This is a genomic window from Streptomyces sp. NPDC058086 (assembly GCF_042885015.1).
GTDB lineage: Bacteria > Actinomycetota > Actinomycetes > Streptomycetales > Streptomycetaceae > Streptomyces.
In genome coordinates, this window is the sequence record NZ_JBHVST010000003.1 from 223,723 (window position 1) to 280,353 (window position 56,631).

Below are 56,631 nucleotides of genomic sequence, written 5' to 3' on the forward strand. Positions count from 1 at the left end.
TTTCCACGTCGTAACGGAGAACCACTGATGACCAGCACCATGCGGGCGCTCATGGGCGGCGCCGGACCCGAGTGGGACGTCCGGGACGTCGGCGTACCGTCCCCGGGGCCGGGACAGATCCGCGTCCGCGTTCGGGCCGCCGCCGTCAACAGGGCGGACCTGTACATGCTGCAGGGCACCTACAACCCCCGGGCGAAGACGAGCGACCTGTTCACCGCCGGCCTCGAATTCGCCGGCGAGGTCGACGCGATCGGCGCCGGCGTGCGCCACCGGGCCGTCGGCGACCGGGTCATGGGCGTCGCCCTGGGCGCCTTCGCCCCTTACGCGCTGGTCGACCATCGACATGTGATCACGGCGCCGGAGTGCCTGTCGTGGACCGACGCCGCGGCCCTGCCGGTGGCGCTGGCGACCGAGCACGACGCCCTCGCCCAGGGCGGATTCGGCCTGAAGCAGAGCGTCCTCGTCGTCGGCGCCACCTCGTCGGTCGGCCTGATCGGCGTTCAGCTCGCCAAAGCGCTCGGGGCGTCCCAGGTCATCGCGACCACCACCTCCGACAGCAAGGCCGATGCCCTGAAGTCCGTCGGCGCGGACCTCGTCGTGAACACGGCGTCCGAGAACCTCGCCGAGGCCGTGGCCGCCGTCACCGGCGGCGCCGGGGCGGACCTCACCCTCGACCACGTGGGCGGGCAGCTCTTCGCCGACACCTTCCTGGCGACGCGCGTCGGCGGCACCGTGGTCAATGTCGGGCGGCTGGCCGGGGCCGAGTCCACCATCGACCTCAACCAACTGTCGTTCCGCCGACTGCGCGTTCTCGGTACGACCTTCAGCGTGCGCACGCCCGACGAACTCGCCGACGCCTGCGCCGCCCTGACATCCGATGTCGTACCCGCCGTGGAGGAAGGCCGGGTCCGAGCCGTCGTCGACCGCGTCTTCGCCTTCGACGACGCCAAGGCGGCGGCGGACCACATGCGTTCCAACACGGCCACGGGAAAGATCGTGCTGGAGATGCCGGCGTCATGACGGACACCTCCACCCCGTCCACCTTCACCCCGTCCGCCGGCCTCGGTCGGCTGCGGGATCACAGGATCGTCGTCGACGGCGGCCTCACGGCACTGGCTCCGCTGTCCGTCGCGTCCCCGCCGGCGGAATGACATCACGCGCACACACCACTTCCCCACAGAGACAAGAAAGAGTCACCTCATGAGCCGCATCTTCGGACAGATCGCCCAGCTCGGGTACGTTGTCCGCGACCTGCACGCCGCGATGGAGTTCTGGGTCGCCCAGGGCGTCGGTCCCTGGTACTACCAGGACCCGGTGCAGACGGACTGGTTCACGTACCGGGGCGCCGACTCCGGCATGCGGATGGCCGCCGCGATCGCCAACTCCGGTGACGTGCAAATCGAGTTGATCCAGCCGCTCAACGACGAGCCCTCCCTCTACAAGGACTTCCTGGACGCCGGGCACGAGGGTGCGCAGCACGTCGCCTACTGGACCGACGACTACCAGGAGCTCTACGACCGCGCCCTGTCCCTCGGTTACACCGTCGCCCAGGAGGGTGCCATCCAGGGCGGCCGCTTCGCCTACCTCGACACCGAGACGCTCCCCGGCACAGTCATCGAGATCTCCGACATCGGCGGCGCCAAGGGCGAACTCTTCGCGGCGCTACGGGAGATGGCGGCCCGGTGGGACGGCACCAACCCCATCAACAAGGTCGGCTGACACCGCCGTACGAAGGAGAGTACCGATGAGCATGGAATACCCCGACCTGACCGCGCTCCCCACCGACCTGCAGAAGGTCGCCGCCGAACGGTCCGCCGTCAACATCTACCGCATGGTGTTCCACTCCCCCGCCCTGGCCCCCGCCTTCCTGCAGATGGCCGACGCGATCTTCCAGGGAGCCCTGCCGCACCCCTTGCGCGAACTCGCCATCCTCCGGGTCGGACACGCCTACCGGGCGCCGTACGAGATCCACCACCACGAGAACATCGGTCGGCTCCTCGGGCTCGACGAGGCCGGCATCGCCGCCGCCAAGACCGGTTCGGCCGAGGGGCTGTCCGCGGAGCAGGTGGCGATCCTCGCCCTGACCGACCGGCTGCTGGAGCAGCACACCCTGACCGAGGCCGAGCGCGCCGAGGCGCTCTCCTTCCTCACCGCCGGGCAGCTCTCCGACCTGGTCCTCACGGTCGGCTTCTACCAGTTGGTCTGCAACTTCCTCAACACCTTCGGCGTGACGGCCGAGGGCGAGAAGGCCCCCTACTGAAGGCCCTCCGCAAAGCCCCTCCGCACAGCCCCCGCTCACATCCTCCGGGAGGATCGATGAAGCTCGCCTGGCAGGACTCCGATGTCCTCGACATGCCCACCCTGGGAACCCGCGTCACCGCCTTCGACGGCCTGACCGAGGTGCCCGGCGGCTACGGCGCCAAACTCGCCTGGGCCCGCAATCAGGCCGAGGCCTTCCGCGCCGAGTTCGCCGCGACCGGCACTCCGGACAGCGTCGCGACCTGCGACCTGATCACACTGCCGTACCCGACCAAGTTCGGCCTGTTCCGGGCCAGTCGGGCGATCGCACCGTTGCTGTCGATCACCAACCGCATGCTGGTGGTGCGGTGGACGGAGAGCGACGGACGCAAAAGGGTGCTGCTGTTCGAGCCCAGCGATCACGAACTGGGCCAGAACACGCCGTACTTCGCCGCGCTGATCCGTCGTACCCCGGGCCCGTTGCAGTCGCTGCTCACCACCGAACACGGCACGGTGCTGGGCCACTTGGCCCGCCTCGGCATCAAGCCGGAGGACGTCGACTACCTGCTCTTCGACCACCTGCACACCCAGGACCTACGTCGCTGGGTGGGCACCACCAGCCCCCAGTCCGACCTCGGCGGCGTCGTACAGCCCGCCTTCCCCAACGCCAAGGTCATCGTGCAGCGCCACGAGCTGCTCGCCATGTCCCAGTTGCACCCGCTGCAACAGCCCTGGTACCAGCCGCAGACCTACCAGGACGTACGGCCGGACGCGTTCCTCCCCGTCGACGGATCCCTGATCCTCGGCCCCGGCGTCGCCGTGATCGAGACCCCGGGGCACGTGCTCGGCAACCAGACCATCGTGCTCAACACCTCCACCGGCATCTGGGCGAGCAGCGAGAACGTCATCGCAACCGAGTGCCTGACCCCCGAGCACTCCCGCATGCCGGGCATCGCCCGCTGGTCCCGCACCTGGGGCCAGGAGGTCGTCCTCAACGCCAACACCATTGAGACGACCGCCGAGCAGTACAACTCTCTGATCGTCGAGAAGACGCTGGTCGACCGCTCCCAGACCGACCCCCGGTTCCTGCAGTTCTTCCCCTCCAGCGAACTGACCGCCTCCTGGGCCAACCCGGGAACGTCGCCCACTTTCACCCACAAGGCGATCGCACACTCGTGAGGGGGGCCGACCGAAATCGGACGAGGACGGCGACGCCTGTGAACGCCTGCGGCTCTTTCACTGCGGACCTGAGAACGGCGCGGCTCTCCGACGATGCGACGATCCGTATGTCACCGGCGTCCTGGACTGGCAGATGGCCACCCTCGGTGACCTGTACCTGCCGCTGAGACTCCGGCGGCAGCGTGATGCCCTTCAACACACTCGCCGTCGGCGAGGCCGTCAACCACTTCCTCCCACCAAGTCCGTGGGCCACCACTACCGCCTGTTCCGATGGCGGCGGCAGCGGAAGCTCGCGGGATTCCCCGCCTGCTTCTGATCGTCACAAGGCGGCCTTGCCCAGCATCCGCGTAGCCACCGGCGAACCCGGTTCGACGAGCCTCAACGGCCAGTCTCGCTCGCACCGTTGCTGCTGAATCTCGGCGCTTTGGCCGTAAGTCCCTGGGGAGGTTTCAGTGCTCCTTGCGAGGCGTTCGCTGCGCCGGTTCCGTCGTCATGGCCGAGCGTCATCGTGCGGTTGCGAAGCTGTCTGCGGAGATGGTGCAGTGGGCAGCCTCTGCCACCATCAACGCCGGAGTTACTGCGTCCCTTCGATGCCACCCGCGACGCGCTGACCAGTCTCCCTCAGGTCGATGCCCGTCTGCTGACCCCGCGATGAACCACCGCTAGAGTCGCCCGATGACCGCGGACGGTAGGAGCGTCGAGACGAGGAGCCCGGACGATGGACCTGGAGCTTCGGCATCTACGGACCTTGTGTGCGATCGCCGACGCCGGGAGTCTGGGGCGAGCCGCGGCACTCCTGAAGTACTCGCAGCCGGCGATGAGCACCCAACTGCGCCGGATCGAGCGGCTCTTCGGTGAGGACTTGTTCGTGCGTACCGCGTCGGGAGTCGAGCCGACCCAGTACGGCCTGGAGATCCTGACTCAGGCGCGCGACATTCTGGCCCGTGCGGATGCCATCAGGCGTCGTCCGGCGGGGGACGGCGTCGGAGCACCCCGGGTCCTGCGCCTTGCGGCGACCAACTCGCCCGTCCTTTCCGGCATGGTCGTCCGTATACGCAGCCGGAGGCCCGATCTCACGCTGACGGTGAGCAGCATCTACCCGTCGTCGGAGATAGTCGAGCACTTGGAAAAGGGCGAGCTGGACGCCGCGATCGCCGCGGACTACCCCGGAATGGAGCTTCGGCACTCCGCGGCCGTGGCGCATCGCGAGATCGTCAACGAACCCGCGTTCGTAGCCCTGCCCGCCGGTCACCGGCTCAAGCACCGCATGGAGGTCCCCCTCGCCGAACTCGCCGACGAGGCCTGGTTCCTGACCCCCGACGACGGTGCCGGCTGGCCGGGCGTGTTCTACGCGGCCTGCGCGGCAGCCGGGTTCACGCCCGCGGCCGTCCATGAGTACCTCGGTGACCGGCTCCAGCTCCAGGACATGATCGCCGAGGGACTCGGCGTCTCCATCGTGCAGGCTACGACCCGGCCGAACCAGGGCGTGATCGTCAAACCGCTGGCCGGCACACCGCTGTGGACCCGCTATCTGCTCGCATGGCGCCGCGACCAGGTCACGGAGGACATCACGGAAACACTGTTCAGCTCCGCGCACGCGTCCTACCGCGACCTCATCGCGCGGTCGGCGCACTTCCAGGCGTGGGCGGCGCAGACGTTCCATCTGCCGCGTTCCTAGGGTCAGTTACGGTGGCGCCCGCGCCTTGGGACGCAGGGTCAGGCCAGCAGCTCGCCCATCCACGTCTCGATCGCCGACGCGGTGCGCGGCAGCGCCGACGACATGAGGCGGGCGCCGTCCTGGGTGACGACCAGATCGTCCTCGATGCGCACGCCGACGCCGCGCAGCTCCGGCGGCAGCGTCAGGTCGTCCGGCTGGAGATACAGGCCCGGCTCGACGGTCAGGACGTGGCCCGCCTCCAGGACGCCGTCCAGGTACTGCTCGGCACGGGCCGCGGCGCAGTCGTGGACGTCCATGCCCAGCATGTGGCCGCTGCTGCACCACGTGTAGCGGCGGAACAGACCGCTCTCGGGCTCAAGGGCCTCGTCCGGCGTCACCGGGAGCAGGCCCCAGTTGTGCAGCCCCTCGGCGATGACCCGCATCGCAGCGAGGTGGAAGTCACGAAAGCGCGCGCCCGGCCGGACCGCCGCGATACCGGCGTCCTGCGCGGCGAGCACGAGGTCGTAGACGTCGCGCTGCGCGGCGGTGAAGGTGCCGCTCACCGGAAGGGTGCGCGTGATGTCGGCGGTGTAGAGCGTGTCCGACTCGACGCCGGCGTCGAGCAGCAGCAGGTCACCGGGATGGACCGGACCGTCGTTGGCGATCCAGTGCAGTACGCACGCGTGCGCTCCGGCGGCGGCGATTGTCTCGTAGCCGAGGCCGTTGCCCTCGAGACGGGCGCGCAGGCCGAAGACGCCCTCGACCCAGCGCTCGCCGCGCGGATGGCGGACGGCCTCGGGCAGTGCGCGCACGACGTCGGTGAATCCGGCCGCCGTGGCGTCCACCGCGATCTGCAACTGCTCGACCTCCCACTTGTCCTTGACCAGGCGCATTTCGGACAAGAACGACGCGAATTCGAGGTCGGCCTCTTCACGGCCGGTGCTGTCGACGAGCGCGTCGATCTCCGGGTCGACGCCGCGCAGCAAGCGGGTCGGCCGCGCGCCGTTCAGCCGGGCGGGCACGTCGTCGAGGCCCTGGGTCGCCACACCGAGCAGTGAGGAGGCCTCGTCGAGGGTGGCGCGGCGGCCGACCCAGATCTCACCGTAGCGGCGGTCGCGGTAGAACTCCCCGGTGTCGCGCGGGGATCGCGGGCGGACGTGCAGCACCGCCTCGTGACCAGAGGCGGTCGGTTCCAGGATCAGGACGCCGCCCGGCTCGGTCCCACCCGTCAGGTACGAGAACGCGGTGTGCGGCCGGAACCGGTAGTCGCAGTCGTTGCTGCGCACCTTGAGGACGCCTGAGGGAACGACGAGCCGTTCGCCGGGGAAGCGCGCGGACAGCCGGTCGCGCCGTTTGGCCGCCCACGGTGCGATCGACTGCGGGGACGGATCGGCGCGCGGCGAAGACTCCCAGTTCCCCATGAGGAACTCGACGAGCGCTGAGGAGACCGGAAGGTCGTGCGAACCGGTGTGGAGCGGCTTCTTCGTCGTCATACCGGGATCGTAGGGAGCAGGGAGCCGCCTCGCCCCATACCGTTTTTCCGCCGCACGCATAACACGAGGCGGAGACCTGCTCGGCGTCCCGCCCTGACCGTCAACTACCCCTGTGTGCACGGATGTTATGGCCAGCCCCTCCATTGTCGTATCCCTCAGTCCGTTGTCATTGGTCACTGTGAGTGGGACGTTCCCCCCACGCCTCGCCGCTCGTGCTCGAAGCGACCCCCACTCACGAAGGAGCATTGATGCGTCGTCGACCTGCCCTGCCCGGATTCCATCCCGGAAGTCCGTCCAGATCCGCGTCCAGATTCGCGTCCAGATTCCTGGCCGTCAGCCTGGTGGTCAGCGCCCTGATAGCAGGCCTGCTGGCCGCACCGGCCCTCGCAGCAACCGGACAGAAGACCGCCACAACGGCTGCTCCCACGACCACCGCCGTGACCAAGCCCAAGCCGCGCGCGCTGTCGCCGCTCGGCGCGAACACCACTGCGTCCGATCAAGCAGACGCCCAGAGCGGGCGGCTGGCCGCCGCCCATGTCCGGCCGCTCAGCCCGCAGTTGCCGCAGACCTCCTCGACCTCGAAGGCCATACGGCCTCCCAAAGCCACGAAACACGCGGCAGCCGCGTCGTGCACCCCGGCCGACTTCGGCACCCGTACCGGATCCGAACTGGTCGCGTACATCCAGGACTCGACCACCGACTGCATCAATACGCTGTTCGGCATCACCGGCACGGACGCCCGCAACGTGTTCCGCGAGACGCAGATGGTGACCGTCGCAGGCGCCTTCGAGGACGCGTCGCAGACGTATCCCGGCGACAACTCCACCCACGTGTGGCAGCTCGTGCTGTTCCTGCGCGCCGGCTACTACGTGCAGTACAACGACTCGGCCGACGTCGGCGACTACGGCCCGACCCTGGCTGCGGCCACCGAAGGCGGACTGGACGCGTTCACCGCCAACTGCCACTTCATGGACGTCAGTTCGGAGCACGGCAACGTCCTGGGCGACGTCATCATCCTGACGGACAGCGCCGACGAGCAGGCTCGCTACCTGGACACGTACAAGAGAGTGCTGAACGCCTACGACAGCTCCTACGACGCCTACTGGAGCATGGACACGGCCGTCAACGACGTCTTCACCCCGCTCTTCCGCGGCCACTTCAACCCCGCATTCATCAGCGCGGTCACCGCCGACCCGAGCATCATCGACACGTTGAACTCGTTCGCCCTGAACCACATGTCGATGCTGAGCGGGACCTGGTACTTCATGGCCTCCAACGCCGGAACCGAGACGGCACGCTTCCTCGACACGGCCGGGCTCCAGGACGAGGTGCGGCCCATGGTGAAGGGCCTGCTCGGCGCCTCCTCGATCACCGGCCCGACCGCTCCGCTGTGGGTCGGCGCCGCCGAGATGACTTCCGCGCACGACGCGGCCCAATGCTCGTACTACGACACCTGCGACCTGACGTCCGAGCTCACCGCGGCGGCACTCCCCATCACCTACAAGTGCGATGACGGGCACACTTTCCTGGCCCAGTCCCTGACCGACTCGGCGCTCGCCGAGGCCTGCAAGAGCGTGCAGGGACAGGACGCCTACTTCCACGGCATTGTCAAGGACAGCGGCCCGGTCGCCGACGACCTCAACACCAACATCCAGATCGTCGTCTTCGCGAGCCCCAGGGACTACCAGACGTACTCGGGCTGGATCTTCGGCAACAGCACCAACAACGGCGGCGAATACCTGGAGGGCAACCCCGCCGCCCCCAACAACCAGGCCCGCTTCGTCGCCTACGTGAAGAGCGTGGGCGACGGCTTCCCGGCCGACATCTGGAACCTGAACCACGAGTACACCCACTACCTCGACGGCCGCTACGACACGTACGGCGACTTCTCCGCGGGCCAGACGGTCCCGGACATCTGGTGGATCGAGGGCTTCGCCGAGTACGTCTCGTACAGCTACCGGGGCGTGCCCGACACCGAGGCGCTCTCCGATGCCGGGAAGCACACCTACGCCCTGAGCACCCTGTGGCAGAGCACGTACGCCAACTCCGACCTGACCCGCACCTACCCATGGGGCTACCTGGCCGTCCGCTACATGGTTGAGAACCACCCGGACGACGTGCAGGCCATGCTCACCAAGTTCCGCACCGGCGACTACGTCGGAGCCTATGCGGTCTACAACACCGGCATCGGCACCCGTTACGACGCGGACTTCGCCGCCTGGCTGGACACGTGCGCGGCCGGCGCATGCCGGGTGAGCAGCAGCTGACCGAGCGCTGACGGCCGAGCCGGCCGCCCCCTGCCTCTCCCTGTCACCCCGCGGCCTGACAAGGCGGCGGGGTGACACGCGTGCCAGACGTACCACTCGCGCCGCTCCTCCAAGACGGAACCCAATGCCGTTGCTCGAACGCTGCGCTGAACACTCTGGGATCCCGGTGACCGGTCGACGGCACGGCCGTTGCGCCGGGCACGCATCCATGGATCGGGCTTGTCTGATGGGGCCGGCCCGGACGACGGGGCCGACAGGCGTGCGTTCGGCGGGCCGAAGGACTCGAGCGGGGGGCCGGAGCATTCCCCCAGAGGCGATCGAGCGCGACGGCTACCACCCGGGGCTGGCCGCGGAGCTCAGCGTTCAGTACGGGGGCCGCAGCGTTCGTGGGAGTACGTCGTCCGCAACGCCCTCGAGCAGCACCCCACGCCCGCGGCCGCGCCGTCCCGCTCGGAAGCCGACCGGCGGGCGGACGTTCTCAGGAGAGTCAGCGGCACAAGCGCACTGAGCCGCAGCGGGCCGCCCTGCCGAACTCCACATCGAAATGAGCACGAAAGAGGTCGCCAACTCGACAGGTGGCATCGTGCCGGAAAGCGTGATCGAGGAGTTGCTGTTCACCGAGAACTGGCACGACGGCGTACACGGCCTGGTCAATGAACGCCTTCTCCCGCATGGCCGGGTACCTTTCCCAGCAGAGTCAACGACGGCACGGCGTATACGGAAGACCGGTGCGGTGAAGCGGCACAACAGACGGAGCGGGTTCTACAGGTTACTGACGGGCACGGTCGTAGCGGCCATGGCGGCCAGCGGCTGCGGCGCAGGGAATGGCAGCGCAACCGACCCGGACGCCACCTCGTCGCAGCCGGCCCCCACCACCGCACCGAGCGCCACCGACTGGCAGAAGTGGAGTCTCACGCCGCTGCCCGCGCCCCCGAAACCCCCGGCCGACAAGCCTGTCAAACTCTCCGCCACCGGAACCGTCCCGGTCTTCGAGCACCTACCGACATCGCAGAAGGTCGTCTTCATCACGGTCGACGACGGAGCGGAGAAAGACCCCAAGTTCATCGAGATGATAAGGGACTTGAAAATTCCGATCACGATGTTACTCATGAACGACACCATCCAGTCGGACTACGGGTACTTCAAACCACTGCAGGCGATGGGCAACCACATCCAGAACCACACCCTGCACCACCCCGCAATGAACACCATCCCGTTGGCCCGCCAGAAGGAAGAAGTTTGCGGCGACCAGAAAATCCTCACCCATCAATACGGCACCGCACCGCTGCTGTTCCGCCCGCCCTACGGCGCATACAACAACGACACCAAGACCGCGGTGGGGGAATGCGGGCCCCGGGCAATCGTCCGGTGGCGGGAATCCATGCAGATCACCACCTTGCGGTATCAGGAAGCGGGCAAGAAACTGCGCCCCGGCGACATCATCCTCGCCCACTTCCGCGGACCCAAGGAACTCAAGGGCACCACGATGACGGAGATGTTCGGCAATCTGCTCAAGCGCATCCAAAAACAGGGATTCACCGTGGCGCGCCTGGAGGACTACATCCAGCCACCGACTGGGTGAGACCGTGGGGCGCACCTCCGCCACACCACGGTCCCGGCGGTGGGGCCTGCCAGAGACGATCGAAATATTACTAGGCCGCGCCCGTACCGGTACGCGGTGCAGCCCCGCCGCCGCGCTAGGTCATTGGCGGCGGTGTGACTTACCCGCCGCACGGGTGAGCCGACGGTGGAGTGCCAGACGGGCGGGATGCGGGACCGCTACGAAGATCACAAACCGTTCGCAATCTTCGAGAGGAAACCCGTCGTGCGCTTCACTCCCGCCGCCCGCACGGCCGCTGCCGCGCTGTCCGCACTCGCCGTTGTGCTCGCCCCCACCACGGCCCACGCCGCCACACCCGCCCAGGCCGCCGCCCCCGGCGACACCGTGGCCATGCCCGTCCGCGACGCTCGGGACTCCGGGCGCGACACCAGCCCGTGGTCGCCGGCGTGAACCAGATCGTCCGAGCTACTTGCCGCAGTAGAGGGGAGAAAGCCCTGTTGGCTGACCGGGTTGAGCACTGCGCCCGTCATCTGGCACGCGCGTGCGACCATGCGCACGGTAGCCAACTCGTCACAGACTCTCTCATGGCTGAGCAACTTACGTAGGCAGCCACGTTCGACACCCCGCGCCAAGGAGCAGCTATCGCTCCTCAGAGAACCGACACCAATCCGGCCGCCAGCCTCTGCTTGGGCTGTCCTGATTGAACGGCGAGGGCGTCGTCGCGAGGCTCGTATGTGAGCGCTTGCACCGAGCTGCAGGCCGCCCGCCATCCGGCGTTTAGAGACCACGCGCCATCCCCTTGAGCGACTTCCAGACGGTCGGCTCGCTTTGCCGTTCGTCTGGGATGGTGACGCCTTCGCCAGGGAGGTTGCCAATTTCATCACGGGGATTCCGGGCCGACATCGGCGAGGGCCGCATCGACCAACAACTCCGCGATGGATCGCGCGCACGCACCGGTGTGGCTGCTGTTGAGTACAGTGCCGCGTGCGGCAGCGCCGTCGAAAAGCAGCGCCAGTTGCTCACCGAGGGTTTCGGGGTCGGCGACGCCGACCTCCCGTGCGATCTCCGTGAGGCGGCGGGCGAACTCCCTCTTGTACGCCGCGGCCAGCTGGTGGGCGGAGTGCCCCGGGTCGGGCACCTCGACGCTCACGTTCAGGAACGGGCATCCCCGGAACGGAGCGGTGGTTTCCGTCGGCTTCCAGTCGAAGACAGCGAGGAGCTGATCACGCGGGCTCGGTGTCGGTTGGACGGGTGACGGGTGAACGGGCAGGAGAGCGTCCACCACAGACTGCAGGTATGCCCCGACGAGCTCGTCCTTGCTGGGGAAGTGCGTGTAGAGAGTGCGTTTCGACACCTCGGCGACGGTCGATAGCTGATCCATCCCGGTCGCGTTGATTCCTTGCGCCGTGAACAGCTCCGTCGCCGCTCTGAGGATGCGCTCCCGGGCGCCACGCCCACGGCGCCGGCGTACTGGCTGAGTTTCGGTCACAGCCTTAAGGATACCGATCGTTTTACATAGACCGGCAAGCCCGCTACGGTGAAGCCTTAAGTAGACTGATCGTCTTACTTAGCCACATGGCATCGCGCCACCGCGGATGGGTGGTTCGTCGGCGCCGCATCCGTTCGGGGCGGGTTCGGCGCTCCCTATCGCCACGCCGGGCCGCCGTCCCGACACGCGCCCGATCCGCTACCGCCCGCCCCGACCACGATGCGAAATCAGCACCAAGGAGACCTGATGCGTTACACGACCTTCGGACGCCGGACAGGACTGCGTGTTTCCGAGTACGCACTCGGCACAGGAAACTTCGGCACCGGCTGGGGCGCCGGTGCTGAGCCAGACGAGGCGCGCCGCATGTTCGACCGGTTCGCCGAGGCCGGCGGAACGTTTCTCGATACCGCGGACGGCTACCAGTTCGGCGAGTCGGAAGAGCTGGTGGGGAAGTTCGTCGCCGCCGACCGGGACCACTTCGTCCTGGCCACCAAGTTCACCAACGGCGCCGCCCCGCGGCCTGGCATCTCCAGGACGGGCAACAGCCGCAAGAACATGGTCGCTTCGCTGGAGGCGAGCCTGAAGCGCCTCGGCACCGACTACATCGACCTGTACTGGGTCCACTTCCCCGACGACCTCACGCCCATGGAGGAGATCCTGCGCGGACTGGACGACCTGGTCAGGTCCGGCAAGATCCTCCACGCCGCTCTGTCCAACTTCCCCGCCTGGCGTGTCTCCCGCGCCGCAACCCTCGCAGACCTTAAAAACTGGGCACCGGTCGCGGGCATCCAGATCGAATACAGCCTCGTCGACAGGACCGCCGACCGCGAGCTGCTGCCGATGGCCGAAAGCCTGGGACTCGGCGCCGCCCTATGGTCCCCGCTCGGCGGCGGACTGCTCACCGGCAAGTACCGCGGCAGCACCGAGGGGCGGCTGACCGATCTCAAGGCGGTCATCCACACCGAGAGCACCGAACAGAAGACCGCCGTCGTCGACACCGTCCTGGCCATCGCCGAGGAGACCGGCGCGACGCCAGCCCAGGTGTCGGTGGCCTGGCTCCGTGAGCGTGCTGCTCAGGCGTCCACCTCGTTCATCCCGATCATCGGCCCGCGCAACCTCACCCAGCTCGACGACTACCTGAGCGCCCTGGACGTTCAGCTCACCCCGAAGCAGTTCGCACGCCTGTCCGATGTCAGCGCAGTCCCGCTCGGAGTGCCCCACGAGGCGATCACCGGCGTCCATGACGCCGTCCAGGGCGGTGACGCCTCCCTCATCACCCAGCCCGCCGTACCCACGGCCTGAGCTGCGGATCCTGCCACTGTCGGACACCGTGCCGTCGACGCTGCTTTCCGTCCCGCATCGTGTGCACGGTCCGGGGCGGTGCCGTCCGCCTATGGCTGCGGCGGGTCCCACCCGGCCGTCAGAGCCCCGTCGTGTCGATCGATTTCCGCGGGGAGCCGATGGTGCGTTGGCGGTCGGCCATCTCGCTCACCGGTTCGGCGGTCCGCCGCCGAACCGACCGCTGGCACGGTCGGGCCTCGCGTGTCGCGAAAGCTCCTGGCCGACGCATGTCGTCGGTGACCGTGCCACCGGCCTGCCGGTAACCCCGCAGACGAAGAAGAGAGACCACGATGCCACTTTCCCCATCAGTGTCGGTGGCAACCTCGACCGCACGACCGCAGCGAGAAGGAACCATGGAGAGGCGGGGCGGCACGGGCGAGCGGCGCAAGCAGGGTAGGAGCCGCCAGGTGGACGCGGTGACCACGCGCGTCTTCGATCTGCTGGGCAAGCGTTGGAGTGGTCCGCTCATCGCCGTACTCCTCGCCGGTCCAGCGCACTTCACGGAGTTGCACCGCGCTGTTCCCGGCATCAGCGAGCGCATGCTCTCCGACCGGCTGGCCCACCTGGCGGCAGCGGGCCTCGTCGTGCGCGAGGTGAGGCCAGGGCCGCCACTGCGCGTGCGCTATCGCTTGACGCAGGCCGGAGTGGCGATCCGCCCGGCCCTGGAGGAACTCCGAGACTGGGCACTGGCCCACCTCGGCGATCCGGCTGGGGACGATCCTTGCTGACCACGTGAGGAGGGGTGATGAACCCGGCGGCGCACCCGCCGGCACCACGGTCGCACGATGTCGATGCGGAACGGGGCGGACGGCGCTGTCGCTGACGGTGTGGTTGTTGTGTCCTCACCGGTTCCGTATGTTGGGACGCGTGGGCGGGAGTTGATTCCCGCCCGCCTGTTCCTCATGGCACGACAATAGAGTCACGCTCTGGTGGCAGGTCACCCAGAGCGTGAAAGACCGCAGACCGCCACCGTTGACGTACGATCCCCTCGCCGGAGAACGTGTTCATTCCCAGGCGCGAGCCGAGCGGGTCGCGCACCGATCCTTGACGCATAGCGGTTGCGGCTCGTTTGCGCAGGCCGCCTCGAGCAGAATCCGAGCGACCGAATGGCATCCTCAGGTACGCCCGGATCTACGACTATGGCACCGTCGGCAAGGCCCTGGCCCATCGGGCTGGCGCGCGGTCCACCCAGCGCCGTGCATCACCCCCACTCCTTACTGCCCGAGTGCGCCGCCCCGGTCGATGCGACCCTTGCCCAACGCGGCACACGAGGACTCGCTGTCCGTCCGCGATCGACCCGGCCGTCGAGCCAGCATGCTGGGGGATCAGTGTCTACTGAGCCGAGTGACCAGCCAGGAGGCTGAGGGCGCTGAACCACAGGATGCCCGGGTTGATGCGCTTCGGGTGGAGGTTCAGCATCCCGTCGAAGAATTCCATCGGTGTGGGTGAGCCCTGCAGCAAACGGTCCGCGTCGTCGAGGTAGCGCCGCGTGCGGCCGATTTCGCCGGGGTCGTCCGCCCGATCAGGATCTTTGTGGCCAGCCACCACGAATTCCGCTCCGAGCGCTTCCACTTGGTCCAGTGCGCATCGCCACGCGTCATCGCCTACGCCGGCAAATTCCGCGAGCGCCAGGTGTACGCCGTTGTAGACGACGTCGCCCGCCACGGCCAGCTTCAGGCTCGGCACCCAGAGCACGGTCGTGTCGTCGCTGTCGCTGTGACCGACCTCGATCGGGATGAGCGGCTTCCCTTCCAGGCTCAGTCCCTCCTCGCCGACGACCTGCACGTCGACGGCAGTCGTCGAGATCCGGCCCGGGAACAGTGCGTCCCAGAACGGCCCGCGGGACTCCGGAGTGGCCAGGCCAGCCATGTGAGCCTTGGTTCCGGCCGTGGCGCGGACTACGGCGTCGGGGAAGTGTTCGAGCAGGACGGGAGCGCCAAGCCAGTGGTCGCCGTGGCCGTGCGTGACGTAGATCTCCGTGAGGTTTCGGCCGGTCTTCTGTACCCAGGCCAGTACCTCGCGGGTGGTGTCGGTGGTGAAGGGCGGGTCGACGAGGACGGCCTCCTGCTCGCCGTATATCAGAGTCGTCGAGATGGGCGACCACACCATGGGGTCCCCGTTAGGAAGGTTCAGGATGCCGCTGCTCTGCGCGATCGCGGGTGTCACGAACACCTCGTACTGCAATGCGATCATGTCCCTCTCTTTCTGGTGGAGCGCCAGGCGGGGAACTGGAGGTGGAGATCTTTTGAAGGCGCTGCCCAGCGGGCCGTAGCGCGACCGCTACGGCCCGGCGGCCGTCAGAACATTGTGTTGTCGTTGGCGGATTTCTCCGGCACGTCCTGCGAGGCGTCCCAGTGCTCGACGATCTTTCCGTCCCTGATCCGGAAGAGGTCGATGACCGCCCGGCCGCGCTCGCCCGGTGTGTCGACGTAGTGGCTGTGGACAGCCACCAGGTCACCCTCGGCGATGACGCGCTTCGGCGTGACGCTCAGCTGCGGGAACTGTTCGAAGTACGCGCCCAGTCCCGTCTTCACACCCTCCGCTCTGTCAGGGGTGTTCGGGCTGTGCTCGTGATACTCGGTGCCGACGTACGTGTCGACGGCGGACAGATCCTTACCGACCAGGAGTTGGCCAACGTAGTCCGTGACGAGCTTCCTGTTGTACGTGGTGGACCACCGCTGCCCCGGCACCCCGGTCTGCGGCCGGCTGAGCGTGGAGAACATGTCGTTTCCGTTGACCGTGGTCGTCGGCACTTCCTGGAGGATGTCCCAGTGCTCGGCGATCTTCCCGTCCTGGAAACGGAAGATGTCGACGACGGCAAGGCCCGGGGTGCCGGGAACCAGAACGCCGCTGGAGTGGAGGAGAACCAGGTCGCCATCGGATATCACCCGCCTTTCCTCGTACGTGGCGTCCGGGAACTGCTGCTTCCAGGCGGCGCCGAAGGCCTTCATGGCTTCGGGGCCGTCGGGGGCCAGCGGGTTGTGCTGGATGTAGTCCGGCCGTACGTGACGGTCGATGACGGCCGTGTCGCCACCCTCGAACGCGGCCCGGAGAACCTGAACGGCGATCGGCGCCTTCACGGTCCCCTCCGTGGTCAGCACGATCTTGCCGGTGGTACGGCCCGTCTCGCCGAGGGCGTGCGCCTTGGCCGCCTCGGCGAGCGGGAAGGTGGCCTCGATGTGGGCGCGCAGGGCACCGGATTCGACAAGGCCTGCGATGGCCTGCATGCCGGCCTGGTCGGCTTCGACCAGGAGGGACTCGAAGCGGATGCCCCGCTCGGCGATCTCCGCCAGTTCGTCGGGGTCGACGGGTACCGGCAGGATCGACACGAGAGTGCCGCCCGGGCGCAGGACGGCGAGCGAGCGGGCACGGGCGGCACTGTCCAACGAGATCGGGTCGAGGACCACGTCGACGTCCTTGAGGACGTCGGCGAAGTCGACCGCGTGATAGTCGACGACCTCGTCCGCTCCCAGGGAACGCAGGAAGTCGTGCTTGGCCGCGCTGGCGGTACCGATCACGTAGGCGCCGCGGGACTTGGCGATCTGGACGGCAAGGTGACCGACTCCGCCCGCGGCCGCGTGGATGAGGACACGCTGCCCGGACTGGACATCGGCGGTGTCGACGAGTGCCTGATAGGCGGTGAGGGCCGCGAGCGGAAGCGCACCGGCCTGCACGTGGTCGATCCCTGCAGGCTTGTGGGCGAACGCACGGGCCGGGGCAGTCACGTACTCAGCGTGCGATCCGACTCCCTGGGGGTAGGGCAGCATGCCGAAGACCTCGTCACCCGGCTTGAACAGAGTGACGCCGAGGCCGACGGCCTCGACGACTCCCGAGACGTCCCAGCCCAGGACGAGAGGCAGACGGTCGATGGTCCGAGGCTGGGCGCGGTTCCACCAGTCGGTCGGGTTGACACCGGCCGCGCGGACGGCAACCAGGATCTCGCTCAGGCCTGGCTCTGGCCTGGGAAGTTCAACCTCCTTGAGCACCTCAGGGGAACCGTGGGTTTCCTGGCAGATGGCTCGCATCGTGGGAGTGGCATTGGTATTCGTCATGCGTCCAGCCTCGCTGTCTGCCTCGATCGACACCATGGCACGAATGCCAACTTTCAACGGGATCACGCCATGGCGTAGTTCGTCGATTCGTCACGTCGGTCACCAACGGAGCCAGTCCATTCGAACTAGCTCTTCCCAGCCGTGACTTCGGTGTCGCGAGCAGCCGCTGCGACGCAACGGGCAAGGTGGCCTTCAGGTTCGCCGCATTCAGTTGACTGCCTGTGATCGGGTCCGCGCGGTACATCTCCCTGGCTTGGGACGAGGAACCCGGCCCGGCAAGTGAATCTCCGTCAGACCGCCGATCGTTGAACCTCGGCGGAGCGACAGATCCCGGGCCCAGTGAACGCCGGACGGAAGAGTCCGCCAGGAATTCACTGGGCCCGCCCGCCCCCCAGTTGGTTGTGGAGTGCTACCCAGCCACCTGGGCACCGGCCCTCCGCCCGAGCCCGGGGAGATCAACCTCGCCAGAGATCTCATGTCCCCGGCGCGATGTCCCCGGAGGTGAAGCGGGCATCCGAGCACGCCCATCGCACCTGCCACGCACACGATCCCGCCATGGCTGAGCCCGGGCCGATCAGATCTTGATCTTCTCGCGGACCCAAGCGCCGATCTGAGTGATCGCGGCGTCAACCTCCGGAACGCGCCCGGCGCCGAAGACGTACGAGTGCTGGCCTCCGAGAACCACCACGGTCTCCGTGTCGTTTCCGGCGTCCTTGACGCGAGCGGCGAATTCCTCGTCCTCACCGGCGAGGATCTCGTAGGTTCCCCACGAGACGAGGGTCGGGGGCAGACCGCTCAGGTCCGCCCGGTTCAGATTGATCCTCGGGTCCGTGAACGCGATGCCCGTGCCGCCGACCCAGGACTCCCGGAAGAACTCCAGGATCCCCTTGCTGAGTATCTTGTCCGTCTCGGCGTTGGTCTCCATGGTCTCGTTGGCAATCTCGAGGTCGCACCAGGGGGAGATCGAGACAATGGCGCCGGGCAGCGGGTGCTTCTTCTCGCGGAGGCGAAGCGCCAGAGCAACGGCGATGAACCCACCGACCGAATGACCGATGGTGATGATGTTCCCCGGCGCATATCCTTCGGAGAGCAGCCAGTTGAAGGCCGCCTCCGCATCGTCCAGCTGAGCCGGGTACTTGTGTTCCGGCGCCCGCCGGAAGTCCAGGACCAGCACAGGGGCTCCTGCGGCCTTGGCGATATGGCCTGCGAGCTTTCGGTCGACGAATGCCGACGACACGACGGAGCCGCCGGCGTGGCTGTGCAGGAGAACGTAGTCGGTGTTCGAGTCGACCGGTTCGCACCAGATTCCCAGAACTCCGCCCGCGTCCACTTCGCGATAGGTGACGCCTTCCGGCTCCCGGGCCTTGAGATGGACGCTCTCCACCCGGGTGCGCGTCGCGTCCAGCTCCGATTCGGGAATCGCCAGTCCGGCCATCCAGTCCGCGAACTCGATCGCTTCCGGGCTCAGTGCAACAGCGGCGTGATCAGACATGTGGCTCCTCCATGGGGCCTGTTGGGCACACCCGGCCCGCATACGCCGTCCCGTCGGAACCCGTCAGGAACGAGGCGTCTTGAGGGGTGTGCAGCCGATTGAAATGCAATTGCCGGCCCTTGCACGGGCCGCACGGCCAAGGGGCGAGCGGCAATGACGACGCCCCCGAGGCCGTCAGAACATCGTGTTGTCGTTGGCAGAGGTCTCCGGCACGTCCTGCACGACGTCCCAGTGCTCGACGATCCTTCCGTTCCGCACCCGGAAGAGGTCCACGACCGCCTGGCCACGCTCGCCGGGCGCACTGACAGTGTGGCTGTGCACGGCCACCAGGTCACCCTCGGCGATCACCCGCTTGGGGGTGGCCACCAGCTGCGGAAACTGTGCGTAGTAGGCACCCAGTCCGGCCTTCGCGCCCGCCACACCGTCGGGGATGTACGGGTTGTGCTGGTGATACTCGGGGCCCACGTAGGTGTCGATGGCAGACAGGTCCTTCTTCACCAAGTACTGCTCGACGAACGCGGTGACCAGCTTCTTGTTGTACGCGGTGAGGTACGCGGGGCCCGGCGCCTCGGTCTGCGGCCGGCTGATCGTGGAGAACATGTCGTTGCCGTTGGCCGTGGTCGCCGGCACGTCCTGCAGCACGTCCCAGTGCTCGGCGATCTTCCCGCCCTGGAAACGGAAGATGTCAAAGGCGGCGATCCCGCGGGTACCGGGAGCCAGGACGATGCTGGAGTGCAGGAGTACCAGGTCGCCCTCGGAGATGACTCGCTTGATGTCGTACGTGGCCTCCGGGTGCTGATGCCGCCAGGCGGTCCCGAAAGCCTTGAGCGCCTCGGCACCGTCGGGAGCCAGCGGGTTGTGCTGGATGTAGTCCGGCCGTACGAAGCGGTCGACGACGGTCATGTCCCGCCGCTCGAAGACACCCCTCAGAACCTGGACGGCGACCGCCTTCTGGTAGCCGAGACGGGCGTTTCCGCCGTACCCGGCAGCGGAGATCCCCGGCGCTCCACCGCGGCCGGGAACCTGGGAGAGTGCGGCGGCCGTCGAGGAGTCGGCAGCCGCGGCGGGGACAACGCCGACAGCGGTGAGCGCGATCGCCGCGATCGCCGCGGCGAGGGTACGGCGGCGAACGGATACGATGGTGTTCACGGCGCTCTGGTCTCCGAACTCGGAGGAATCGTAGGCGCCTTGGCCGACGGCCCGCATGGTGTCGGTATTCGTCATGGGTCCAGCGTGGCTGCCGCCACCGTTCGCTACCATGGCATGAACGCCAACTTCCGACGGGATCCTGCCATGGCGCACACTCACCGAATCGTCGTTCTGGCCGTCGACGGGGTGTACCCCTTCGAGCTGGGCATTCCCAGCCGGGTTTTCGGAGCCGCGGACGGCCGCTACGAGGTCCTCACCTGCAGCGTCGACGGCCGACCGGTCCGCACCAACTCCGATTTCTCGATCACCGTCGAGCACGGCCCGGAGGCGCTGCGCACCGCCGACACCGTCGTCATCCCACCCTTCGTCACCACCGCCGTCACCCGGGAGGTTCCACAGTCCGTGGTGGAGGCGCTCGCATCTGCGGCTCCTGGCAGACGCCTCGTGTCGATCTGCACCGGCGCCTTCGTCCTCGCCGCCGCCGGACTCCTTGACGGACGGCCCGCCACCACACACTGGGTGGTCACGGACCTCTTCCGCGAATGGTTCCCCCAGGTCGCCCTGAATCCCGACGTCCTGTTCATCGACGACGGGGACGTGCTGACCTCGGCCGGCGCCGCCTCCGGGCTCGACGCCTGCCTACACATCATCCGCAAGGACCACGGCAGCGAAGTCGCCAACCAGGTGGCGCGCATGTGCATCGTCCCCCCGTGGCGCGACGGAGGTCAGGCGCAGTACATCCAGCACCCGGTACCCGAGAGCAAGGCCAGCGGAACGGCCACAGCCCGCCAGTGGGCCCTGGAGAACCTCCACGAGCCGATGACCCTGACGGAACTCGCCGACCACTCCCACATGAGCCTGCGCACCTTCGCCCGCCGCTTCACCGAAGAAGTGGGCATGAGCCCGGGACGTTGGCTGATCCAGCAACGCGTCGACCGGGCACGACATCTCCTGGAAACCACCGACCTGCCGGTGGACGAGATCGCCGGCCAGGTCGGCTTCGCCGGCGGCACGTCACTACGAGAACACCTGCACGCCGCCATCGGCGTCTCGCCGCTCGCCTACCGGCGCACCTTCCGCGGAGCCCTGTCGCCCGATCCGCTGGGCACCACCGCACACACCACTCTGCGAACACGATGATGAACCGGCCCGGCATCGGAGCCGCGCCGAGAACCGGGAACGAGCGACTTGATCACGGCCGACGACTCCGGTGTTGTTCCATGACCGACTTCAGTTGACGCATGGACAACGGACAGGGCGATCCCTGCCCGCAAACTGCGAGGCGGCCCGTTCACCACCGAGTGGGCCGCCAGTGTGCTCACCGAAACGATCGCGGACGCCGAGCAGTACGCCCGCGAAGTTGTCATGCGCCTCGGCCCCACGGGCACCATGCCCGAGGCGCTGCGACAGCAGGCAGCGGCGAGCGAACAGGCAGTGGCCGCCGCGCGCGTGGACATCGGGCAAGGCCAGCGTGGCAGCCGGTGCCGGGAGTCGTTTCCGACTTGCGCGCTTCACCACGGGGTGCAGCAAGCGGAAGACTTCGCGGTCACCGCTGGGGATGACCGGTTCCGGCCGCCTTCTACATCTCCTCTGGACGTTCGCGGAGCTCCTCAACTCACCGCGGGTGAACCCCTCTTGCAGTTTCCAGTCCCCTCACTTAACATTACGATCATAAGATGAAGGTCCGGTGGCCAGATAGAGCGCGAACATACAGCCTGCTGCCTCACTCGCGACCGCGCCGCGTTCACCCCTGTGATGTCCCTCGACGTCGATGCGCCCCTGGACGCCAGCGGCCCTTCCATCACCCCGCGAGCGCGGCGGCAACTCCGCCGGCGCCTTTCACCATTCCAGTAAGGCGGAGGCGCCTCCGCTTCTCGCCACAGAACAGCCGAAGGTCCCTCCGAATCATGTCGAGCCGCGACACACCCAAACCCATCCGTGCGGACGCGGCACGCAACCGCACCCGTCTGCTCGACGCCGCGCGCATCGCGTTCACATCCGAGGCACCGGTATCCCTGAAGCAGATCGCGCGGGACACGGGTGTGGGGATCGCCACGCTCTACCGGCACTTCCCCACGCGAGAAGCACTGGTCGAAGCGATCTACCAGCAGGAGCTGGCCCAGCTGTGCGCAAGCGCCGAGCCCCTCCTCAACGCGAAGGATCCAGCCGACGCGCTGCGCAGCTGGATGGACCGCTTCGCTGACTACACGAGTACGAAGCGCGAGACGGCAGACGCGCTACGAGCAGTTCTCGCGTCCGACATCGTGACCGCGTCACAGACACGCGTTCAGCTCTGCACCGCAGTGCAAGCCATCCTTGATGCCGGTATCGCCGCCGGGACGCTGCGCGACGATGTCCACGCCGAGGACATCGTCTCCATCCTCGTCGGCATGTTCACGACGACCTCGCCGGCAGGCGGGCACGACCAGTTGGGCCGCATGTTTGACCTGCTGATGGACGCCGTCCGGCACCCAGCTTCATGAGGGGCCCGAGCTGAAGCCGCTGCGATGCCACCCTCCGACCGATCCGGAGGGCGGTCCGTTCGAGCGGAGTTTCTGAAGGGCGATCGCACTCCTACTCAGTTCGGCAGCCCGCCGATGCGGCCAACTCGGCCTGCAGACCGGCGATACGCTTGCGGGCGGCAGGGCATCCAACGCCGCATCGATCCCGGCGCTTGGGCGACAGATAGTCGCGAACGAGATCCTCGAGCCCCTGGCGCTGGGCCACAGAGTGCCATACCTCACGGCCTGAGTCCGCGGTTGCTCCGCGACGACGAGGTCGCCCTTGGATATGAAGTGGACGCAGAAGCCTCCGTTGGTCAAACCGGCATCCGACATCAGCGCGGAGATGCCGGAGCCGTCGGCCCCGCCCCGCCTTAACCGCCGGCCGGCCTCGATGATCCGTTGCCGCGTCCCCTGTTGGTCCTCCTTGTCGTACCGCCCCACAGGATCCCCCTGTCGTTCCGCAAAACCATTGCCTTCCACCCCACCCCAGACCTATGGTCTGCCGAATGTAATATTACGACCAACATTCAATTCGGCACCATCAGAGTCAGAGATGAGGCTTGCCGTGAGTGACGTCCCCTTCCAGTCCGCCGTGGAGCAGTCACGCGCACTGGCCGCGGGTGAGATCTCAAGCCGGGAACTTGTCGAGGTCTATCTCGAGCGGATCGCCACCCACAACCCCGCCCTGAACGCGGTGGTGACCCTCGACCCCGAGCGTGCCCGTCGCGAGGCCGGGGAAGCGGACGCCGCGCGGGCGGCGGGGCAGGACCTCGGTCCGCTGCACGGCGTGCCGATCACGGTCAAGGACAGCTTCGAGACAGCAGGGATGCGCACCGTCTGCGGGCGCACGGACCTGAAGGACTACGTGCCCGGCCAGGACGCCGAGGCGGTCAAGCGGTTGCGTTCGGCCGGTGCCGTGATCATGGGGAAGAGCAACATGCCTCCGGGCAACCAGGACGTCCAGGCCGACAACCCGGTGTTCGGTCCTTCCTCGAACCCGTGGGACACGACCCGCACCTCGGGCGGATCCGCCGGGGGCGGCGCCGTCGCCACCGCTGCGGGCCTCACAGCGTTCGACTTCGGCTCGGAGATCGGCGGATCGACCAGGATCCCGTCCCATTTCAACGGACTGTACGGGCACAAGTCGACCTGGCGGTCGATACCCCTCATCGGGCATGTGCCGTACGGCCCGGGCCCGGGACGGTGGACGGAGGCCGACATGGGCTGCGGCGGCGCGCAGGTCCGCGACGCCCGTGACCTCGTCCCGATCCTGCGGGCAACGGTCGGGCCGACCGACTACGACGGCGGTTTCAGCTACACGCTCGCACCGCCGCGTGCGACCAAGCTCGCCGACTTCCGGGTCGCCGTCTGGGGCGAGGATCCCGCGTGTCCGGTCGACAGCAACGTCGCGGCTGCCGTGGACGACGCGGTCACTGTGCTACGGGCGGCCGGCACGAAGATCACGGTCCAGCCCGCCAGCCTCCCCATCGACATCGCGACGAATCACGGGAAGGCCTTCCAGCCCCTGCTCTTCGGCGCGGGCGACCGCACCGGCCTCGCTCCTGCCTCCAGCGCCGCGACGCTGGCCCGGCTCGTCCAAATCCCGCGGGGTGACGCCGGTCCCGCCCTGCTCGGAACCTTCCAGTCCCACTACCACTGGCTGCAGGCCCACATGGTGCGCAACGAGATCCGGCAGCGATGGTTCGAGTTCTTCCAGGACTTCGACATCGTGCTCATGCCGGTCACCCCGACGGCCGCCCCCGCCCACCACAACAAGCTGATCGACTGGTTCGGGCGGCCCTTCGAAGTGGACGGTGTGCGACGTCCTTACTGGGACCAGGTCAAGTGGAGCGCCGTTGCCAACGTCTCCGGGGGGCCGGCGACGACCATCCCGGTGCGCAAGGACAGGAGCGGACTGCCCATCGGTCTGCAGGCCATGGGCCCGAGCGGGGGCGATCTCACCACCATCGAGTTCGCCGCGCTTCTGGGCAGGGAACTGGACGGCTTTGTGCCGCCTCCGGCCTTCGTCTAGACCCCGACCGCTGGACCCCAACCGCCCGGCCCGAGAACGAGGAAAACGACGATGCACAAACCGAGCCGCAACGTGTCACGACTGCTGACGGATTCCGCGTCCCTCTACCCGGAGCGCACCGCGATCGTCTTCGGCGACGACCGCATCACGTACGGCGCCCTCGACGCCGCGGCCAATCGGGTCGCCAACCTACTCGTCTCGCGCGGCATCCAGCCGGGGGACAAGGTCGCACTGTCCTGCCCCAACCTGCCCCACTTCTCCAGCATCTACTTCGGCATCCTCAAGGCCGGGGCCGCGGTCGTGCCGCTGAACGTGCTGTTGAAGGCGCGCGAGGTCGCCTACCACCTCACCGACTCCGACGCCAAGGCGTACTTCGCCTTCGAGGGCACGCCGGAGCTGCCGATCGGAGAGGCCGCGTGGGAGGGGTTCCGGGCGAGCGCGGGCTGCACCGAGTTCTTCCTGATCGAGAGTGGCGGCGCGCAATGGTCCGGGGACGAGACGCCGGAGTCCTACACCTCGGCCGTGGCCGGGCAGCCCATGACGTTCCGGACGGTCGAACGCGACGAGGACGACACCGCGGTGGTCCTCTACACGTCCGGTACGACCGGCCATCCCAAGGGCGCGGAGCTGCGTCACCGCAACGTGTATGACAACGCGCTCACCGGCACCGACCTGTTCGCCTCCGACCCGGAGCGCCCCGACACCTACCTGTGCGTGCTGCCGCTGTTCCATGCCTTCGGCCAGACCGTCATCCAGAACGGTGCCTTCGCCTTCGGCGGCACGCTCGTGATGCAGCCGAGGTTCGAGGCACAGGCCGCCCTGCGTCTCATGCTCGCCCACGACGTGACGTTCTTCGCCGGGGTCCCGACGATGTACTGGGGACTTCTAGGGGCGCTCGACGAGACCGTCGACGTCACCCGCCTGGCCGCGAACCTTCGCGTGGCGGTGGCCGGCGGCTCGGCCCTGCCCGCCGAGATCCACAAGCAGTTCGAGGACCGTTTCGGGGTCACGATCCTTGAGGGATACGGACTGTCCGAGACCTCCCCGACCGCGTCCTTCTCCCGGTTCGGCGAGGCACCCCGCGTCGGGTCGATCGGGGTGCCCATTCCGGGCGTGGAGATGAAGCTCATCCACGACGACTGGTCCGAGGTGAAGGGCGGCCCCGACGCGATCGGGGAGATCGCGATCAAGGGACACAACGTCATGAAGGGCTACTACAAACGGCCCACGGCCACGGCTGAGGCGATCAAGGACGGCTGGTTCCGCTCCGGCGACCTCGCCCGCAAGGACGAGGACGGCTTCTACTACATCGTCGACCGGTCCAAGGACATGATCATCCGCGGCGGTTTCAACGTCTACCCGCGCGAGCTTGAGGAGGTGCTCATGGAACACCCCTCGGTCTCGCTCGTCGCTGTCATCGGCGTACCGCACGACTCCCACGGCGAGGAGATCAAGGCCGTCGTGGTGAAGAAGGCCGGGAGTGACACGACCGAGGAGGAGCTCGCCGCCTGGGCGAAAGAGCGGCTCGCCGCGTACAAGTACCCGCGCATCGTCCAGTTCGTCGACGCGCTGCCCATGACGTCCACCGGCAAGATCCTGAAGCGTCAACTCGCCTGACCGCGACGCTTCCCAGCAACGCCGGGACAGGGTCGACAACCCGCGTTACCCCCGCCCATGTCCACGCGCCCATCCCGATCGAAGGAAATCTGAATGACCTCCCTGCACGGCCACCTGACCCTGCCCAACGGCCAGGTGCTACCGAACCGGATCATGAAGTCCGCGCTGAGCGAGGGACTCGCCGACAAACGCAACGCCCCGGACCACCGCCTCGAACAGCTCTACCGGACCTGGAGCCGGGGCGGGTACGGACTGATCATCACCGGCAACGTGATGGTCGACCGCACCCAGCTCGGCGAGCCGGGCAACGTCGTCATCGAGGACGACCGCGACCTCGACGCACTGACTCGATGGGCTGCGACGACCAAGGACGCCGGCATCCCGACCTGGGTACAGCTCAACCATCCCGGCCGTCAGGCCAACATGCTCGCGCTCGGGCACACACCGGTCGCGCCCAGCCCGGTCACGCTCAACCTGCCGGGCGCCACCAAACCCCGCGAGCTGACGTCCGCGGAGATCGAGGACATCATCGAGCGGTTCGCGACCGCGGCGGCGGTGTGCGAGACGGCCGGCTTCGCCGGGGTGCAGGTACACGGCGCTCACGGATACCTGGTCAACCAGTTCCTTTCCCCGCTGTCGAACCGGCGCAACGACGAGTGGGGCGGCGACCCCGAGCGCCGGATGCGTTTCGTCCTTGAGGTCGTGCGCCGCATACGGTCACGGGTGTCTCCTGGCTTCGCCGTCTCCGTCAAGCTCAACTCGGCCGACTTCCAGCGCGGTGGATTCACCGAGGAGGAGTCCCGCTCGGTCGTCGCGGCTCTGGCGCAGGAAGGACTCGACCTGATCGAGGTGAGCGGCGGCAACTACGAGTCGCCGGCGATGACTGGTGCCTCAGCGGCGTCGACGCGCGCCCGCGAGGCGTACTTCCTGGAGTACGCCCGCACGGTGCGCGGCCTGGTGGGCGATGTCCCGTTGGCGGTCACGGGTGGCTTCCGCTCCCGTGACGCGATGGAGGACGCCGTAGTCACTGGTGAGTGCGACGTTGTCGGTATGGGCCGGCCCACCGCCACGACGCCCGATGCCGCGGACGTGATCCTCACGGGTCGCGCTGAGGCGGTCGTCGCACACCAGCTGCGCTTCGGGATGCGCCGTGTGCTCGGCAAGGTCGCCGACCTCAAGGCGCTCGACGGTGTGCTCGACCTCAGCTGGCACGGCGACCAACTGCACCGACTGGGCGCGGGCCTCGAACCCGACCTGCGCCGCGGGCGTCTGGCCACCACCATTTCGATGGTGCGGCGAAACGGCAGGACGTCCTTCCGTCGCAAGCGCGGGGCCTGAGGACCCACCCGGCCCTCCGGGCAGGGCGCGGCAGAGTGGGAGATCAGGTCGGCGACGGGGCCGACTGAACTGTCGTATGCCGTCGAGCCGCGTCGGCGAAGGCCTCGAAGAGACGACCGACCGCCGCGATGTCGCCGCCTGTCGTAAGGCGGCCGGAGCTGACGGCGTCGGACGGCGTCTCACTTCCAAGGGACAGCGCGATGAACGTTCCCGCATCGCAGGCGATCATGGAGGGGGACGACGCGGGTGACGGTCCGGACCGGACCCGGAGGACTCCGTCGCTGACGGTCATGGAGAACCTTTCGCCGGCATCGACGTCGCACTCAAGGGCGAAGTCGGCCAGGCGACCGGGATCCGTCGCCTCGGTCATGCACAGCGCCACCATGTCCGGACGGGCGGTAGAGGGGTCAACGCCGTTGCCCATCAGGCCCAGGCCCCAGAGTCCGAGTCCGATGATCGGGGTTCTCAACCCTTCGCCGAACTCGGTCAGGGTGTACTCCGACGTCGGCTCGGCCTTGGAGACGACGCCGATCGTGTGCAGGGTTCGAAGCCGGTCGGTGAGCCGGTTCGGGCCGATCGACGGCATGCGGCCGAGGATCTCGGTGAACCGCTTCGGGCCCAGCAGGAGTTCGCGGAGGATGAGTACGGTCCACCGCTCGCCCAGCACGTCCATCGCCGTGGCGAGTGGGCACGCCTGCCCGTACCTGCGTGTCGCTCCCATGTGGTCCACCCTACTGGCTTGCCCTGAAGACGCTTCGGCCGTGTTGTCCGCGTACCAGGTCAATGTGTCACCACGGCCCCAGCGCCCGACGAAGCGCACCATCGCGGGTCGGGCTTGCTGCTTGTGAACAGGATGTCCGCACCCGCCGTCACTTCGCGAACGCGGGAGGCCGTTGGTACCCGTCGAGTTCGGCGCCGACCAGCGCGGCGAACTCGACGGTCGTAAGGTCACCGCCGGCGGGGCCCATGGCCTGGACGCCGACCGGCAGCCCGGCGGCGTTGCGTTTCACGGGTATGGTCGTGGCCGGTGTTCCGGCGATGTTGGCGATCGCGTTCCACTTGGTCTGGTCCCAGTACGACCGCTTCGATCCGTCCACGTCGAAGTGACGCCCGAACCGGTCGATGAGCTTGCCGTGATGCGGTGGCGCGGCTGTTGGCGTCACCGGCATCAGAACGACGTCGAACTCGTCGTAGAACTCCTGCCATCGTTGCCTGATCTCATGACGAGCCGCGTCCGCCTTGAGCCAGGAGTAGTGCGACTGGAAGGTACCTCGGAGCGCGGCAAGGGCGTCCCCGCGCGGATGCTGGAGCAGACGGGCCGCCAGTCCTGCCGCGAACCTCGGTGTGATTCCGGTGCGGTCGACCCCGAACGCGGCGTAGACGAGCGGTTCGAACGCCCGGTGCGATGTCGCGATGTCGACAGGAAGTGAGGTCGGCTGAATCGTCACCTTGGCGCCGCCGGCGCGCAGGACCGCGATGACATCCTGGATCGCACCACTGACGTCGGTGTCGATCGGGCACGACGGATCGTCGTACCAGACCGCGACCCGGAAGTCGGAAAGTCGGCGCGCTCGCGGCGGGGCGAGCGTGTAGGAGAATCCGCCGTCGCGAGCCATCGGGCCCGTGGTCGCAACAAGGATCGGTGCAAGGTCCCGGGCGTCTCGCACCTGTGCTCCCGGACATGCAAGATCCATATCAGCCCATCGGCCGGTACCCGGACCGTTGGGGATGTGGCCCACCAGCTGGATCGAACGCCAGGTCGCCTTGTGACCGTAGAGCCCGTTGAAGTGTGCCGGGATGCGCGTCGATCCTCCGATCTCCGAGCCGAAGTCGAAGCCCGCCAATCCGACGGCCGTCGCCACCGCGCCTCCGCCTGCCGAGCCACCCGATGTCCGGGTGAGGTCCCAGGGGTTGTTGGTCGGTCCGAAAACCGGGTTGTCGGCCTGCACGTCCTGGTTGCCCGGAGGCATGTTCGTCTTGCCGATGATGATGGCGCCCGACCGGCGCAGGCGGCTGACCGCCTCCGCGTCCTGCCGCGGTACGTTGTCCGCCAGGTCCTTGCGGCCGCAGACCGTTCGCATACCCGCGGTCTCATAGCTGTCCTTGACGGTGATCGGCAGGCCGCCGAGAACCCCGCGGTCCTCTCCCCGCGCACGAGCGGCGTCCGCCGCGTCGGCTTCCTCCCGGGCGCGGTCGGCATCAAGTGTCACGATCGCGTTCAAGGTCGCGTTGTGGACCTCGACGCGCTGCAGATAGACCTCCAGCAACTCGCGGCTCGTTATCTCTCCTGAGCGAAGAGCCTTGAGCTGGCTGGTAGCCGAGGTGAAGGGCAGATCAGACATTGCTGCCTCCGATTTTTTGGTTCGCGGACTCGGCGAGGTGCGCGGGTCCGTATTGAGGTGTGGTCTCGACAGCCACCCCGGCTCACCGCGCCTCGAGCTTGCGGAGAAGCGCGCGCACCTTGCGATCACCTGCCATGCGCGCGTCGATCGCAGGGTTGATCACCCCTCGAAGGACGGACAGCGGGGTCCAGCGGGCCGGCTGGATCACGCGGGGTGAACGGTGCTCAATGGCATTGACGATGGCTTGGGCAGCCTCGTCCGGCTCGATGCGCTTGAGCAGTGATCGCGGAGAGTTCCTCGCCAGAAGCTCGGCGATGGTCGGATCCTCGTCGACACCGTGTTTGATCATGTCCGTCTGGATGAGCGAGAAGTAGGCGGTGGTGGCAGAGGCACCATGCTGGGCGAGTTCCACTCGCAGGCCGCGTCCGAGTTGCTCGACCGCGGCCTTGCTCATCGCGTAGGGAATCGCCCCTGTGCCATTGAGGAAGGCGAATACCGAACTGATCAGTACGATCTGCCCCTGGTTGGCGACGATCTGTTCCATCGCCGCGTTCACGGTGTTGATGACACCGTTGACGTTCACGGCCAGCACCTTGTCGATCGCGGGCGCGGGCATGGTGCGGAGCGTGGATCCACGCCCCATGACGCCGGCGTTCGCTATCGCAATGTCGACCCGGCCGAACCGCTCACACAGCCGGCCGACAGCATCATGAAGTGCGTCGCGGTCGCAGACGTCTGCCGTGACGCCGACAACGCCGGACGGTGAGAGGCGTGCTGCGATCTCCGACGTCTGTGGGTGCAGATCCACGATGCCGACGCGCGCTCCGCGCGCGATGAGGGCCCGAGCCGTCGCGCTGCCGAGCCCGCCGGTACCGCCGGTGATGAGTACGACCTTGCCGTCGAGTTCATAAGTAGTCATGCGGGTGCCTCGTCATCAGTCATGGGGAGGGTTCGTCCGCATTCACGTCCACGTTCAGTGCGGCGAGTCCGAATTCGGGGCCGAGCGAGGGGACTTCGCGCTCCCACGCCGGCATGCTCGGCTCGAGCGCGGAGGCGACGAGCCGAAACCATGTGTCAAACGCACTCACAACGGCGTTTTGAGAGGTGCGGCCACAACAGGACGGCGCGAAACGTCGACCTTGTCGCTGTATCTGGCTACGCATTGCCTAGCGCAGCGCCGCATCGATCAGGATTGACCGTTGTTCATAAAGCGCCCGAGGGTTCGCGGCGTCGAGCGGTGGATGCAGGAAAGCCATCTCCGGTGTCACGAGCCGTTGCGGTGTCGAACGAGGCCGGATGGGCGCTGCTGACTCTCGCCCCGCGGCCACACGTCATGCCGGGCTTGTCACTGAGCGACGTCGCGGAGACGGCAACGTACGGAAAGTCCTGATTCCACTCGCGCTGAGGGAGCAGTACGCGCCCGGTCCGGATGAGCCCGCCAATGTTTCCCTCAGTTGTTCGACTGTGGGCATCCGCTGATTCCGCAGCGACCGGATTGCGGTCCGCCGCTCCAGCGTGGGCCACCACAGCGTCGATGCCCCTGTACGCAAACGAGGCAACCCCGACTGAGTCCTCGGGCTGCTCGCCGTATGGAGCCTGTCCTGAGCCCCTGGGGAAGACCTCCCAAGAGGCCCAACCGCGATCAAGTCCCACAAGGCTGACGTTGGCGCCGCGGCTTGTCATCACACCAGCCATTGCAGTGCCCGCACCGCGCATCGCGCCCGCTGTGAGCGCACGTTGACCACCCAGCGACGCCTTCGTCATGGAGCGGACACTAGCAAGAGCTATATAAAACGTATAGTGAAATGCTGGCTCTCGTGCGACGGTGTTCAAAGTTGCCAGGGGCTCTCATCGGCACGCAGGGTCGCCCGGCCGACCGAGTCGTCGGCCAGCCGGTCGGGCGGCCTCGCCCTGAACCGGTTGGCGAATGAGAGGGACCGGCCGCCTCTTGGGGCATCCGTGCGGCGCATGACCTCCACCACCATCACCACCAGGACCGCGCGCGCTGTCCAAAGCAAGACGTTGCCCGTCCGGCAGCCACGAGGTGTCACGGTCCGACACATGAACGCCCCCGGGAGTGACCGCTCCCTCGGAACGCCCCAGGCAAGGGATTAGGGCCCTTTGGTGGCTCGAGGTTGCGAAACCGATCCGCGCACCAATGCGCCCTGGTGGCGGTGCACCGAGTCCAACTCACCGTCTCTTTCATGTGACTGTCGCGCGCACAGGTCGGTAACGCGGCAGACCACCCGGCTCATACTCACGTCGCATTTTCAAGAGGTCGGCGCCCTGCTACATGTTGATCATGTGCCCTGCGAGGCCGTGGACGGCTTCCTTGACCGCCTCGCCGAGGGTGGGATGGGCGTGGACGTTGCGGGCGACCTCGTGGACCGTAAGGTCCCACTGCTGCGCCAGAGTCAGCTCGGGGAGAAGTTCGGTGACGTCGGGGCCGATGAGGTGGGCACCGAGGAGCTCGCCGTACTTGGCATCGCTGATCAGCTTCACGAAGCCGGTCGCATCGCCCAGGCCGTGGGCCTTGGCGTTCGCGGTGAATGGGAACTTGGCGACCTGGACATCGAACCCCTTCTCCCTCGCCTGGGCCTCGGTGTAGCCGAAACTGGCGATCTGGGGCTGGCAGTAGGTGGCGCGCGGGATCATCGCGTAGTCGAGTTCCATGGTCTCGGCGGCGGCGAGGGTCTCGGCGGCAATCACACCCATCGCCTCGGCGGCGTGCGCGAGCATCAGCTTGGCGGTGACGTCGCCGATTGCGTAGATGTGCGGGACGGAGGTGCGGCACCGTCCGTCGACGTCGATCGCGCCGCGCTCGGTGACCGTCACACCAGTGTTCTCCAGGCCGTAGCCGGTGACGTTCGGCGCGAAGCCGATCGCCTGCAGGACCTTGTCGGCCTCCAGTACCTGCTGGGAGCCGTCCTTGCCTATGACGGTCACGCGGACCTGCGGACCGGACTCGTCGATCGACTCGACGCGGCTCGAGGACAGGACGTCGATGCCCAACTTCCGGTACTGCTTGGCCAGTTCGGCAGAGACCTCGGCATCCTCCAACGGGGCCACCCGGTCCAGGAACTCGACGATGGTGACCTTCACGCCGTAGTTGTTCAGGACGTAGGCAAACTCGATGCCGATCGCACCAGCGCCCGCGATCACAATGGACTGCGGCAGGTCCTCGGCAAGGATCTGTTCCTCGAACGTCACCACCCGGGCGGTACGGCGAGTGCCCGGCAGCAGCTTCGGGGTGGCGCCGGTGGCGATGATGCAGTGGTCGAAGCTGATGGTGCGGGTGTCGCCGTCATAGTCGGCCACTTGGAGCGTGTGCGGGTCAAGGAACGTACCGCGGCCGCTGATTTCCGTGATCTTGTTCTTCTTCATCAGGTAGTGGACGCCCTTGACCCGACCGTCCGCGACCTTCCGACTACGGCGAAAGGCTTCCCCGTAGTCGAAGGAGACCTGCCCGTCGACCTTGATGCCGAAGGTCTTCGCCTCGCGCGTGAAGATGTGGGCGAGTTCGGCATTGCGCAACAGGGCCTTGGTGGGGATGCAGCCCACGTTCAGGCAGACGCCACCCCAGTACTTCTCCTCGACGACCGCGACACGCTTGCCCAGTTGGGCGGCCCGGATGGCGGCGACGTAGCCGCCGGGGCCCGCGCCGAGTACGACGACGTCGAAGCGCTCACCCTGCTCGTCCATGGACGGTTCCTTTCCGCTGGGGCAGCCGACTCCTCACGAGGGGCCGACTCGCTCCCGATCGAACAACCTGTGCATCACATCAACAGCGATGGCTTCCGCCACCGCCCGCCGCACGGAGACCGCCGATGGTCCCCGAACGTCCGTTTCAGCGCCCCGATGCCATGATCTATGCCCGCGCAGCAATCATCGAAGGCGAGCCGACGCCTCGTCGACTTCGTGTACTCCGGCCTCGGCGGCACCGAGCCTGAGGGTGTCGAGTCCGAGGGCCGCGACCGGTCCGTGCGCGCCGGGTTTGAGGACGGCATCCGGCGCCGCCGCGTGGACGGCCCCCCAGGCCAGCAGGGATGCCGTCATCTCGTACGGATCCGGCCCGGTGAGGGCCGTCGTGGCCAGCGGCCGACCGTGGCCGTCGCGGGCGACAGCGATCACCAGGGAACGGCCGTCGGGGTCCGGTTCGCGTTGCGATCCAGGGAGCCGCTCGGACCACCGCGCCAACGCGGCCCGTACCTTCGCCGAGCGCAGCAAGGGTGCCTGAAGCGAGGCGGCGATCTGTACCGGACGGGTCCACCGCCCGAACCAGCCCAGCCCCACCTCGACACTCTCCAACTGGGGGAAGACCACCGGCAGTCCGAGATGCTCCGTGCCCGGGACGGTGATGGCCGCACGTTTCACACCGGCGTAGCGGAAAGTGCGGACACGCTTGGCGGCACGCTCGTCGACCAGGCGGGAAGGACCCTCGGGGTGTGAAGCGCGGTAGGCGAAACCGTCCTCGGCCGCTGCGCCGACCAGCGTCTGCCGTGTGCCTCCCGTGGTCAGGGTGTAGGCGTCGCGCAGGGTGCTCCGGTAGAGCAGTTCGTCGCCGTGTCCCGAACGGGTGACGAAGTAGCCGATCTCGACATGGCGGGCCCGCAAGCCTGCCTTCTCCAGAGCCAGCGCGCCGGCGAGGTTGCCCGGCACATAGTCGTAGCCGAAGGCGGGCACGAGGGTGGCTCCCCGGGTGGCCGCGAGGGAGTCCAGCTCGGCAAGGACGCGGCGGGCGAAGGTTCCCTCTCCCGTGGAGTCGAAGTAGTGCGCCCCTGCCCGCGCAGCAGCTGTCACCGTGGCCATACCGAGCTGCATGAACGGCCCGACCGTGGAGACGACCATATCGCTGGGCTCCAGGAGGCGCGTGAGGTCGGCCGCCGAAGTGACGTCGACCTCGACCACCGGCAGCTCCGCCCCCAAGCGGTCCGCGAGGGCCAGCATCTTGGTCCGGTTCCGTCCGACCAAGGTCGGCTTCTCACCTCGCGCGAGCAGTTCCCGGAGCACTCGCTGCCCGGTGTACCCCGTTGCGCCCAGCAACACGATCCTGCGCTCTTCCACGGCTCCGCCTGCCTTCCGGAGGGCACTGTCGTAACGACCATCGACCGACCGCGAGTCATTCACTGACCCCAGGTCATTGAATATACGATGGTGCGCATGCGAGGGCCAAACCGACGACAGATGTACGCAGAGCAGACCCGGGCGGATCTGGTGGCGGCCGCGCGCAAGCTGCTCGTCGACAACGGGTTCGCCGACACATCGGTCGAGGCCATCACCGGGACGGCGCTGGTGAGCAAGGGCACCTTCTACCACCACTTCCCGGACAAGAAGGCGATGTTCGCCGAGCTCTACACAGAGCTGATTCAGCAGGTCGGGGCGCTGTGCGACCTGACGTCCGAGGCGGTCCGTGCCACGCCGGACGACCCCGCCATGACCGCGGTGGCCAACCTCACACACGCCTTCCTACGACGGACCATCGACGACCCCTTGCACCGTGAGCTGATGGCCCAGGCACCCTCGGTCCTGGGAGAGCAGTACCGGCACATCAACGAAACTGTCGCCCAGCCGCCGATCGAACGGCTGCTGACCGTTTTGACTGAACGCGGCGATCTGCAGCCGGACGTTCCCGTCGCCACGGTCGCCCGGCTGCTGTTGGCCGGCCTGTGCGAGGGCAACCAGATCATCGCCGCCGCGACGGACCGGGAGGACGCCCTGACCAGGACGTTCCGCGCGATCACCCTGTTGATGTCGGGCCTGGCGGCCGACGGCACCAGCGCCCACAGCTGACCTGAGCTGAGGGCTCGTGGACGGCGCCGCCGGACAGCCGCCTTCTTCGGCCCGCATGACCGCGTCGCTACTGTGCCGTCCTCGTCCTCGATATCGCGGACCAGGTCGATAGCCCGGCCCGGGGTCGCGAGTCGAACGTCGGGAGTCTCGCCGACGGAATAGAAACGAGCGGTGTCGACACCGGCGGCGCACCCACACGCGCAGCCGCTCGCGCACCTTGCCCTCGGTTCCGCCGATCGGCGTGGTCGCCAGCACCATCTCATCGGCGACCAGGCCAAGCGCGCAGTCCCGTTCCCCGGTCTGCCAACGTGTCCGAACCTCAGCTGTCACCTCGGCCTATCACCGCAGAACTGGCTCCGTCTGGTACGGCCGTTTCTCCAGCAGCCCCCTCCTCCACCACCCGACGCAGCCGGTCCATCAGTGCGTCAACGGCGGTCCCCATCGACTTCTGGAACGCGTCGAACCGCAGGATCCCGTAGAAGATCGACCGGTGCGCGCGCCATCTTGTGTTCCAGCAATAACGAAGTTATGTTGCCGCCATGAAACGTGACTTGCTGGGCAGAAAGCTGGTTGTCACCGGAGCGGCACGCGGCATCGGCGAGAAGGTCGCCCGCCAGGCCACCGCTCGAGGCGCTCGTGTGACCCTGATCGGCCTGGAACCCGATCGGCTGCGCGACCTCGCCGATGACCTGGGCCCCACCGCCTCCTGGCGTGAGGCCGATGTGCGTGACGGCGCCGCTCTACGGTCGGCGATCGATGCGGCTGCAGAGGTGATGGGCGGCATCGACCTCGTCGTCGCCAATGCCGGCGTGGTGGCGTACGGGACGGTGCGACAGACGGACGAGGCGTCGTTCGAGCGGGTCCTGGACATCAATCTGAACGGCGTGTTCCGCACCCTCAAGTACGCGACACCCCATCTGGAGCGCAGCCGGGGCCACGTGCTGGTCGTGGCGTCCGCACTGTCGTTCATGCCGTTGGCAGCAATGGCCTCCTACGGCGCGAGCAAGGCCGCGGCCGAACTGCTCGCCCTGACCTACCGTCAGGAGGTGGCGCACCTCGGCATCACAGTCGGCCTTGTACACCCCTCCTGGATCGACACGGACCTCGTCCGGGGCGCCGAGGTGGACCTCCCCTCGTTCCAGGACCTGCGTCAGCGGCTGCCCTATCCGGGAAACGTCACCACGAGCGCCGACCGGGCGGCTGCCGCGATCGTCGACGGGCTCGTGCGCCGACGCAGCCGCGTATACGTCCCGCGCGCAGTCCTCGTGGCCAACTGGGCGAAGGCGGCGCTGAACTCGCCGCTGGCCTGGCCCTGGGCGAGGCGCTTCGCGGCCCGGGCGGTTCCGTCCCTCGAACGGGAGGTCGCGGCGCTGGGGAGGCATGACCAACTCACGCCGGGTACCGATACTCCTGGTGCGGAGAGCAGGTCCTCCTAGCCGCGCACGGGGCAGAACCCAACAGCTCTACTTTCCCCGGCCTTGGACGATCGAGTCGTACAAGCGAGCGCCAACCTCGTGCGAGGCCCCGGCACGCTCCCTGCGGTCGCCCAACCCGACGGAGAAGTTCACACCCATCGGCAGGAGCACCTGCATCACCGCGTCGTCGAACTCGATGAAATGCTCAGCCAGCTCAAGGGTGATGTATCCGTGCACGAGACTCCACAACTGAGCTGCTATGACTTCGGGTTCCTGTCGCTCGACCCTGCCGGAGTGCACGAGCCGTTCACACGCTGCGGTGACATGGGCATGGGCGTCTCGGAAGGCCGGCGAACGCCCACTCAGACGAAGGTCCGCGTCCGACAGCGGCCGGTACGTCGCACGCGTGGACAGCCCGAACATGAGGTCGTACAGGTGGGGGTTTTCGCGGGCGACTCGACGACAGCTCAAGGCCATGGCAAAGAGATCCGCGATCGGGTCCTCCGTCACCGGCACCTGGGCAAACGCCGTGCCAAGCTCCTTGAAGCCATGGTCGACAACGGCTCGCATCAGTTCGGGGATCCCACCGAAGTGGCTGTAGACCACCATCGTCGACAGTCCGCTCGCGGACGCCACCGTGCGCGCCTTGACGGCCGATGGACCCTGTTCGGCGAGCAGACTGATGGCGGCCCGCACAAGCCGCTGCGGTGCGTCATCGACCTTCGTCCGCCCAGACATGACCCTCATTCCTCCATCTGACTCCGCGGCTGACCACGAGCCTCTATACCGCACACCATCGAGTGGCGGTTGTCACACTTGAAATAACTTGGTTATGTGGATCGCCAAGGCCAGGATACACATCACGAGTGACGTGCCGTCTCGGACACAGGCGTGCGCCCCTGGACGCACCTTCACGCACTGTCCCAGATTGTTGCCGCCGGTACGCCATCCCGCCACGGCGATACAGCTTCATCGCCGCCGCACCACACATGCGCGGCCATCCCCCACCCACTTTGCACTCGCCATGAACTCAGCACGGGAGCAAGTTTCATGCCATACAAAGACAAGGGCCATCTGGAGATCGAAGATCGCGGGGCCGTCCTGGTCGTCCGGGTCGACGGCGGCCCTCACCAGGTGTTCGGCCTCGATATCGCCGGCCAGCTGGACAAGCTGGTGGCCCGGGTCGACCGCGATCCGGGCATCCGTGCCGTCGTCTTCACCGGGGCACATCCCGAGCGGTTCGTCAGCCATGCCGCGGTCCGGTGGCTTCAGGAAGAGGGCGCCGCGAGCCCTACGGTCGGCCGACGCGGTGCCGCCGCCGTCGTACGCATGGCGAAGCACGTGGACCGGTCCCGTTTCCTCGGGGCCGTGATGCGCAGGACCCCGATGCGAGGAGCCCTCCAGCTGGAGCGCCTGCACACGACCTTCCTCAAGATGAACGGCAGCGGTGTCCTCTTCGTCGCCGCCCTCAACGGTTCGGCTCTCGGCCTCGGCGCGGAGTTCGCCTGGGCGTGCGATCTGCGGGTCATGGCCGACGGGGACTTCTTCATCGGCCAGCCGGAAATCCTCCTCGGCATCATCCCGGGTGGAGGCGGCACCCAGCGGCTGACCCGCCTGATCGGCACCCACCGGTCCTTGGCCGCGATCCTCGAGGGCAAGCCGTTCACACCTGCGGAGGCTCTCGCAAACGGGGCAGTCGACAAGGTCGTTCCGCAGGACAAGGTGGTCGCCCAGGCGATCGAACTCGCAGAACACTTCGGCAAGCGGCCGAAGGGGTCGGTCGCGGCCGCCAAGAGGTCGGTGTACTTCGGCGGGTCGATGTCGCTGGAGGACGGCCTGCATGTCGAACGCGCCGAGTTCTTCACCAGAGTCATGTCCAAGGAGGGTCAGGAACTGATGCTCGACTACATGGATACGACGGACGCCACCGGCGAGCTCCCTCTCTACCGGCCGGACACCTACGCGCAGGCGCTCGCGTCGGGCAGCGTGCCCGGGCGCCGCTCGGCGAACGGACGGTGAGCCGACGGTGACCACTCCACAGCCCTTCACCCGTCACGACGTCACGTTCCCCTCCGGCGACAGCAGATGCGCCGGATGGCTCTACCTCCCCAAGGGCGTCGTCTCCCCGCCCGTCGTCGTCCTCGGGCACGGCCTGGGCGCCACCCGCGAGATGCGCCTGGACGCCTTCGCCGAGCGATTCGCACAGGCCGGCATCGCCGCTCTGGCCTTCACCTACCGGCACTTCGGCGACAGCGGCGGCCACCCGCGCCAGCTCCTGTCGATCAAGCGTCAACTCGTCGACTGGGACGCCGCCATCGCCTACGTCAAGGCCCGCCGTGACGTCGACCACGACCGTGTCGCCGTGTGGGGCAGCTCCTTCGGCGGCGGCCACGCCATCACCGTCGCCTCACGCCATCCCGAACTGCGCGCGGCTGTGGCCCAGTGCCCGTTCACCGACGGTCTCGCCTCCGCGCTCGCGCTGGGCCCAGTCGCCTCACTCAGGATGGCTCCTGTGCTCGCCCGGGATCTGGCGACCAAGGTGCGCGGCAAGGCACCCGTGTTGGTTCCCATCGCAGCCGCCCCCGGTTCGCCGGCCCTCATGAACGCTCCGGACGCCCTCCCCGGATACCAGGCGCTGCAGCCGGCCGGGACGACGTTCCGCAACGAGGTGGCGGCGCGGGTCATTCCGACCATCGCCGCCTACCGGCCCGGGCGTGCGGCGAAGAAGGTCACCATGCCGATCCTCTTCTGCGTCAGCAACACCGACTCGGTCACGCCTCCCGCCCAGACCCTCCGGTACGCGGGCACCGCGCCCCGGGGAGAGATCAAGAGGTACGACGCCGGCCACTTCGACTTCTACACCGGCGAGACCTTCGAGGCACTGGTACGCGACCAGATCGAGTTCCTCGCCCGCCAGCTGAACCCGGCACCCGCCGCGCCGACTCCTTGACCGGATCGCATCACACCGAGACAGGTACGCTCGCCATGAATTTCGCTTCTCTGCCCGACCGCCGCGCCGAGCTCGACCCCCATGGGGCCGCGGTCTCGGACGGGCACCAGTCCCTCACCAACACGCAGTTGCTGAGCCGGGTCCGAACGGTGGCGCGTCAACTCCAGGACCTCGGAATCGGTCCCGGTGACGTCGTCGCCCTCAAGCTGACGAACCGCGTCGAGTTCGTACTCCTGCTGTTCGCCGCCTGGCGGCTCGGCGCCACCATCACACCGGTCAACCCGAGCATGACCGATGTCGAGGTGGTCCGACAGCTCAAGGACTCCGGTACGCACCTGCTGGTGGTCGAGGACGGTGCGGCCGTAGGAGGGCACGGTGTTGCCGTACTCGCCGTCGGCGAACTGTACGAAGGAGCAGTGTGCTCGGATCAAGCACCGCTTCTAGACCCGTCCACACTGGCCCTGCTCATCTACACCAGCGGTACGACCGGGGTTCCCAAGGGTGTGATGCTCGACCACGCCAACATCGACGCCATGGTCGAGATGGGGCGCCAGGCGTTGGATGTGGGGCCAGCCGACCGATGCCTGCTGATCCTGCCGCTCTTCCACGTCAACGGCATCGTGGTCAGCGTCCTGACGTCGCTTCTGGCTGGCGCGAGCGTCGTCATCGCGGGCGGCCGTTTCGATCCCTACAGCTTCTTCGACCTCGTCGAGCAGGAGCGCCCCACCTTCTTCAGCGCGGTGCCGACGATCTACAGCATGCTCGCGGCACTCCCGGACGACGTTCGGCCCGACACGTCGTCGCTACGGTTCGGAGTCTGCGGCGCCGCACCTGCCTCCGCCGAGTTGCTGACCCGGTTCGAGGCCCGGTACGGGTTTCCCCTCGTCGAGGGGTATGGGCTGTCTGAAGGAACCTGCGGCTCCACCATCAACCCCGTCGCGGGACCCCGTCGCGCCGGAACCGTGGGACTTCCCTTCCCCGGCCAGGAGATCCAGATCGTCGACGCCGCCGGTACCGAGGTGGCGCCTGGTATGGACGGCGAGGTCATCGTGCGCGGCCCCAACGTCATGCGGGGCTACCTCGGCCGTCCGGACGAAACTGCCAAAGCCATCGTCGACGGCTGGCTGCACACGGGCGACGTGGGGCACCTCGACACCGAGGGCTATCTGACCCTCGTCGGGCGTTCGAAAGACATGATCATCCGGGGTGGAGAGAACATCTATCCCAAGGAGATCGAGGACGTGCTCACAGGCGACCCGTCGGTGCTCGAGGCCGCTGTGATCGGCGTACCCGACGAAAAGTGGGGAGAGGTGGTCGTCGCCTACGTCCAGCCTCGACAGGGTCTGACGGTTGATCCGGGGGCGCTGAAAGCGCTCTGCACGCGCAGTCTCACCGGCTACAAGCGCCCGACCTCGTTCGTCGTGGTGGAAGCCATCCCGAAGAACGCGGTCGGCAAGATCGACAAACCCTCATTGCGGGCTGCTCACGCCGCAGTCTCTGCCAGGTCCTGATCAATACGGTCACTCGGCGAGAGCGGACGGAATCAGTTGCTCCGCCCAGATCACCTTTCCCTCGCGATGGTGCCGCGTGCCCCAGCGTTCGGTGAGCTGAGCAACCAGGAGCAGGCCGCGGCCGCCCTCGTCGAAGTCCCGGGCACGGCGCAGGTGCGGGGCAGTGCCACTGGCGTCGGAGACCTCGCACGTCACAGTGGATTGGAGGATCATCCGCAGTTGGATGGGGCTCTTGCCATAGCGGATGGCGTTCGTCACCAGTTCGCTCACCACAAGCTCCGTGATGAAGGCCATCTCTTCCAACCCCCAGGCGGCCAGCCGCTCAGAGGCGAAAGCGCGCGCCTGGGAGACGACGGCCGGATCGGAGGGGACGTCCAGGGTCGCGACGTGGTGGGCATCCAGCACTCGGGTGCGTGCCACAAGAAGAGCGACGTCATCGGCGGGGCGGCTGGGCAACAGCGCGTGGAGCAGTCCGTCGCAGGTCTCCTCCAGCGAAGCAGGTGCCTGAGCGAGGACATCGGACAACACCGCGAGGGCGGCGTCCACGTCGCGAGCGCGGCTTTCAATGAGGCCATCGGTGTACAGCACCAGAAGACTGCCCTGTGGCACTTCGAACTGGTCGGTTTCGAAGGGAAGCCCTCCCAGACCCAGTGGCGGGCCGATCTGCAGCTCCGGGAAGATGACCGTACGACGGGCCAGCGCATCACCGGGAGTCACTACGGCCGGCAGAACGTGTCCGGCACTGGCCAGGGAGCACACGCGGGAGACGGGGTCATAGACCGCGTACAGACACGTGGCGCTGATCTCGTCCATGCCCCTTTGCTCCGCGCGCTGCAGCCGGATGACCACGTCGTCGAGGTGTGTCAGCAGTTCATCGGGGGTGAGGTCGATGTCCGCCAGAGTACGGACGGCCGTTCGCAGTCGGCCCATGGTGGCCGAGGCCTGGAGGCCGCGGCCGACCACGTCGCCCACGACGAGGGCGACGCGAGCTCCGGAAAGCGGGATCACGTCGTACCAGTCACCACCCACGCCGGCTCTTGATCCGCTGGGCAGGTACCGGGCGGCCGTCTCGACGGCGGACTCCTCCGGCGCGTGCTGCGGCAGCAGGCTGCGCTGGAGGGTGAGGGCGATACTCCGCTCCTGGGTGTAGCGACGAGCGTTGTCGATGTTCACCGCTGCCCTGGAGGAGATCTCCTGGGCCAGGAGCAGATCGTCGTCGTCGAACGGATCCGCTGTCTGACGGCGGCAGAACTGTGCCAGCCCCAGCGGATTGCCCCGTGCCCATAGCGGGATGAGGAGCAGGGAGTGGATGCCGCCCACACCTGAGGCACCACTGTCATCCGGAGGCACCTTCAACCACGTCGGCGCGTCGGAGGCCGTGATGCCGAGCCGGAGGGGTTGTCCGGTGGCCAGTACGACAGCCGGCTGCGACCCTTCCTGGTAGGTGTGCCTCGGCCCTGAGCCGGCGGCCGGGTCTTTGCTGCCGTCCGAGACAGATTGTGCGATCCGGCGAAGTAGGGGCGGACTGTCTGCCGGGTGCGTGCCTTCTTCGCGGAGGGCGGCGTCGAGAAGGTCGACGGTGACGAGGTCAGCGAAGTGGTCGGTACCGACGTCTGCCAGTTCCTGCGCGGTGCGGGCGGTGTCCAGCGTGCTCCCGATCCGTGTGCCGGCTTCGTTGATCGTGATCAGCCGCCGTTGCAGCCAACGGTCGCGCGCCCGCTGATACGCGGCTACCGCCTGCTGCGAGGTGCGATCGACATACTCGAAAGCCAGCGCGCTCAGCGTGATCGTCACCGCGTTGATCAGCTCAGGATCCTTAGTGAGATGGCCGGTCTCCTCATAGAGCAGATGAAGCAGACCTGCGTGGACGAGCCGATAGATGCGGAGCAGCTCGCTGATCTGCACCCCGTGCTCAGCAAGTCGGCAAGCGAAGTCGATGGCCGCGGGCGGCGTCGTGACCTCGGACAGATCACGGCCGCGCTCAAGAAACTCCAGAGCGGTGTCGACGACTTCGGACAGGGCCACTGGCGCCAGAGCGGCGATGTCCTCGTATCTCCACACCTCGGGAAGCTCGCTGCGCAAGCGCTGCAGCACCACTTCGGTCAGGTGATCCGATTGGGCCGTGAGCCCTTGGGCGAGATCTTGAAGGAAGGCATGGGCGTCGGTTCCCATAAATCAAAATGTACGGGGAAAGGCATGGGCGGGCACTTCCCGCCCGCTTGCCCGTTTCCCGCTGAGGTCGGCTGGAAGTCGGAGGGCTGGGCGACGACGACCCTCACCGCCGCCGCCCAGCCGGTCATGGTGCTCGCTCCCGGTTCAGCGACCGTCGAGGAACCGCGTCAGAGACCGTTGAGGAAGTCCAGGAGCTCCCTGTTGACCGCCTCGGGCCGCTCCTGCTGGATCCAGTGCCCGCAGTCGGCCAGGATCACCGACCCCCGCAGGTCGGGGACCTTTTCCCCGATCCGAGCGATCGCCTCCTGGCTCCAGATCGTCGTCACGTCCCGGTCGCCCCCGATGAAGAGCGCGGGCACGGTCACCGGCCTGCTCTCGTACTCCTCGAGGACCTCCCAGTTCAGATCGAGGGTCCGGTAATAGTTCAGCGGGCCGGTGAGTCCGGTGTGCTCCAGCTCGGCGACGAGGAAGTCCACCTCGTCCTGGCCGATCCAGTCGAGCAGTTTCTCCGGCAGTTCCAGCCTTGCGCCGAACTTCTCCGCCCGCGGCACGCACATGGCGCCCCGCACGAACTCCCGGAGGAAGTCCGGTGGAAGCGATGTGAGGTCGACGCCGGCGAGCTCAGGCGGCAGGGGACGGTCCGCGGACAGGCTGTATAGGCCGCTGATGACCCACGACCGCACATCTTCCTCGATCTCCTGCTCCGCAACGCCGCCAGGGAGCGAGAAATACTCCTGGTAGAACAGCATGTCGGGGCCCGCAAGCTCGCGGGCGACCTCGCTCGGGCGCCGCTCACCGAAGGGGTTGCCCGGCAGTGCCGACTGGCCCCGGCCGCCGAACGGCACGCTCAGCGCCACGACCCCGCGGAAGACATCGGGCCGCGTCCACGCCGAGGCCCAGGCGACCGGAGCCCCGTAGTCATGGCCGACGATCACAGCGCTCGACTCGCCCAGGGCCTCGACCACACCGACGCAGTCCGCGACCGACTCGGTGATCCGGTACGCCGCTATGTCGGCGGGCTTGGAGGATCGTCCGTATCCCCGCATGTCCAGCGCCACGGCGCGGTAGCCGGCGTCGGACAGCGCGTCCATCTGGTGCCGCCACGAGTACCAGGACTCGGGGAAACCATGGACCATCAGGACCATCGGGCCGGACGTCCCGGCGATCCGTAGGTGGATGCGCTGCCCGTTGACCTGGACGGTGCGCTCTTCCCAATCAGAGAGGGGCATTGGGCGGCCTCCATGTCGCTCTTGTGTGCAGACGTGTGCCCAGAAACGTTTCTTCGAGGCGGTACGGTCCCGTCGTGCCACCTCGTACGAGGGCGGTGCGGGCATCACTTCGCCGCTTGGACTTCGATGCCCGCACCGCCGGTCCTTGGTTATGCGCCGCTGAACTTCGCCGTCCCACCGGTGAGGTACTGGATGGCGCCGAGGCCCTGCGCTCGCGCACAGTCCTCGGTCAGCTTCTGGACGGTGACGGCGTCGAGGACCGAGTGGAACTGACCTTCGTCGGTGAAGCCGACGTTGGCTCCGTACACGATGAACAGCACGACCGTGGGCTCGGTGGTCGTCTCCGGCACGGCGAAGGTGTGGACCGAGGAGGCCGGCTCGTAGAGATACGACCCGGCGGTCTGCGGCTGGTCCGGGTACTCCTTGTAGATCCACTCTCCCTTCAGGGTGTAACCGTGCACCGGGCCGGTGTGGAGGTGAATGGGCAGTTCCACTCCGGGAGCGAAGGTGCCGATGATCACCCACACCCCGACTTCGGGGTCGAGGAACAGCGGCTGGAAGTCGATCCCGGGGCCCAGGGAGTCCTTCAGGACGGGGATCTCGTTCACGTTGACCGTGAGCAGCTCGGTCTGCGGGAGCGAGACGACGGGGACCTTGTTCGCGGTCACTTCAGCGGTCATGGCGGGTGTCTGCTTTCTCATGATTGCCGTGGCCCAGCGGGGTGGGTCCCGCCGTGGGCCGCAGGCGGGAGGGCGGCTCGGATGCGGATCAGCTCACGGAAGGACGATGATTTTGGCGTCCTTCTCGGGGTCGGCCAGCCTCGCGAAGGCCTCGGGCACTTCGTCGAGTGCGACACGACTGGTGATGAACGACTCGACCCGCAGCTCCCCGGAGGCGATGTGCCCCAGAGCCTGGGCGAACTCCTCGGGTGTGTAGGAGATGCAGAAGGCCAGGTCGATCTCCTTCATGATCGCGAAGCTCGGGTAGATGAAGTCCTGCTCCATGCACAGGCCCGCGACGACAACCTTCGAGCAGGCCGCCGCTCCGGACAGGATCTGCTGGAGGATCCCGGGGACACCGACGCATTCGAAGACCACGGACGGACGCAACCCGGCGCCGGGGAACATCGGAGTCTGGCGGCCCCACCGCTCCGCGTCGGAGGTGGCGGCGACCTCCTGCCACGACTCGTAGGGCGACGTCTCGCGCGGGTCCACCACGACGTCGGCACCAAGGGCCGCGGCCATCGCTCTGCGCGACGGCGAGAAGTCCGACGCCACGATCGGGCCGATGCCACGCATCTTCAGGACCGCGATCACCGCGAGTCCGATGGGTCCGCAGCCGATCACGAGCGGCACGTCATCGGGCCCCAGGCCGCCGCGGTTGACCGCGTGCAGGGCGACCGCGAGCGGTTCGGCCAGGGTGGCGAGGTCATCGGGCACATGGTCGGGAACCGGAACGAGAAGGTCCTCGGACAGGAGCATGTACTCGGCGTACGCGCCTGGGGTACTGGGACCCCCGAAGCCGATGGTCACGGGCTCCGGCCGGAGCAGGAACGGCACCGAGACGACTCGGCTGCCGGGAGCGAGCGTGGCTCGGCAGCCGGGTCCGTACGCGACGACCTCGGCGCAGAACTCGTGCCCCAGGACGACCGGCTCGTCCAGCTTGAAGAGCTCTACCCCTGCTGCCTCCTTCGCACTGTCCAGCAACTGCGCACCATGGGTGACACAGTGCAGGTCACTGCCGCAGATCCCCGCTGCGAGGACCTTGACCAGCGCCTCCCCCGGGCCGGGCTGCGGCAGCGGCGCCTCGACCACCTCGAGGCCACTGTTGATCATGACGACTGCTTTCATCGACATGAGCTGCTCCCCGTGCCGGTGCCGCGGCGACCGCTGGCGACGAGGGCTTGTCTTGCGGAAACGTTGATTTGCATGGCTCTGTCTGCTTCCTCGAAGACGGAGATCGTCACGTTGGCGACGTGACGCCGATCTGGATGCTGGCACCGGCAGAGCGGCTCGAACTTGTCTTGATGCGACTATTAGTTGACACTTGGCGACTGTGACCAACCTGATCCGTGGTCTCGCACTCCTCAACGTCGCGGAAGTGGTGTCCAGCCTCGGCGGTGAGCCGGATGCCCTGATGCGCTCGCACGGCATCGATCCAGCGGCCGCCGGTGACTACGACGCGTTCCTCCCCTACGACTCGGTGGCAGCCGTGATCGGGGACGCGGCCCAGGAGCTCGACTGCCCCGACTTCGGGATGCGACTGGCACGCAAGCAGGGCATCGAGATGCTGGGCCCCATCGCGGTCGTCATCCGTAACGCGGAGACCGTTGCCGCGGCGATCGAAGGGGTCTCGCGTTACCTGCACAACATCGCGCCCACCGACTCCACCGAGCTGATCCGCACTCCGCAAGCGGCAGTTTTCACTTTCTCGACCAACCTGCGACGGCCCGCTCATCATGACCAGATGATCGAGAAGGGCCTCGGCATCGCGATGGACGCCTTCCGATTGATGATCGGGGAGAACTTCGTCCCGCTCCGGGTCACACTGCAGCACCGCCGCATCGCACCCATGAAGAGCTATCGCGAGATGTTCGGGTGTCCTGTCGAGTTCGAACGGCAGGTGAACTCCGTCCATCTGCCCCACCACGCCTTGAACCAGCCGATCCTTGGCCGGGACGCGGCAGCAATGGCCCTGGCCGAGAAGTACCTCACCGGAATGAGGCCCGACCTCGCCATCGCCGACCACGTGCGAGACATGACCCAGCGACTCCTGGTCGTCCACCAGGCCGGCCTGCTCTCGGTCGCCAGGGCGTTGTCCCTGCATCCCCGTGTCCTCCAGCGCAGGCTGGCCGAGTCAGGCACGTCGTTCGAAGAGATCCTCGACGACGTACGGCGCGACGTGGCGTGGGAGCTCTCCGCCACCGGCATGCAGATCTCTCAGATCGCGACCATGCTCGGCTACTCCGAGACCAGCAGCTACACACGGGCCTGCCGACGGTGGTACGGCGAATCACCCAGGCAGCTGCGCGCCCGTCGGCGGGCCGCGCGCTGAGCGCCCAGGCCGGGGAGCGGCTGATTCAACACACCGACGGCCCCTTGTCGGGCAGTTGCCAGGGCACGGGAAGTCCTGCAATCAACTCTCATGTTCACCGGAGAACCTCTGGTGGCGATGCTCGCGGGGCGAAGGCGCCTTCAAGCAGGTCCTCCGCGACTCGGGCATCGGTGACGCCATCGCCTCCGCGGCCGACAGCTCGCAGCACCAGGCGCCGATGCGACTTCCGTAGACTTCCATCATGGAACGGAAGAGCTTTGAGGACATGAGCTGCCCGGTCGCGCTGGCGCTGGAGCGGGTCGGCGAGTGGTGGAGCATCCTCATCCTGCGCGACGCGACACACGGCATCACTCGGTTCGACGAGTTCCAGAAGAGCCTGGGCATCTCACCGAACTCCCTGACCCGCCGACTCGGAGCGCTCGTCGAGGCCGGTCTTCTCGAGCGACGCCGCTACAGCGAACGTCCCCCGCGGGACGAGTACGTGCTCACCGAGGTCGGGCACGCATTCCAACCAGTACTCATCGCCCTGTACGCCTTCGGCAGCGACCACTTCCCCCCGGAGGCGCCGAACGTACGCCTGGTCGACAAGGAGTCGGGCACGGATGTCGAACCGCTGCTGATCGACCGCGCGACCGGCCGTCCCATCGACGAGGAGCACACCACGTTCCTGCCGGGACCATCCGCGGACGACCGGCTCCGTGCCGTACTCGAGCGGAGGAACGAGCAGGCCTCATGAGCTCGGTGGCCACCATCACGACAGCCAGTCACTTGCATGATGGTAGTGACACTCCTACTGTTAGCCCTCGAGCCGCAATCGAGCGTGAGCACGTGGGCGGCCCGCTCCGGCCAGGTGGCCGAGCACCGCTCCAACGGCCGCCGCCAGGGCGGAGGCAGTCACACGACGAGGTGTGCCATGAGCGCTTCAGTAAACGGCCAAGCCGTCCATCAACACCGCACAGCGATCGCGCCGAGCCGCCGGAGTGATCGATTACCGCTCGACCGGCGTGAACAAACCGCCGTCACCCAGCAGTTCTTGCCAGTACGCGTCGGCAGGGCCGTCATCACGGATGTCGCAGTCCTGACCTGGCCGCCTCTCGGTGATCACCACTACGCGCCCGCTCAGAATCGCTGGGGCAGTCGTTTACCCGCGTTCTTTCCGTCCTCACAGAAGAGCGCGCCGAGCACGCGGCCGAGCGTGTAGACAACTCGTTCACCGGCAAGGCCGACGCCGGTGCTACGGGGCGCCGCACCGCTCGGCCACCAACTATGTGACAACAGAAGGCCGTTGAGCGCCTCCGGCATGCACACAGCCTCCTCTCTGTCTGCCTCCCTCACTCAGACCTGACGGACGAACCCTGCCCGTGTCGGCACCCACCCGGACACCGGTGGTGGCGTTGCCCGCAGCCTCCACACGTTGCACGTCAGCCCCATGCACAGCCCTGCCCATCAGCCGTCCCCCTTGCTCTGGCTCTGGGCTTCGGCGGCACCAAGTCCGATCCACTGCAACCCCTGAGAATCATCAGTCGACTGGAGAGATCCCGTGCCTGCCGTATTCGTTCATGGTGTCCCGGACACCCACCACGTATGGGACGACGTCCGTGACCACCTGCCGCGGACCGATGTCATCGCGCTCGCGCTGCCCGGTTTCGGAAACCCCGTACCGGAAGGCTTCACCTCCACGAAGGAGGAGTACGCAGACTGGATCATCGGGCGACTGGAGGAGATCGGCAGCCCGGTCGACCTCGTGGGCCATGACTGGGGCTGCGTCCTCACCTCCCGCGTCGCCTCGCTGCGTCCCGACCTGGTGAGAACCTGGGCCGGCGGTGACGCCTCGATCTCCGGGACGGACGAGTGGCACTCCTTCGCAAAGATCTGGCAGACCCCCGAGGTCGGCGAGCAGTGGATGGCTGAGTTCGCGCCGTCGGCGCTGAGCGAGTTGCTGCAGGCCAACGGCGTGCCCGCCCAGCGCGCCGAGGAGAACGCGAGCCGACTGGACACCACGATGAAGGACAGCATCCTCCGTCTCTACCGCTCGGCGGTCCACGTGTGGGCCGACTGGGAGCCCGGTCTGGCGGACATCACCAGCCCTTCCCTCGTGTTCTGGGGCACCGATGACCAGATCGAGCCGGTGGAGCGCGCCGACGCCGTCGCGAAGAGTGTCAAAGCCACGACCGTCGTCAGGCTGGACAGCGGACACTGGACACCGCTCCAGCAGCCGCGGGCACTCGCCGCCGCACTGACACGGCACTGGGAAAGCGTCCGGGCCTAGCCATCCCTCACGGAGCGAGTGCCGGCCACAGCCGAGTTGATCCGCGTGAACCGTGCCGACTCTCGCCTCTCCGAACTCCTGCTGCCAAAAGGAAGAGAGAGCCATGTCCCGACTCGACAAAGCAACCGTCCTGGGCTCGGGCGTGCTGGGCGGACAGATCGCCTGGCACAGCGCGTTCAAGGGCAAGACGGTCACCGTGTACGACATCGCACCGGACGCCATCGAGCGCTGTCGGGCCGCACACGACCAGTACGCCGCAATCTACCTGTCGGAAGTCGGCGCCGACGACGCGGACATCGCCGCCACTCGGGAACGCCTGACGTACGGCACCGACCTGGCCGCCGCAGTCGCACAGGCGGACCTGGTGATCGAGGCGGTGCCCGAGATCCCGGAGGTCAAAACGGCCTTGTACCTGAAGATGGCCGAACTCCTGCCGCCGGACGCCCTCGTCGCGACGAACTCCTCGACACTCCTGCCCAGGGACTTCGCCCAGGCCACCGGCCGTCCGGAGAAGTTCTGCGCCCTCCACTTCTCCAACCTGATCTGGGCGATGAACTTCACCGAGATCATGGCTCACCCGGGTACGTCGCCAAAGACGCTCACCGAGGTGACGGAGTTCGCCATCGAGATCGGCATGCTGCCGATCCCCATCCGCAAGGAACAGAACGGGTACGTCGTCAACACGTGGCTGGTCCCCTTCCTCAACGCCGCGCAGACCCTCGTGACCAACGGAGTCGCCACCCCCGAGGACGTGGACCGCACGTTCTTGTACACCGGCGCCAAATTCGGGCCGCTGGGGATGATGGACATGGTCGGCATGAAGACGGTGTACGACGTTCTCTCCCACTGGGGCAAGGAGAGCGGTGACGCGCAGATGAGTGCCAACGCCGACTACATCAAGAAGAACTTCCTCGACCGCGGGCTGCTGGGACTGCAGACCGGCAGGGGCTACTACGACTACCCCGACCCGGCATACCAGCGTCCCGGCTTCCTCGGCGTCCCCGACATCTCGGCTGTCCCCGACATCGTGTCCTTGATCTCGCCGCAGTGACCACGCCCCTTCCCCGGATCGTCACGACCACCACACGAAACGAAGGAAACCGACATGAGCGCAGCCGCTGAGGTGACACGGAGACTCGAGCACGTCGACGTGCTGATCGTCGGAGCCGGTATCTCCGGCATCGACCTGGGGCATCACCTGAAGACGAAGCAGCCGGACAAGACCTTCGCGATCGTCGACGGCCGCGATGCGATCGGCGGAACCTGGGACCTGTTCCGCTACCCGGGTATCCGGTCCGACGCCGACATGCAGAGCTTCGGCTTCGAGTTCAAGCCGTGGACAAAGGCCAACGCCATCGCCGACGCCCACGAGATCCTTGACTACCTGCACGAAGCGATCGCCGACGACGGCCTCGACCGGCACCTGCACCTCGGGCACAAGGTGCTCAGCGCGGACTTCTCCTCCGACGAGGCGCGGTGGACCGTCACACTCGAGAGCACCAGCGACGGCGAGCAGTTCGATGTCACCTGCGGCGTGCTGTTCTCCGCTGCCGGCTACTACGACTACGCCAACGGGTACACCCCCCACTTCGAGGGGCGCGAGGACTTCCACGGCCCGATCGTCCACCCGCAGCAGTGGCCGGAGGACCTCAACTACACCGGTAAGAAGGTCGTCATCATCGGCAGCGGCGCCACCGCCGTATCCCTGCTGCCGTCGGTGGCCGAGACGGCAGGCCACGTCACGATGCTGCAGCGCTCACCGTCGTACGTGCTGCCGGTGCCGCGCCAGGACCCGATCGCCAACACCCTGCGCCGACTGTTGCCGGAGACGGCCGCGTGGCGGGTCACACGAGGAATCAACATCAACCGCCAGCGCCTGATCCTGGCCCTCAGCCGACGCTACCCGAGGCAGATGCGGCGTCTGATCCGCAAGCTCAACGCCGGTGCCCTTCCTGAGGGTTACGCGATCGACACCCACTTCAACCCCCGCTATAACCCGTGGGACCAGCGGTTGTGCGTGGTCCCGGACTCCGACATGTTCAAGGCCATCTCCAGCGGTGCGGCATCCGTGGTCACCGATCGCATCGTGCGGTTCACCGAACACGGGATCCTGCTCGAGTCGGGTACCGAGCTCGACGCCGACGTCATCGTCACGGCCACCGGACTGAACATGCTGCCCTTCGGCGGGATCGCCCTGCACGTCGACCGCCAGGCCGTCGATCTCCACGACCACTTCATCTACAAGTCCATGATGGTCAGCAGTGTGCCCAACTTCGCCTTCGCCCTCGGCTACACCACCAACGCGTGGACGCTCAAGGTCGACCTGGTCTCCGATCACCTGTGTCGGCTGCTCGCCCACATGGACCGCCACGGCTACGCCACCGTCACCCCGGTCGCCGACGACCCGACGCTCACCGGAGGGCCGTTCCTCGACATGGATACGGCATACATCAACCGCGCCATGCACCTCTTCCCGCAGCGGGGCTCCCACGGCCCGTGGACGGTGGAGCAGAACTACCAGCTCGACCGTGCCCGGCTGGCCACCGGCCCGGTCGAGGACCCCGCGCTGAAGTTCACCTCCACCGTGGTGGGCACGAAGGCGGCACCCAGGGGTGCGGCGGCATGAGCACCCCGGCCTTCATCTCCGTCAACGGTCGACGCACCCGCGTGCGTATCGAGGGTGACCCGTCCGACCCGCCCGTGCTGCTGTTGCACGGCATCGGCCGCAGTCTCGAGGACTGGGCCCCGCAGTACCCACGCCTCGCCCAGGGACACCGGTTGATCGCCCTCGACCTTCCGGGCTTCGGGTTCTCCGCCCGTTCCCCCGAGCCCACCACGCTGAAAGTGCTGGCACGCGGAGTGATCGATACGCTCGACACCCTCGGCGAGCAGCGACCGCTGCACGTGCTCGGCAACTCTCTCGGCGGCGCGATCGCGCAGCAGTTGCTCGTCCTCGATCCGGAGCGGGTGGCCGGCCTGGTGCTGGTCAACAGCGCCGGCTTCGGGCCCGAGGTCGCGCTCCCGCTACGGCTGCTGACCCTCCCCGTCCTCGGCCGCCTCGTCACCCGACGTCCCACCCGCGCCGCCACACGGATGACCGAACGCCTGCCCTTCGCCGACCCGGCACTGGCCACCAAGGAGCGGATCGATCACGCCTTGGCCATCGCCCGCCAACCCGACCCGAGCGCCGTGCTGCTCGAGACCGTTCGAGAACTCGCCACAGTGCGCGGTACCAAGCCCGGCTGGCGGGCCGAACTGACCGCCGCAGTCGCGAAGCACCCCCGCCCCACACTGATCATCTGGGGAGACCGCGACCGAGTCCTGCCCGCCCGTCATCTCGACTCCGCACGCCGACTCCTCCCACACGCCGAGACCCATCTCCTCACCGGGATCGGTCACATGCCGCAGATCGAGTGCCCCAACGAGTTCGCCGCCCGCGTCCTGACGTTTCTCGCCGACACGGAACGACGGACTGGCACCCTGCCGCAGGGCGCGGCGCCCACTCTCTGACCCCGCCGATCACCCGCACGAGTACACGAGTACTCAAGTCCGCGTCGGGCAAGATTCTCCGCAAGGACCTTCGTTCCCCGACCGCGTGACACACTCTGCGCGGCTTCTTCGGCAGGCGAGCCCGGTCACAGGCGCCGCGACCCGTCACGGGCGCGGCGCCCTGCCCAAACCGCAGATCAGGCGTTGCCGCCCTGAGGCAGGAGTGCCTCTCCGAGCATGCGCCAGTACGGCATCGCGGACTCGCCCGGCTCAATCCCGATCACCTGCACCGCAACGTGATCGGCTCCGGCCTCGACATGGGCGTGGAGCTTCTCGACGATGGTGTCCAGGTCACCCCAGAACACGAGGTCGTCGACGATGCGGTCGCCGCCACCGGCGATCTCCTCCTCCGAGTAGCCCAGTCGTCGGAACTTCGCGATGTTGTAGGGGGAGTTCAGATAGATGTGCAGGTGTTCCCGCGCGATCGCGCGGGCCTTGTCGGGGTCGGACTCGAACAGCACCGCGTGCTCGACGCCCAGGAACGCGTCCGGCCCGAGGATCTCGCGGGCCTGCGCGGTATGCGCCACGTTGACGTGATAGGTCTGCGCGCCGGCAGTGCGTTCACGAGCCAGCTCGAGCATTTTGGGCCCGTACGCGGCCATGATGCGGCGCATGGGAACCCTCGGCAGGGGGTTGGGCGTCTGGAGTGCGTCCATCTCGTCGAGGTACGCGTTCATAGCCGCCAGGGGCTTGGTCCCCGCCCCCTGCCCGCCGCCGAATCCCAAACCGAGCACGTGCCGGTCGGGGTAGGCGTCGGCCAGCAGGAGGGCGGCACCGTACGCCCACCGGGCTCCGCGTGACCAGATCTGCGCAATACCGTTGATGATGCGCATGTGCTCAGTACAGGAGAGCAGATAGCCGGCGTGCGTGAGTGCATCACGCCCGAGGAGCTCGGGAATCCACAAGGCCCGCCAGCCCTGCTCCTCGAGTTCCTGAACCGACTCGCGTATCCGCGCCGCCGGCTGGACCTCGAAGTCGAAGGTGTAGACCCCGAACGTCCCGACATCCAGACCATCAATGCTGCCCATCGAACATCTCCTCGTATAGTCAGCCGAGCGCAACGCGATATCGCGGGATGGCGACGGGATGCAACCACTCCGCGGACGCTCCACGCCGTCGACCGATTGCGGTAGACAGACCTGTCTGTTAACTTACACCGTATGAGCACCGTGTCCACGCAACGCCCCGCCCGGGAGCGCATTCTCGATACCGCTTGCGAGCTGTTCTACGCCCACGGCTTCCACGCCGTGGGGGTGGACCGGCTGATCGCCGAGTCGGAAGTTGCCAAGGCCACGCTGTACAAGCAGTTCCCCAGCAAGGACGACGTGGTCGCCGCTTACCTGCGAGAAATGGACGACAGGTGGCGGCGCCAGCTGCGCTCAGCGGCGCTCGCCGCCGGGGACGACCCACGCGAGCAGCTCTTCGGCCTCTTCGTCGCACTTGAACACGCGGCGCGCGAGGGCACACTGGGCTGTGCCTTCATCAACGCGGCGGCAGAGTACGGCCCCGGTAGCACCCCGCACGCCATCACCGCCGAGCACAAGCGTGCCGTCCGCGCCTGGGTGCGCGACCGGGCCGCCGCAGCAGGCGCCGCAGACCCCGACACTCTCGCATTCCAGCTCACGCTCCTCATCGACGGCACACTGGCGGCGACGCGCGTCGAACACGCCGACGCCGCCGCCGAGGCCGCCAAACGAGCGGCGCGCGACCTGCTCGACGCAGCCTGCCCCCGATAGTTCCTGAAACCGGCCGTTCGCGGCTCGGTTCAGGACCTGCAGAGACAGACCTTTCTGTTCACTAGACAGACCTTTCTGTACATCACATCAAAGCAGCACCTCCCCACCGAAGGGACTTGATTCACATGTCCGAGCAGACCCTGCCCACCACCGCCCGCGCATGGCACCTGGACGCCCGCCCAGAGGGCTGGCCGTCGGCATCCAACTTCTCGCTGCGCGAGGTGGACCTCCCCGCTCCCGGCCCGGGGCAGCTCCTGATCGCCAACGAGTACCTCTCGGTCGACCCCTACATGCGGGGCCGGATGAGCGACAAGAAGTCCTACATCGAGCCGTACGACGTGGACGCACCGATGGACGGTCCCGCGGTCGGCCGCGTTCTCGCGTCCAACGCCGAGGGCTTCACGCCCGGCGACTATGTGGTGCACGTCCTCGGCTGGCGCGACTACGCGGTCCTCGACGCGGCAACCGCCCAGAAGGTGGACCCCGATCTGGCGCCCCTCACCGCCTACCTGGGCGTACTCGGCGTCACCGGCCTCACCGCCTACATCGGACTGGAGCGGTTCGCGAAGATCAAGGAGGGCGACACGGTCTTCGTCTCCGGCGCGGCGGGCGCCGTCGGTAGCATCGCCGGCCAGATCGCCAAGCTGAAGGGCGCCGGCCGGGTGATCGGCAGCGCGGGCTCGGACGAGAAGGTCAAACTGCTCGTCGACGAGTACGGCTACGACACGGCGTTCAACTACAAGAACGGGCCGGTCGCCGAGCAGTTGGCCCAGGCGGCGCCGGACGGCATCGACGTCTTCTTCGACAACGTCGGGGGCGAGCACCTGGAGGCGGCGATCGGCGCGCTCAAGCTGCACGCACGGATCGTCCTGAGCGGGATGGTCTCTCAGTACAACGACGAGAAGGTCGTGGGACCGCGCAACCTGTGGAACCTGTCCGTGACGCGTTCGGACATCCTGTCGTTCATGGTCACCGAGGAGCTGGACCTCCAGCCGGACTTCGTACGTGAGGTCGGCGGCTGGCTCGCCGAGGGCAAGCTCCACTACCGCGAAACCGTGAGGGACGGCCTCGACAACACCCTGGACGCCTTCTTCGCGATGATGCGGGGCGAGAACGTCGGAAAGATGATCGTCAAGCTCTGAGTCCGCCTTCAGCGGACTACGCGAGGGGCCTGCCGTGCGCACGGCAGGGCCCACGCGCGGTTA

General features: G+C 67.4%; 47 protein-coding genes and 1 pseudogene. 29 read left to right on the forward strand and 19 right to left on the reverse strand.

The features are described from left to right. Positions 1-27: 27 nt before the first annotated feature. From ACFVWD_RS03880 to ACFVWD_RS03905, 6 genes are all read left to right on the forward strand, one after another. Positions 28-1,020, forward strand: coding sequence for a zinc-binding dehydrogenase (locus ACFVWD_RS03880; RefSeq protein WP_389593795.1), 993 nt, complete (start codon positions 28-30; stop codon positions 1,018-1,020). Beyond that, positions 1,017-1,151 carry a hypothetical protein gene (locus tag ACFVWD_RS03885; RefSeq protein WP_389593796.1) on the forward strand — a complete coding sequence of 45 codons (135 nt, stop codon included), beginning with the start codon at positions 1,017-1,019 and terminating at the stop codon, positions 1,149-1,151. Before ACFVWD_RS03880 ends, ACFVWD_RS03885 begins: the two co-directional genes overlap by 4 nt. Before the next feature lie 49 nt (positions 1,152-1,200). After that, complete coding sequence (locus tag ACFVWD_RS03890) at positions 1,201-1,719, forward strand: VOC family protein (RefSeq protein ID WP_389593797.1); 519 nt, start codon at positions 1,201-1,203, stop codon at positions 1,717-1,719. 25 nt (positions 1,720-1,744) lie between these two features. Next, a complete protein-coding gene (locus tag ACFVWD_RS03895; RefSeq protein WP_389593798.1) occupies positions 1,745-2,260 on the forward strand; it encodes a carboxymuconolactone decarboxylase family protein in 516 nt (171 codons plus the stop codon). Positions 2,261-2,316: 56 nt separating this feature from the next. After that, positions 2,317-3,417: a hypothetical protein gene (locus ACFVWD_RS03900; RefSeq protein ID WP_389593799.1), complete on the forward strand. Its 1,101-nt coding sequence runs from the start codon at positions 2,317-2,319 to the stop codon at positions 3,415-3,417. Positions 3,418-4,135: 718 nt separating this feature from the next. Continuing rightward, complete coding sequence (locus tag ACFVWD_RS03905) at positions 4,136-5,095, forward strand: LysR family transcriptional regulator (RefSeq protein WP_389593800.1); 960 nt, start codon at positions 4,136-4,138, stop codon at positions 5,093-5,095. Positions 5,096-5,133: 38 nt separating this feature from the next. Here ACFVWD_RS03905 and ACFVWD_RS03910 read toward each other — a convergent pair whose 3' ends face one another. Then, on the reverse strand, positions 5,134-6,567 hold the full coding sequence (locus tag ACFVWD_RS03910) for an aminopeptidase P family protein (RefSeq protein WP_389593801.1): 1,434 nt from the start codon (positions 6,565-6,567) through the stop codon (positions 5,134-5,136). A 248-nt stretch (positions 6,568-6,815) separates the two neighbouring features. On the opposite strand from ACFVWD_RS03910, the gene ACFVWD_RS03915 reads away from it, so the two are divergent. The 3 genes from ACFVWD_RS03915 (at position 6,816) to ACFVWD_RS03925 (ending at position 10,845) form a co-directional block, all read left to right on the forward strand. Then, positions 6,816-8,834 (forward strand): collagenase, encoded by a 2,019-nt coding sequence (locus ACFVWD_RS03915; RefSeq protein ID WP_389593802.1) that lies wholly within the window; start codon positions 6,816-6,818, stop codon positions 8,832-8,834. Positions 8,835-9,378: 544 nt separating this feature from the next. Continuing rightward, positions 9,379-10,416, forward strand: a complete 1,038-nt coding sequence (locus ACFVWD_RS03920) for a polysaccharide deacetylase family protein (protein WP_389593803.1) — start codon at positions 9,379-9,381, stop codon at positions 10,414-10,416. Between the two features lie 243 nt (positions 10,417-10,659). After that, on the forward strand, positions 10,660-10,845 hold the full coding sequence (locus tag ACFVWD_RS03925) for a hypothetical protein (protein ID WP_389593804.1): 186 nt from the start codon (positions 10,660-10,662) through the stop codon (positions 10,843-10,845). Between the two features lie 430 nt (positions 10,846-11,275). On the opposite strand, the gene ACFVWD_RS03930 is transcribed toward ACFVWD_RS03925, so the two are convergent. Further along, complete coding sequence (locus ACFVWD_RS03930) at positions 11,276-11,884, reverse strand: TetR/AcrR family transcriptional regulator (protein ID WP_389593805.1); 609 nt, start codon at positions 11,882-11,884, stop codon at positions 11,276-11,278. A gap of 246 nt (positions 11,885-12,130) precedes the next feature. Between ACFVWD_RS03930 and ACFVWD_RS03935 the strand changes: the two genes are divergently transcribed. Next, positions 12,131-13,186 (forward strand): aldo/keto reductase, encoded by a 1,056-nt coding sequence (locus ACFVWD_RS03935; protein ID WP_389593806.1) that lies wholly within the window; start codon positions 12,131-12,133, stop codon positions 13,184-13,186. A gap of 392 nt (positions 13,187-13,578) precedes the next feature. Beyond that, positions 13,579-13,953 (forward strand): winged helix-turn-helix transcriptional regulator, encoded by a 375-nt coding sequence (locus ACFVWD_RS03940; RefSeq protein ID WP_389593807.1) that lies wholly within the window; start codon positions 13,579-13,581, stop codon positions 13,951-13,953. A 604-nt stretch (positions 13,954-14,557) separates the two neighbouring features. Here the strand turns inward: ACFVWD_RS03940 and ACFVWD_RS03945 are convergent. From ACFVWD_RS03945 to ACFVWD_RS03965, 5 genes and pseudogenes are all read right to left on the reverse strand, one after another. Further along, positions 14,558-15,418 (reverse strand): MBL fold metallo-hydrolase, encoded by an 861-nt coding sequence (locus ACFVWD_RS03945; RefSeq protein WP_389593808.1) that lies wholly within the window; start codon positions 15,416-15,418, stop codon positions 14,558-14,560. Positions 15,419-15,522: 104 nt separating this feature from the next. Then, on the reverse strand, positions 15,523-16,326 hold the full coding sequence (locus ACFVWD_RS03950) for a nuclear transport factor 2 family protein (protein WP_389593848.1): 804 nt from the start codon (positions 16,324-16,326) through the stop codon (positions 15,523-15,525). Continuing rightward, positions 16,312-17,250: pseudogene (locus ACFVWD_RS03955) on the reverse strand (NADP-dependent oxidoreductase); the annotation flags it as partial. The gene ACFVWD_RS03950 and the pseudogene ACFVWD_RS03955, both read right to left, overlap by 15 nt. Positions 17,251-17,851: 601 nt before the next feature. Then, the gene (locus ACFVWD_RS03960) at positions 17,852-18,769 is read right to left on the reverse strand and encodes an alpha/beta hydrolase (RefSeq protein WP_389593809.1); all 918 of its coding nucleotides are present in this window, start codon (positions 18,767-18,769) and stop codon (positions 17,852-17,854) included. 174 nt (positions 18,770-18,943) lie between these two features. Further along, a complete protein-coding gene (locus ACFVWD_RS03965; protein ID WP_389593810.1) occupies positions 18,944-19,993 on the reverse strand; it encodes a nuclear transport factor 2 family protein in 1,050 nt (349 codons plus the stop codon). Between the two features lie 69 nt (positions 19,994-20,062). Between ACFVWD_RS03965 and ACFVWD_RS03970 the strand changes: the two genes are divergently transcribed. From ACFVWD_RS03970 to ACFVWD_RS03990, 5 genes are all read left to right on the forward strand, one after another. Then, positions 20,063-21,058: a GlxA family transcriptional regulator gene (locus tag ACFVWD_RS03970; RefSeq protein WP_389593811.1), complete on the forward strand. Its 996-nt coding sequence runs from the start codon at positions 20,063-20,065 to the stop codon at positions 21,056-21,058. 767 nt (positions 21,059-21,825) lie between these two features. Then, positions 21,826-22,401, forward strand: coding sequence for a TetR/AcrR family transcriptional regulator (locus ACFVWD_RS03975; protein ID WP_389593812.1), 576 nt, complete (start codon positions 21,826-21,828; stop codon positions 22,399-22,401). Between the two features lie 586 nt (positions 22,402-22,987). Beyond that, positions 22,988-24,454, forward strand: coding sequence for an amidase (locus ACFVWD_RS03980; protein WP_389593813.1), 1,467 nt, complete (start codon positions 22,988-22,990; stop codon positions 24,452-24,454). Between the two features lie 51 nt (positions 24,455-24,505). Continuing rightward, positions 24,506-26,071 carry a long-chain fatty acid--CoA ligase gene (locus ACFVWD_RS03985; RefSeq protein ID WP_389593814.1) on the forward strand — a complete coding sequence of 522 codons (1,566 nt, stop codon included), beginning with the start codon at positions 24,506-24,508 and terminating at the stop codon, positions 26,069-26,071. Between the two features lie 93 nt (positions 26,072-26,164). Next, positions 26,165-27,409: an NADH:flavin oxidoreductase/NADH oxidase family protein gene (locus ACFVWD_RS03990; RefSeq protein ID WP_143653813.1), complete on the forward strand. Its 1,245-nt coding sequence runs from the start codon at positions 26,165-26,167 to the stop codon at positions 27,407-27,409. A gap of 43 nt (positions 27,410-27,452) precedes the next feature. On the opposite strand, the gene ACFVWD_RS03995 is transcribed toward ACFVWD_RS03990, so the two are convergent. From ACFVWD_RS03995 to ACFVWD_RS04015, 5 genes are all read right to left on the reverse strand, one after another. Continuing rightward, entirely contained in the window at positions 27,453-28,130 is a 678-nt protein-coding gene (locus ACFVWD_RS03995; protein WP_164662709.1) for a winged helix-turn-helix transcriptional regulator, read from the reverse strand. A 148-nt stretch (positions 28,131-28,278) separates the two neighbouring features. Next, positions 28,279-29,751 (reverse strand): amidase, encoded by a 1,473-nt coding sequence (locus ACFVWD_RS04000; protein WP_389593815.1) that lies wholly within the window; start codon positions 29,749-29,751, stop codon positions 28,279-28,281. A gap of 82 nt (positions 29,752-29,833) precedes the next feature. Continuing rightward, positions 29,834-30,670, reverse strand: a complete 837-nt coding sequence (locus ACFVWD_RS04005; RefSeq protein WP_389593816.1) for an SDR family NAD(P)-dependent oxidoreductase — start codon at positions 30,668-30,670, stop codon at positions 29,834-29,836. Between the two features lie 1,370 nt (positions 30,671-32,040). Further along, positions 32,041-33,453 (reverse strand): dihydrolipoyl dehydrogenase, encoded by a 1,413-nt coding sequence (gene lpdA / locus ACFVWD_RS04010; RefSeq protein WP_389593817.1) that lies wholly within the window; start codon positions 33,451-33,453, stop codon positions 32,041-32,043. A 183-nt stretch (positions 33,454-33,636) separates the two neighbouring features. After that, complete coding sequence (locus ACFVWD_RS04015; RefSeq protein WP_389593818.1) at positions 33,637-34,815, reverse strand: saccharopine dehydrogenase NADP-binding domain-containing protein; 1,179 nt, start codon at positions 34,813-34,815, stop codon at positions 33,637-33,639. A gap of 96 nt (positions 34,816-34,911) precedes the next feature. On the opposite strand from ACFVWD_RS04015, the gene ACFVWD_RS04020 reads away from it, so the two are divergent. After that, entirely contained in the window at positions 34,912-35,541 is a 630-nt protein-coding gene (locus ACFVWD_RS04020) for a TetR/AcrR family transcriptional regulator (RefSeq protein ID WP_389593819.1), read from the forward strand. A gap of 539 nt (positions 35,542-36,080) precedes the next feature. Then, a complete protein-coding gene (locus ACFVWD_RS04025; protein WP_389593820.1) occupies positions 36,081-36,977 on the forward strand; it encodes an SDR family oxidoreductase in 897 nt (298 codons plus the stop codon). Positions 36,978-37,004: 27 nt separating this feature from the next. Here the strand turns inward: ACFVWD_RS04025 and ACFVWD_RS04030 are convergent, their stop codons facing one another. Then, positions 37,005-37,652, reverse strand: a complete 648-nt coding sequence (locus ACFVWD_RS04030; protein WP_389593821.1) for a TetR/AcrR family transcriptional regulator — start codon at positions 37,650-37,652, stop codon at positions 37,005-37,007. A 354-nt stretch (positions 37,653-38,006) separates the two neighbouring features. Between ACFVWD_RS04030 and ACFVWD_RS04035 the strand changes: the two genes are divergently transcribed. The 3 genes from ACFVWD_RS04035 to ACFVWD_RS04045 are packed head-to-tail and all read left to right on the forward strand — an operon-like array spanning position 38,007 to position 41,417. Continuing rightward, entirely contained in the window at positions 38,007-38,975 is a 969-nt protein-coding gene (locus tag ACFVWD_RS04035; protein WP_389593822.1) for an enoyl-CoA hydratase/isomerase family protein, read from the forward strand. Positions 38,976-38,982: 7 nt separating this feature from the next. Further along, positions 38,983-39,906: an alpha/beta hydrolase gene (locus tag ACFVWD_RS04040; protein WP_389593823.1), complete on the forward strand. Its 924-nt coding sequence runs from the start codon at positions 38,983-38,985 to the stop codon at positions 39,904-39,906. A 35-nt stretch (positions 39,907-39,941) separates the two neighbouring features. Continuing rightward, on the forward strand, positions 39,942-41,417 hold the full coding sequence (locus tag ACFVWD_RS04045) for a class I adenylate-forming enzyme family protein (protein WP_389593824.1): 1,476 nt from the start codon (positions 39,942-39,944) through the stop codon (positions 41,415-41,417). 9 nt (positions 41,418-41,426) lie between these two features. Here the strand turns inward: ACFVWD_RS04045 and ACFVWD_RS04050 are convergent, their stop codons facing one another. The 4 genes from ACFVWD_RS04050 to ACFVWD_RS04065 form a co-directional block, all read right to left on the reverse strand. Then, positions 41,427-43,589, reverse strand: a complete 2,163-nt coding sequence (locus tag ACFVWD_RS04050) for a SpoIIE family protein phosphatase (RefSeq protein ID WP_389593825.1) — start codon at positions 43,587-43,589, stop codon at positions 41,427-41,429. Between the two features lie 167 nt (positions 43,590-43,756). Beyond that, entirely contained in the window at positions 43,757-44,818 is a 1,062-nt protein-coding gene (locus ACFVWD_RS04055; protein ID WP_389593826.1) for an alpha/beta fold hydrolase, read from the reverse strand. A gap of 149 nt (positions 44,819-44,967) precedes the next feature. Continuing rightward, a complete protein-coding gene (locus ACFVWD_RS04060) occupies positions 44,968-45,498 on the reverse strand; it encodes a 2,4'-dihydroxyacetophenone dioxygenase family protein (RefSeq protein WP_143653826.1) in 531 nt (176 codons plus the stop codon). A 93-nt stretch (positions 45,499-45,591) separates the two neighbouring features. Beyond that, positions 45,592-46,674: a zinc-binding dehydrogenase gene (locus tag ACFVWD_RS04065; RefSeq protein WP_389593827.1), complete on the reverse strand. Its 1,083-nt coding sequence runs from the start codon at positions 46,672-46,674 to the stop codon at positions 45,592-45,594. A 199-nt stretch (positions 46,675-46,873) separates the two neighbouring features. Here ACFVWD_RS04065 and ACFVWD_RS04070 point away from each other — a divergent pair, with 199 nt between their 5' ends. Together ACFVWD_RS04070 and ACFVWD_RS04075 are read left to right on the forward strand one after the other, a co-directional pair. After that, a complete protein-coding gene (locus ACFVWD_RS04070; RefSeq protein WP_389593828.1) occupies positions 46,874-47,872 on the forward strand; it encodes an AraC family transcriptional regulator in 999 nt (332 codons plus the stop codon). A 241-nt stretch (positions 47,873-48,113) separates the two neighbouring features. Continuing rightward, a complete protein-coding gene (locus tag ACFVWD_RS04075; protein WP_389593829.1) occupies positions 48,114-48,608 on the forward strand; it encodes a winged helix-turn-helix transcriptional regulator in 495 nt (164 codons plus the stop codon). Positions 48,609-48,991: 383 nt separating this feature from the next. Here the strand turns inward: ACFVWD_RS04075 and ACFVWD_RS04080 are convergent, their stop codons facing one another. Beyond that, on the reverse strand, positions 48,992-49,174 hold the full coding sequence (locus tag ACFVWD_RS04080; protein ID WP_389593830.1) for a hypothetical protein: 183 nt from the start codon (positions 49,172-49,174) through the stop codon (positions 48,992-48,994). A gap of 238 nt (positions 49,175-49,412) precedes the next feature. On the opposite strand from ACFVWD_RS04080, the gene ACFVWD_RS04085 reads away from it, so the two are divergent. The 4 genes from ACFVWD_RS04085 (at position 49,413) to ACFVWD_RS04100 (ending at position 53,651) form a co-directional block, all read left to right on the forward strand. Beyond that, the gene (locus tag ACFVWD_RS04085) at positions 49,413-50,141 is read left to right on the forward strand and encodes an alpha/beta fold hydrolase (protein WP_143653830.1); all 729 of its coding nucleotides are present in this window, start codon (positions 49,413-49,415) and stop codon (positions 50,139-50,141) included. 103 nt (positions 50,142-50,244) lie between these two features. Continuing rightward, on the forward strand, positions 50,245-51,192 hold the full coding sequence (locus tag ACFVWD_RS04090; protein WP_389593831.1) for a 3-hydroxyacyl-CoA dehydrogenase: 948 nt from the start codon (positions 50,245-50,247) through the stop codon (positions 51,190-51,192). A 54-nt stretch (positions 51,193-51,246) separates the two neighbouring features. Continuing rightward, the gene (locus tag ACFVWD_RS04095; RefSeq protein WP_389593832.1) at positions 51,247-52,767 is read left to right on the forward strand and encodes a flavin-containing monooxygenase; all 1,521 of its coding nucleotides are present in this window, start codon (positions 51,247-51,249) and stop codon (positions 52,765-52,767) included. After that, positions 52,764-53,651: an alpha/beta fold hydrolase gene (locus ACFVWD_RS04100; RefSeq protein WP_389593833.1), complete on the forward strand. Its 888-nt coding sequence runs from the start codon at positions 52,764-52,766 to the stop codon at positions 53,649-53,651. The genes ACFVWD_RS04095 and ACFVWD_RS04100 overlap by 4 nt, the downstream gene beginning before the upstream one ends. Positions 53,652-53,827: 176 nt before the next feature. Here ACFVWD_RS04100 and ACFVWD_RS04105 read toward each other — a convergent pair whose 3' ends face one another. Next, positions 53,828-54,718: a TIGR03620 family F420-dependent LLM class oxidoreductase gene (locus ACFVWD_RS04105; protein WP_389593834.1), complete on the reverse strand. Its 891-nt coding sequence runs from the start codon at positions 54,716-54,718 to the stop codon at positions 53,828-53,830. A gap of 132 nt (positions 54,719-54,850) precedes the next feature. On the opposite strand from ACFVWD_RS04105, the gene ACFVWD_RS04110 reads away from it, so the two are divergent. After that, the gene (locus ACFVWD_RS04110) at positions 54,851-55,426 is read left to right on the forward strand and encodes a TetR/AcrR family transcriptional regulator (protein ID WP_389593835.1); all 576 of its coding nucleotides are present in this window, start codon (positions 54,851-54,853) and stop codon (positions 55,424-55,426) included. A gap of 125 nt (positions 55,427-55,551) precedes the next feature. After that, complete coding sequence (locus ACFVWD_RS04115; protein ID WP_389593836.1) at positions 55,552-56,568, forward strand: NADP-dependent oxidoreductase; 1,017 nt, start codon at positions 55,552-55,554, stop codon at positions 56,566-56,568. The last annotated feature ends 63 nt before the right edge of the window (positions 56,569-56,631 follow it).

Coding starts and splice junctions, on each gene's coding strand:
- ACFVWD_RS04005 (WP_389593816.1), bottom strand. CDS start 30,670: ATGACTACTTATGAACTCGACGGCAAGGTCGTACTCATCACCGGCGGT.
- ACFVWD_RS04055 (WP_389593826.1), bottom strand. CDS start 44,818: ATGCCCCTCTCTGATTGGGAAGAGCGCACCGTCCAGGTCAACGGGCAG.
- ACFVWD_RS04000 (WP_389593815.1), bottom strand. CDS start 29,751: ATGTCTGATCTGCCCTTCACCTCGGCTACCAGCCAGCTCAAGGCTCTT.
- ACFVWD_RS03900 (WP_389593799.1), top strand. CDS start 2,317: ATGAAGCTCGCCTGGCAGGACTCCGATGTCCTCGACATGCCCACCCTG.
- ACFVWD_RS04050 (WP_389593825.1), bottom strand. CDS start 43,589: ATGGGAACCGACGCCCATGCCTTCCTTCAAGATCTCGCCCAAGGGCTC.
- ACFVWD_RS03935 (WP_389593806.1), top strand. CDS start 12,131: ATGCGTTACACGACCTTCGGACGCCGGACAGGACTGCGTGTTTCCGAG.
- ACFVWD_RS04035 (WP_389593822.1), top strand. CDS start 38,007: ATGCCATACAAAGACAAGGGCCATCTGGAGATCGAAGATCGCGGGGCC.
- ACFVWD_RS04115 (WP_389593836.1), top strand. CDS start 55,552: ATGTCCGAGCAGACCCTGCCCACCACCGCCCGCGCATGGCACCTGGAC.
- ACFVWD_RS03960 (WP_389593809.1), bottom strand. CDS start 18,769: ATGTCTGATCACGCCGCTGTTGCACTGAGCCCGGAAGCGATCGAGTTC.
- ACFVWD_RS04080 (WP_389593830.1), bottom strand. CDS start 49,174: ATGCCGGAGGCGCTCAACGGCCTTCTGTTGTCACATAGTTGGTGGCCG.
- ACFVWD_RS04060 (WP_143653826.1), bottom strand. CDS start 45,498: ATGACCGCTGAAGTGACCGCGAACAAGGTCCCCGTCGTCTCGCTCCCG.
- ACFVWD_RS03895 (WP_389593798.1), top strand. CDS start 1,745: ATGAGCATGGAATACCCCGACCTGACCGCGCTCCCCACCGACCTGCAG.
- ACFVWD_RS04020 (WP_389593819.1), top strand. CDS start 34,912: ATGCGAGGGCCAAACCGACGACAGATGTACGCAGAGCAGACCCGGGCG.
- ACFVWD_RS03995 (WP_164662709.1), bottom strand. CDS start 28,130: ATGGGAGCGACACGCAGGTACGGGCAGGCGTGCCCACTCGCCACGGCG.
- ACFVWD_RS04105 (WP_389593834.1), bottom strand. CDS start 54,718: ATGGGCAGCATTGATGGTCTGGATGTCGGGACGTTCGGGGTCTACACC.
- ACFVWD_RS03915 (WP_389593802.1), top strand. CDS start 6,816: ATGCGTCGTCGACCTGCCCTGCCCGGATTCCATCCCGGAAGTCCGTCC.
- ACFVWD_RS03970 (WP_389593811.1), top strand. CDS start 20,063: ATGGCGCACACTCACCGAATCGTCGTTCTGGCCGTCGACGGGGTGTAC.
- ACFVWD_RS04065 (WP_389593827.1), bottom strand. CDS start 46,674: ATGTCGATGAAAGCAGTCGTCATGATCAACAGTGGCCTCGAGGTGGTC.
- ACFVWD_RS04045 (WP_389593824.1), top strand. CDS start 39,942: ATGAATTTCGCTTCTCTGCCCGACCGCCGCGCCGAGCTCGACCCCCAT.
- ACFVWD_RS03965 (WP_389593810.1), bottom strand. CDS start 19,993: ATGACGAATACCGACACCATGCGGGCCGTCGGCCAAGGCGCCTACGAT.
- ACFVWD_RS04095 (WP_389593832.1), top strand. CDS start 51,247: ATGAGCGCAGCCGCTGAGGTGACACGGAGACTCGAGCACGTCGACGTG.
- ACFVWD_RS03920 (WP_389593803.1), top strand. CDS start 9,379: ATGAGCACGAAAGAGGTCGCCAACTCGACAGGTGGCATCGTGCCGGAA.
- ACFVWD_RS03905 (WP_389593800.1), top strand. CDS start 4,136: ATGGACCTGGAGCTTCGGCATCTACGGACCTTGTGTGCGATCGCCGAC.
- ACFVWD_RS03880 (WP_389593795.1), top strand. CDS start 28: ATGACCAGCACCATGCGGGCGCTCATGGGCGGCGCCGGACCCGAGTGG.
- ACFVWD_RS03945 (WP_389593808.1), bottom strand. CDS start 15,418: ATGATCGCATTGCAGTACGAGGTGTTCGTGACACCCGCGATCGCGCAG.
- ACFVWD_RS04090 (WP_389593831.1), top strand. CDS start 50,245: ATGTCCCGACTCGACAAAGCAACCGTCCTGGGCTCGGGCGTGCTGGGC.
- ACFVWD_RS03990 (WP_143653813.1), top strand. CDS start 26,165: ATGACCTCCCTGCACGGCCACCTGACCCTGCCCAACGGCCAGGTGCTA.
- ACFVWD_RS03940 (WP_389593807.1), top strand. CDS start 13,579: ATGGAGAGGCGGGGCGGCACGGGCGAGCGGCGCAAGCAGGGTAGGAGC.
- ACFVWD_RS03985 (WP_389593814.1), top strand. CDS start 24,506: ATGCACAAACCGAGCCGCAACGTGTCACGACTGCTGACGGATTCCGCG.
- ACFVWD_RS03910 (WP_389593801.1), bottom strand. CDS start 6,567: ATGACGACGAAGAAGCCGCTCCACACCGGTTCGCACGACCTTCCGGTC.
- ACFVWD_RS04075 (WP_389593829.1), top strand. CDS start 48,114: ATGGAACGGAAGAGCTTTGAGGACATGAGCTGCCCGGTCGCGCTGGCG.
- ACFVWD_RS03885 (WP_389593796.1), top strand. CDS start 1,017: ATGACGGACACCTCCACCCCGTCCACCTTCACCCCGTCCGCCGGCCTC.
- ACFVWD_RS04100 (WP_389593833.1), top strand. CDS start 52,764: ATGAGCACCCCGGCCTTCATCTCCGTCAACGGTCGACGCACCCGCGTG.
- ACFVWD_RS03890 (WP_389593797.1), top strand. CDS start 1,201: ATGAGCCGCATCTTCGGACAGATCGCCCAGCTCGGGTACGTTGTCCGC.
- ACFVWD_RS04025 (WP_389593820.1), top strand. CDS start 36,081: ATGAAACGTGACTTGCTGGGCAGAAAGCTGGTTGTCACCGGAGCGGCA.
- lpdA (WP_389593817.1), bottom strand. CDS start 33,453: ATGGACGAGCAGGGTGAGCGCTTCGACGTCGTCGTACTCGGCGCGGGC.
- ACFVWD_RS03975 (WP_389593812.1), top strand. CDS start 21,826: ATGTCGAGCCGCGACACACCCAAACCCATCCGTGCGGACGCGGCACGC.
- ACFVWD_RS04110 (WP_389593835.1), top strand. CDS start 54,851: ATGAGCACCGTGTCCACGCAACGCCCCGCCCGGGAGCGCATTCTCGAT.